The organism is Ochrobactrum sp. AN78, assembly GCF_029909885.1.
Classification (GTDB): domain Bacteria; phylum Pseudomonadota; class Alphaproteobacteria; order Rhizobiales; family Rhizobiaceae; genus Brucella; species Brucella quorumnocens.
Map to the genome: position 1 here is coordinate 111,983 of NZ_JASAMU010000011.1, position 51,639 is coordinate 163,621.

The window sequence follows — 51,639 nt, forward strand, 5'->3', positions numbered from 1 at the left end:
GCGACAGGCGCGACAGGCCAATCGGTTCAAGGCGCTTTCTGCTGATATACGCCGTGCCGAAGCATCTCTTATGCATTTGCGCTGGTCACAAGCCAAAGCGCAGGAAGGCGAAGCGCAAAGTGCGCTCGCGCAGGCAACTTCTGTGGTTGGGGACATGGCACAAGCGCAGATGAATGCTGCGCGTGAACAGGCCGTTGGCGCTCATAAATTACCCGAAATGCGTGAGGCAGAAGCAAAGGCTGCTGCTGCTCTGCAACGCCTTTCCATCGCTCGCACGCAGCTTGATGAAGAAGACGGTCGTATTCGGGCCCGCCGCGCCGAACTTATGAAGCGGCTCGAACAGCTGACGGCTGATATCGCCCGTGAAGAGCAAATGGTGCGTGAGAATGCCGATATTCTGGCGCGTCTTGATGAGGAAGAGCAAGAGTTGCTTGCTTCGAACGAAGCATCTGGTGAGCGCGATGAAGAATTGCGCGCGATCTTCGAGGAGGCGGAAATCCGCCTGCAGGATAGCGAAAACGCGCTGGCTCGCGTGACTGCGGAACGGGCGGAAGCTTCTGCAGAACGTACGCAGATTGAGCGCGCGTTGCAGGAAACGCAAAGCCGCCGTGATCGTCTGGCAAACCAGATGGAAACGATTGAGCGCGATATCGCATCAGTTGCTGAGCAGATCGGTGGTCTGTTTGATCCGTCTGAAAAGCGTCTTCTCGTTGAAGGAGCGACTGATGCGCTGGCTGCCGCCGAAGAGGCTGTGATCGCTGTCGAAGAACTCGTGAGTTCCGCTCGCGAGCAGGAAACTGCCAGTCGTCAGCCGCTGAACGAGGCTCGCACGGAACTCAATCGTATTGAGACCGAAGCACACACGCTGGCGCGCATTCTCAATGCTGGTGAGGCAGGGCAGTATCCGCCTGTTGTTGAGGAATTACGGGTCGAGAAGGGCTATGAAATAGCCCTTGGTGCGGCGCTTGGCGAAGACCTTGATGCTGCAAGCGATTCCAGCGCACCGGTCTTCTGGGCCTATAACCCCGCACCCGAAACTGATCCTGCACTGCCTGAAGGTAGCGTGCCTCTTGATCGTTTGGTGGAAGGCCCACAACAATTGCGCCGCAGGCTCGCGCAGGTGGGTGTTGTTTCGGAGAGTGATGGCCAGCGTTTGCGGGCATCCTTGCGTCCCGGCCAGCGCCTTGTAAGCAAGGCTGGCGCTCTGTGGCGCTGGGATGGATATACCGCTAGTGCTGACGCGCCAACGCCTGCTGCACAGCGACTTGCGCAGAAGAACCGGCTAGCCGAGTTAGAGCAGGAAGCAATCGCGGCCGCTCGCCGCGTGCACGACGTTGAGCAAGCCGTACAGCGTCTTGAAATCGCCGTGCGTGAAGCAGTCGAGCATGAGCGTGTGGCGCGGGATTCATGGCGCGCAAATCAGCATAAGCTGGATGAAGCGCGTGAGGCTCTGGCTGCCGTTGAACGAGCCGCCGGGCAACTGGCTACTAAGCGCGCGGGCCTCGAAGAAGCCAAATCGCGCCTTGAGGAAAATCTCGAAGAAGCGCAAATCCGTGTGGTTGAGGCCGAAGATCGGCTCAACGAAATGCCGGATATGGACGCAATCGGCGAGCGCCATTCGGCTTTGAATTCAGAAGTGCAATCGGATCGTGTAACACTTGCAGAAGCGCGCGCGGCTTATGAAGGTCAGCGACGTGAAGCGGACAACCGTGCGCGACGGTTGGCGATGATTGGCATGGAACGGCGCAACTGGGCGTCACGAGCGCAAAATGCAGAGCAACAAATTGCAGCTCTGAATGACCGCCGCGCCGAAACTGCGGATGAAGCAGAAGTTCTGGCGGAAGCCCCGGAAGAAATCGAGAGCCGCCGCCGTGCGCTTTTGAATGAACTTTCGGAAGCAGATGATCGTCGCAAACAGGCTGCCGACATTTTGGCTGAGGCCGAAGCGGTGCAGGCCGAACTCGACAAGGCTGCGACACTGGCGATACAGCAGCTTGCAACCAGTCGTGAGCAACGCGCGCGCGCGGAAGAGCGCCTGACTGCTGCCGAAGAGCGCCGCAAGGATACGGAATTACGCATTGCAGAAGCGCTTAACTGCGCGCCGCATGAGGCCATTCGTCATACGGGCCTCAAGCCCGAAGATCGTATGCCTGATCCGGATCAGCTCGAACGCCAGCTTGAGCGGTTGCGTATCGAACGCGAGCGTCTTGGTGCGGTCAACCTGCGCGCGGAAGAGGAAAGTCAGGAGCTTTCTGCTCGTCTTGAGGCGATTATCTCCGAGCGCGAAGACGTCATCGAGGCGATCAAGAAACTGCGTCAGGCCATCCAGAGCCTCAATCGCGAAGGCCGCGAACGTCTGTTGGCTGCTTTCGATGTGGTGAATGCGCAGTTCCAGCGTCTGTTCACGCATCTTTTTGGTGGAGGTACGGCAGAGCTTCAGCTGATTGAAAGCGATGACCCTCTGGATGCCGGTCTGGAAATCCTTGCTCGTCCTCCGGGCAAGAAGCCGCAGACGATGACCCTTCTATCGGGTGGCGAGCAGGCACTGACAGCAATGGCGCTGATCTTTGCAGTATTCCTCACCAACCCAGCGCCAATCTGTGTGTTGGACGAAGTGGATGCACCGCTCGATGATCATAATGTCGAGCGCTACTGCAATCTGATGGATGAAATGGCGGCTTCAACCGAAACGCGTTTCGTCGTCATCACGCATAATCCGATCACCATGGCCCGTATGAGCCGTCTGTTTGGCGTGACGATGGGCGAGCAGGGCGTGAGCCAGCTTGTCTCTGTTGATCTGCAAACTGCAGAGCGGTTGCGCGAAGCGGTCTGATTTTCATTGCTGAGTGATAGTATCACTCTTCATTTTCGCCTTCGTCTTCATCATCGGCTTCAATTACTTGCCAGATAAATGCGTGAAGACGTTCTTCAATGCTTGCTCTGGAAGCACCTGATGCTTCCATCTCACGCTTGATTTTGAAGACTTGGTCCTTGTCAGATTGCGACAGATATTTGGCGGCGGATTCAAGTGATGATAATGAACTGGACATTGCTGTTGATACTGTTTTGTTTGGTGAAATGCTATAGCGCATCCCGAAAAGTGCGAAGCGGTTTTCGGATAAGATGCGCGTTGGCTTAAGAGGCTGCATCCCGAAAAGCGCGAAGCGGTTTTCGGATAAGATGCGCGTTGGCGTAAGAGGCTGCATCCCGAAAAGTGCGAAGCGGCTTTCGGGATAAAGTTCTCGTAAACATAAATAGATAGAGCATTTCCAACGATTCAATCTGAACTGGAAATGCTCTCGTTTTGCGTCATTCTTGATCAGCGAGCCTTATAGGTCACGCTCATTTTTGCGCCTGTCAGCGCGTGTTGTGCAAGTTTGCCCGGCTCCAAGTCATTGAGGCCGATTGGCATTGGCTTGTCGAAATGCACATCCATTGTGAAGAAACCGGTCGGATGTGGCATATCCTGAACAAAACGCAGAAGTGCTTGTCGAGAGGTCGCATCAATCTGCTTGTCAGGCATCGCTTCGACAGATTTACTCACGATATCACGTAGACGAGCAATATCGATTTCCGGGTCGCTTTCACCGGTTTCAGATGGCAGTGCGGCGTAATTTGCAAGAACGGGCAGGGCAACACTCTCCCACAGCCCCTGATTATCAAGCCGTAAGCGCAGATGCGAAAGCGTTGCGGTTGGATTAACCGTAAGGCTCGCAACCGATGAATCGACGGGCAGGTTGATTTCCGCAGAAACTGAAGCCTTACCCATCTTTATGCTGCTGATTTCTGCGTTCTGAATGTGGAGATATCCGCTTTCCGGATTGAAGCGATAAGAAGCAGCGAAATCCATCGGCCATTGCTGAATTGAAGTAATGTAATCCGATACTTTGTTGCCGCTTTGCAGCGTCATGCGTACGCCATCCACCGCCAAGCGCCCCCACTGCGGTGCAGTTTTGCTCAAATCAGGGGCTTCAGAAAGATAGTCCTGCAGGCGATCAACTTCCAAAACGGCTCTTTCGACTGTCCACCCCATAATGCTCATGGCTTGATAAATGCCGTTCGAAACAACGCAGCCATCGGGAATATCTCTGACCATATAATCTTTGCCGGGCTTGAGAATACTCATGCCCTTGAGAAATTCTTCGCACCGGCTAAGCGGTGCGTTGTCAGGTGCAGGCGCGGTTGTTTGCGCTAATGCTGACGTGGCGGCGAGGGAGAGCAGGACGGTTGGAAGGATAAAGCGCATGTCACCGAATTCTATGTTGAACCAAATAAGATACGCCGCATCATTTCCATATGGTCGCTGCTGTCAACCAGTGACAATGAAAGTTGCTACTTGTCGCTCCAGACCGCAAGCTCGTTGCCTGCAGGGTCGGTGAAATGAAAGCGACGCCCACCAGGGAAGGCAAAGATAGGTTTCACAATCGTTCCACCAGCCTCGGTCACGGATGCCAGCGTTTCTTCAATTTTTGCCGAATAAAGTACGGGCAAAGGTTTGGCGGTGGCTTGGGGATCGGCATCAAAGCCACCATCAAGCCCTTCGGCAAAAGCGGAATAGGTCGGGCCGTAATCAACGAATGACCAGCCAAACGCACGCGCATAGAAACTTTTCGCGGTGTCGAGCGACCCATTGGCCGCAGGCATTTCAAGATAATCGAGCTTGCCGGTGATACGCATGTCCAACTCCAAATGTTCGATATTTGTTCTTATATTGGAGGTAGGCCCGCCAATTTGTCAAGTGATATTGGATTTCGATTAACAGGCCGTTTTGATTATTAAAAGTGAAGTCGGCCCATCAAGATGCAGTCGACAAACTGTCCGTCTCTGAAGGCATCGGATCGCAGAACGCCTTCGCGTTCGAAGCCGAAGTTTTCATATAGCTGAATGGCGTGAAGATTGTCAGCAAACACTGTCAGATCCAGTCGCTGAAGGTTGAGCCAGTTGTCTGCCACGTCAATAATTTCGCGCATAAGGCCAGTGCCGATGCCTTGGCCGTGGTAGTCATCATGCACGCCAATACCGATAGTCCCTGCGTGTATTCGCCGGCCATCTGCGCGACGAATATCGCAGCTTCCAACAATCTTTCCGTCAAGTGTGGCTACTATGACGATATGTTTATCTTTGAGGTTTGAAAGCCATTGGCGCGTGTTTGCAACGCGCGTAAACGGCAAACGGGATGTTCCCGCTCGAAACTTGGGCATGTTGGTCATTGCACATATTTCTTCCGCATCCTCTACGTTTGGAGCGCGATACGTGAGTGCATCTGGTGCTGAAATCATGGAGCCTCCGGTAAACACAGTTCCGAAGCCTAACCGCTCAACAGGCAGCCAGCCATTGCAAGAAACCAATCCCTATTTGTCTGGTTTCCTCATTAAATTTGCGTATCATGACTACCGCATCGACCCAAAATCGAGTGCGATTTTTGGAAAGCACAATGCGTAGATTCAATGAGTTAGAGCGGCCTTTGTGCTCCGAAGGGACGTACGGCGCTATAGAGCGTGTTGCGCTTAATCGCACCCACAACGCTCGCTCTAGATTCTTTTAATTGCCGCATGTTCGCGGGAACTCAAATGAATCCATTTGAGCACGACATGCTTTAGCCTTAGCGGTCTAATCGATTCTATTACGGTGCTTTGTCTTTTTTGATTGGCAGGCAACGACTTGATCGCATAAGCACGAAGATAATTTCTGCAGGCCTGTGGAAAAAGCACAGGCATTGCGGACCGTTACCTGCGCAAGGGAGGCCAGCATGGCGAAGTGGGTGTACGCATTCGGTGATGGTAAGGCAGAGGGCGCTGCGAGCGATCGCAACCTTCTCGGTGGCAAAGGAGCGAACCTGGCTGAAATGAGCAGCCTTGGTCTGCCAGTGCCGCCCGGTTTTACAATAACGACCGAAGTGTGCACCTCCTATTACGACCATGAACGCACCTATCCCGACGAACTCGATGGGCAGGTGCAAAAGGCACTGAACCATGTTGCAGATCTGACCGGCCGCGCATTTGGCGGCACGGAAAAGCCGTTGCTGGTTTCGGTGCGTTCTGGCGCGCGCGCCTCCATGCCAGGCATGATGGATACGGTTCTGAACCTTGGCCTCAATGATGAGACCGTTCAGGCTATCGCGCGAGAGGCTGGTGACGAGCGTTTTGCTTACGACAGCTATCGCCGCTTCATCCAGATGTATTCAGATGTGGTGTTGGGTGTCGACCACGGTTTCTTTGAAGAAATTCTGGAAGACAAGAAGGCCGATCTTGGTGTCGAAGTCGATACAGCGTTGAGCGCTGATGACTGGAAGGAAGTCATCGGGCTTTATAAGGCCAAGGTCGAAGAAGAACTGGGCGCGCCATTTCCGCAAGACCCGCGTGAGCAGCTTTGGGGTGCGATCAGCGCAGTCTTCTCAAGCTGGATGAATGCGCGCGCTATCACCTATCGCCGTCTGCATAATATCCCAGCGCAATGGGGAACCGCCGTCAATGTTCAGGCGATGGTTTTCGGCAATATGGGCGAAACCTCTGCAACGGGCGTTGCCTTTACCCGTAATCCTTCCACCGGCGAAAAGAAACTCTACGGCGAGTTTCTGGTCAATGCACAGGGCGAAGATGTGGTTGCAGGCATTCGCACGCCGCAGAACATTACCGAGGAAGCGCGAATTGCCGCTGGTTCCGACAAACCGTCGCTTGAAAAGGTAATGCCGGAAGCATTTGGCGAGTTTCTGAAAGTGGCTAGCCGACTTGAGCGGCATTATCGCGACATGCAGGATCTCGAATTTACCATCGAACGTGGCAAGCTCTGGATGCTGCAAACGCGCTCGGGCAAGCGCACGGCCAAAGCAGCGTTGAAAATGGCTGTCGAGATGGCCGCCGAAGGATTGATTACTGAAGAAGAAGCCGTGCTGCGTATTGATCCGGCAGCGCTTGACCAGCTTTTGCATCCGACCATCGATCCTCGTGCCGAGCGCATCGTTATCGGCCAGGGACTGCCAGCTTCGCCGGGGGCTGCGACAGGTGAGATCGTGTTTTCGTCGGAAGATGCTGAACAGGCCAAGTCTGAAGGCCGCAATGTTATCCTCGTGCGCGTTGAAACGAGCCCGGAAGATATTCACGGCATGCACGCGGCCGAAGGCATTCTGACAACACGCGGCGGCATGACCAGTCATGCCGCAGTTGTTGCACGCGGTATGGGTAAGCCTTGTGTGTCTGGCGCAGGATCGCTGCGTGTCGATTACCGCAACGGCACGATGCTGGCCGCAGGTCAGACGTTCAAAAAAGGCGATATTATCACCGTTGATGGCGGCAGCGGTCAGGTACTGAAGGGGGCGGTTGCCATGTTGCAGCCGGAGCTTTCCGGCGACTTTGGTCAGCTGATGCAATGGGCGGATAAGACACGTCGCATGAAAGTGCGGGCCAATGCGGAAACACCTGCAGATGCCCGAACAGCACGTTCATTCGGCGCGGAAGGCATTGGGCTCTGCCGTACTGAGCATATGTTTTTCGAAGGCGAACGCATTATAGCAATGCGCGAAATGATCCTTGCCGACAAAGAGGAAGGTCGTCGCACGGCTTTGGACAAGCTTCTGCCGATGCAGCGTTCGGACTTTGTCGAACTGTTCGAGATCATGAAGGGGCTGCCGGTTACAATCCGCTTGCTCGATCCGCCGCTCCACGAATTCCTGCCGCGCACGGACGAAGAAGTCGCGGAAGTTGCAAGTGCTATGGGTGTCGATGCTGATAAGCTGCGCGAACGTTCCGAGAGCTTACACGAATTCAATCCGATGTTGGGCCATCGCGGATGCCGTTTGGCCGTGTCTTATCCAGAGATTGCTGAAATGCAGGCGCGAGCGATCTTTGAGGCCGCAGTCGAAGCTGGCAAAAAGACCGGCGAACCGGTGGTGCCGGAAGTCATGGTGCCGCTGGTTGGTCTCAAGGCAGAGCTCGATTTTGTCAAAGCGCGCATTGATGCTGTGGCAAAAGAGGTTATCAGCGAAGCTGGCGTTCAGATCGATTATATGGTTGGCACTATGATCGAGCTGCCACGTGCGGCTTTGCGTGCTGCCGAGATTGCAGAGACCGCAGAGTTCTTCTCATTTGGTACGAACGATCTCACGCAGACGACATTTGGTATTTCGCGTGATGATGCTGCTCCGTTTCTTTCGACTTACCAGAGCCGTGGTTTGATCGAACAGGACCCGTTCGTCTCGCTTGATTTAGAGGGCGTGGGTGAACTGATCCAGATCGCCGCCGAACGTGGACGTAAAACGCGCGACAATCTCAAGCTTGGTATCTGTGGCGAACATGGCGGCGATCCGACGTCGATAGCTTTCTGCGAGAAGACCGGGCTTGATTACGTGTCCTGCTCGCCTTTCCGTGTGCCGATTGCACGTCTGGCGGCAGCGCAGGCCTCAGCACGAAATAGCGCGTCCCGAAAAGTGTGAAGCCGTTTTCGGACAAGATGCGCGTCAATTGAAGACTTGAGAAGGCCCATCTGATTGAATCAGATGGGCCATAAAATTATGTGCCATAATTCGGCTTTGGTTCTGGCGCTGTAAACTGTGAGTCTTAATGCCAGAACTTTGTTTATCGGGGCAGATATGTTGCGTCAGTTACTTGCGGCGGGGGTCGCGCTCATTTGTTTGAACACTGTGGCCAGCGCATATGATGCGCTTCCGCAGCCGGAAAACAACGAAAAAATCAGAATTGTTGAACCACAATTGCGTATTGCAAAGGGTGGGGCGGCTGCGCCGCAAGTGGCGCTGACGCTCGATGCCTGCATGGGGAAAACGGATCACCGTATTCTCGATGTATTGGTGCAGAAACGCATTCCGGCGACGATTTTTGTTACTGCACGCTGGCTGAAGCAGAATGCGGAAGCCTTTGCGCTGATGAAGGCGCATCCTGACCTCTTCGACATTGAGAACCACGGCAATATGCATGTGCCAGCCATAACCAATGTGCAGACCATGTATAATATCAAAACAGCGGGTTCACTGGATGCCGTTCGTTCGGAAATTGATGGTGGTGCCGATGCAATCGCCAAGTCAGGCGCTTCAAAACCGCAATGGTATCGTGATGCAACCGCCCGCTATTCGACCGATGCGGTTAAACTCGCGACGAGCATGGGCTACAAAATCGGCGGTTATTCATTGAACGGCGATCAGGGTGCATCGCTGCTTGCGCCTGTCGTTGCACGGCGCATTTCGGCTGCACGCGATGGTGATGTCATCATTTCGCATATCAATCAGCCAACGCGCTCGGCAGGTGAGGGCGTGGCCAAGGGCATTCTGGCACTTCAGGCCAAGGGCATGAAGTTTGTGAAGCTAAGAGACGTTGAGACGTCCATGACGCTCAACCCGGTGCCGGACCATAATCTGCACGCAGGCGCACCTGCGACACTTGCAAAGCCGCCCGCAAACAAGTGATGGTTTTAAGTTCTAGAGCGTGTCGCGCTTAATAGCACCTATGACGCACGCTCTAGATTCTTTTAATTGTCGCATGTTCGCGGGAGCTCAAATGAATCCATTTGAGCACGACATGCTTTAGCTACCGTTTGTCTTGTCCTTTGGGGACAGGCTTTTCATGACTGCTGCGTAATTGCGTCCAAGGCTTTCAAACAAAGCATTCTCGCCAGTCAATGGGGCAACGGAAAGCGTTGTGCCGTCATTGCCCAACGTGACAAAAACAACCTGATCTTGTGGTTGGCCTGCAATAGCAATAGCGCCAATACGTTGTGTTTCACTGGTGTCGAGCGCAGGCATGTTGAACAGAACTTCTCCGCCCACGCGTTCTGCTGCCTTGGCAAGGGCAGTGTCAAATCCTTCGATCAGAACGTCGATGGCTCCGAGCGCAAATTCAAGCTCGACTGCTTCCAGCGTCATTACATCCTGATCGGCTTCAGCAGCGCTGGATGTAGCTGGCTCATGGCCATTATGAAGGGTGCGATCCATGTCGTCCTCTCCGACGAATCCGAAAAAAGCCCCCATATACGCGATCATGCCCTTCGTTAGAAGTTGCTGCAATAGCTTTTATATTGATTTCACTCTATTTTTCCCGCTCATTCTTTGTAACTGGATGAATTGACAGTGCGTGCCCTGCCTTTTCCTTTTGCGTCCGAGCTCTCTCTGTTATGCATGGAAGCGCTCTGAAACGCGGTTGGGATCCTGCATGAGAAAACTTCGCTATCAACGCCGACAGTCTGGTTCAGCCCTTTGGGCTTTGCGTTTTGGCGTATTTGCGGCCGTGCTTTCAGCGCTGGGTCTTATCCTGCACAGGTTCGGCAAGCTGGAAACGCCGGATTTTGTTCTGGTTGCTACCCTCGGTGGTGGGCTTGCGATACTCGCGCTGTTATGTGCCGCAAAAGGACTACGTAATTTGTGGGTCAATGGCGACAAGGGTGGAGCACGCTCTTTCTGCGGCAGCTTTCTGGCTTTTGCAGTTCTGCTGCCGCTCTGTTTTGTAGGCTCTCTTTGGTATGGCTCGCCACAGCTTTATGATCTGACAACTGATTTTGAGACGCCGCCACAGTTTCCATCGACAATGCCAGCCCGCTTGCCGGGCATGAACGCGCTCTCAGTTGATGTTGCCGCAGATATGATAGGGCAAATGTCAGCCTATCCGGATGTAATGGGGCGCCGTTATCCCGCAGCTCCAGATCGGGTTGCGCAAGGGGTAGAAAATACCCTCAAGGCCTTTGGCTGGACGCAGATTAGTCGCGACATTCCTTTGCCAGAGCAGAATGCTACGCGTTTTGCTGCGACGGCCCACAGCACTTTTCTTGGCTTGAAGAGCGATGTGGTTATCCGTCTGCTTGATGAAGGCGAAACCACCTATGTCGATATGCGATCCTTGTCGCGTTACGGCAAGCGGGACATGGGGCTGAATGCCGCCTTCATAACCGAGTTTTTGTCGGCACTCGAAGGCGAGGTCAACAAGGCTCCAGCCGATGTTGAATGATCAGCGCGGCTGATAGATCCCATTCAGGGATGGATAGCCATCAGTGATGATTTCCCCGCGTCCGACGAGATCTTCGAGATGCGCCAGTACCGAGAGTGCTGCAGCACCATGCAGACGCGGGTCGGTTTCGCGATAGATCGCTTTGACCATATCCGGGATCGTGCGATCGCCTTGAACGATCCGCTCCAGTATTGCGCGTTCTCGCATTTTACGATGTGCACGCAATCCCCGCACAAACGCCGCCGGCTTTGTGACTGCACCTCCATGGCCAGGCAGATAGATATCATCATCGCGTTCAAGCAGCTTCTCAAGCGAAGCCATGTAATCGCTCATTGAACCGTCTGGTGGCGCAACGATAGACGTCGCCCATGCCATCACATGATCGGCAGAAAACAGGATGCCTGTGCCTTCTAGGCCGAAGGCCATGTGGTTGGCTGCATGGCCGGGGGTGTGTATGCCGCGCAGCGCCCAACCGTCGCCGTCGATCTTTGCACCATCGGACAGGACCAGATCGGGTGCGAAATCGGTATCGGCACTTGCCTCAAGAAAGTTCACTTCGCCGCTATAATAAGGACGGGCGGGGCGATGTGGACCCTCGGCAACAACAAGCGCACCAGTCTGTTCCTTCAGCCGCCTTGCGAGGGGGGAATGGTCGCGATGGGTATGGCTTACAAAAATATGACTCACAGGGCGCTTGGCGATTGCAGCGAGAAGAGCCTGAAAATGCGCTTCGTTCTCTGGACCTGGATCGATAACGGCGAGCGTATCTGTCCCTATGATATAGCTGTTTGTGCCATGAAATGTAAAAGCGCTCGGATTATTCGCAGTCAGGCGGAGCAGGTCTTTACGCAAGGCAACCGGCGCCCCATATTCCGGGGAGAAGCTGCCGTCGAAATCAAGCGCCATTGAATAATCCAACTCGTTTTGGTTTGTCGGTTTGTATTGTTGCAATTCTTCGAACGGCTTAGGACGAATATAGTCCGGTTTCAAATGATTATCTGGTGAAGCGATACTCACAGCGCCGATTATAGGAGTGAGACAAAGATGCGTCAGAGAAATAAATCAAAAATTGCCGTGGCGTCTCTTCCCGCTGGCTACTTGCAAACCAAGCAACTGACACGGGCTTTCCGGTTTGTTGTGCTGGCAATTCTTGGTAGCGCGGTTCTCACGCTCTCGGCAAATATCAAGGTTGATCTTCTCTACGTCAATGTGACGATGCAGACTGCAGCACTGTTTGCAATTTCTGCGCTTTATGGTTCACGTCTGGCTGTTGCCACTGTCGCGCTTTATCTGCTTGAGGGTGTGCTCGGCATGCCTGTTTTCACAGGAACACCCGAAAAGGGCGTGGGCCTTGCCTATATGATGGGGCCTACTGGTGGCTATCTGCTTTCTTATCTCGTTGCCGCATGGATGATTGGTCGAGCTGCGGATAAGGGGCTCGCACACAAGCCGCTTGCGCTTGGCGGTGTCATGCTGCTTGCAGAAGCCGTCGTGCTCGTCATGGGCGCGGGCTGGATGGCTTATTTGTATGGCATTGAAAAAGGTATCGCCTTTGGCTTTGGTGCCTTCATCATCGCCGATCTGGTCAAGCTTGCACTTGCGGCCTGTAGTGTCCCGGCAATGTTGGCACTATTCAAGCGTTGATCAGCACAATCCATTGATAAATCTCAAGGTCCGAGTTCGTTGCGCGGCCTTTTTCATGACTTTGTTGAAACTGCTTTGCGATTGACAATTAGTCGGCGGCAAAGCTTTGTTAGACTGCATAAAATCAGGTTTGTGGGGGAGAAAAGCGTGAAGTTTGAAGTGCTGGAAGTTGAGCCGCTGACAAAGGCGGCTTTTGCCCCTTTTGGGGATGTTATCGAGGTGAACGGTGCTGAGCGACGTCTCATCAACAATGGCACGACGGAACGCTTCCACGATCTTGCCCGCGTCGAGGCCGTTGGCACTGACGCACGTGTTCTGATCAATATTTTTCGCGGACAGTCTTTCTCAGCACCAATCGACATCGTGATGATGGAGCGCCATCCTTTCGGATCTCAGGCCTTCATACCCTTAAACGGCAGGCCGTTTCTGGTGGTGGTGGCAGAAGATGCTGAAGGCAAACCCGCGCGACCGAGAGCGTTTTTGGCGCGAGGTGATCAGGGCGTCAACTATTGGCGCAATGTCTGGCATCATCCGCTTGTATCCCTTGAGCAGACGTCAGATTTTCTTATTGTTGACCGCGCAGGCAACGAGGATAATCTGGAGGAGTATTTCCTTCCGGATGTCGCCTATCGCATCGAGACAATCCCGGCTTTTGAAACGCAAATCTGAGGATCAAAATGGGCAAGCTATCTACACATGTTCTCGACACTGCGCATGGTAGTCCGGCGGCAGCGATGCGGATTGAGCTTTATAGGCTTGGAGCCTTGGGAAAAACGGAGCTGATTAAGCGTACTGTCACCAATCTCGATGGTCGCACAGATGAGCCGCTGCTGAGCGGGAGTGAAATGCAGGAAGGCACTTATGAGCTGCAATTTCATGTCGCTGAATATTTTGAAGCACGCGGCGCAGACGTTGCCAATCCTCCGTTCCTTGATCTCATCCCAATCCGTTTCGCGATCGCGGATGAAGACGGCAATTACCATGTGCCACTTCTGGTCAGCCCCTGGTCTTATTCGACCTATCGCGGAAGCTGACTTATCCCCCTCTACCTGAGAGCCATTAAGCTCCCCGCATTACCAACGCGAGGAGCTTTTTATGGATCAAACACCAAATCTGAAACTACCCTATATCATGCCCAGTCAGGCGCAGAAGCATGTCACGCATAATGAGGCGCTGCGATTGCTTGATGCCGTCGTGCATCTCAGTGTGAAATCGCGCATACAAACTGGCGCGCCCATCGGACCGCTCTCAGGTGAGCGGCATATAGTTGCAAGCCCTGCAACCGGCTTGTGGGTTGGAAAAGACGGAATGATTGCCTTCTTCATCGATGACGGCTGGTCTTTTGTTACGGTCGCAAAAGGCTGGCTTGCCTATGTCGAGGATGAAGGCAGATTGCTGGTGTTCAACGGCACTGAGTGGGAGGTCGCAGGCTCGGTGCCCGATAGCCTGTCGCTCTCGATGCTTGGTGTGCAGGCCACAGCGGATGCAATCAACCGTTTTGCAATCTCGTCGGAAGCAAGCCTCTTTAACAATGCGGGTGCCGGCCATCAGATCAAAGTGAACAAACAGGCGGCAACAAATACAGCAAGCCTGTTGTTCCAATCAAACTGGACGGGCCATGCAGAGATGGGCCTGAATGGCGATAATAATTTCAGCATCAAGGTTGGCGACGATGTGGGCAATTGGCGCGAAGCTGTTAAGGTTGATCGAGCAACCGGCAATGTCGCAGTCGGCTCCATATGGCCGGAAACTCGCCTGCATGTCGACGGACCGATACGTCCTGCATCTTTTGCGATAGCAGATTTGCCATCGGCAGCAGCGCATGGGGCAGGGGCGATGGTTTTTGTCAATAATGCAAGTACCGTCCCCCAAATGGTCTATTCAAACGGTTCTGGCTGGCTCAGCATGCGAACGGGCGCAGCAATCACCTGACGCACTATCGATTAGACGCAACGGTTTAGCTGCGTCCTCTGATCGCAATCTGCCGCATTTACAGCGGTTCCAGTTAATATTGAATCGTTGGAGCCGCTTTAACTAATTGTTTTTACGCATTTCCGAACGCAAAGCCGGTTCCCACTTTTGCTGGAAATGCTTTAATTTTGGAGAATACCGGCCTTTTTGGCCTGTAAGGACAGATGCTCATGAATAGTCAGAGTTCCACCGTCTCCCTGTAGTGGTATGGGATCTTGAGCTTCGCGCGCTTCCTTCGGTGTAAGCCCGAAACGGGCTTTGAAAGCCTTCGTGAGCTGCGTTCCATCGTGAAATCCGCAACGATAAGCGACCTCCTTCAAGGAAATTGCCTTGCCCTTCTTGTCGATAACAATCCGGTACGCGAGATCCAATCTTTTATCGCGAATAACCTTTGCCACGCCTTCATCCGGCTCAAAGGCGCGATAAAGATGCGACCGTGACATGCGGAAATGCTGCTGTATCGAATGTGGTCCCAGCAGCGGATTTGTGATGTTCTTGTCGATGTAAGCAAGGATACGGTTGCGTATGGGCAGGTTGATCGGGACATTCTCAACTGAACCTTTGTCGGCACCCTTGATGCATGAAGCAAGCAGCACCAACAAAGCATCCTTGGCGGCAATAGATTCCATCGCCGAAAGCTCCTGAACAACATCATTCAAGCCACGCAGATATTCAAACAAAAGCTGTGTCGTGGGAGCCTCGGCTTTAAGAATCATCCCATGCAGATTGCGCCAGCCAACAAGCTTCTCAAGTTCTTGACGAGGCATGATCACGGTCAGACGCGCGCCTGCTTCAGCTTGACTGGATATGACTTGGGCCATGTCGAGAATGAAAATATCACCGGGCTTCGCAGAGACAGCAACACCATTGAAGTCGCCGCTCAAAGTACCAGCCAGCATGGCCTGAAGGACATAATGATCAAGACCACTCTGGGCGATGATACTCGTTGTGCGCTCATAATGTTGACTGTTGAACGTTGTAGAACCGACCAACATATTGCCGAAGGGGTAAGAACGTAATGTTCCTATAAAGCCTCTTTTATTTTCATCATCGAGCGACGACACTTCGTAAAACAGCTTTACGGCGTCACGCCAGAAATCGTCACGAATTTCGGCATCGACCATATCTGTCGATAAAAACAGCTCTTTTGTCATTCCTACCCCGTCGCGGGAAGCTATTATCATGTTTCCCGCGCAAGGGTATTCGATAAAAGCAATCAATTAGTCGTTAAAATTCAATATAATAAGAAAAATAGTGATCAATATTTCGAGAAGCCGAAGTTTATCTGCCAATATTGTGTCGTAAATATAATGTAAGATGACAGATACAAAAGCCCTGACAATATTAGTGATTGCTAATATTGTCAGGGCTTTGCAGTTTCAACTAAAATGAACTTTTAGTAAGGGCTGTCGACCTTGCCCATTTCTACATAGACGGTCTTGATCTGGCTGTAATGCGTCAGGGCTGCGATGCCGTTTTCACGCCCTATGCCGGATTGCTTGTAACCACCGAATGGCACTTCCACAGGTGTCAGATTATAGGCATTGATCCAGCAAGTCCCGGCCTTGATTTGGCTGATCACGCGATGGCCACGTGCGATGTCAGCCGTAAACACACCAGCGGCCAAACCAAATTCAGTATCGTTGGCGCGTGCAATCACCTCATCTTCGTCTGTGAACTCCAGAACGCTCATGACAGGGCCAAAGATTTCTTCACGGGCGATCATCATGTTGTCGGTTACGTCTGTGAAGATGGTCGGCTCGATGAAACAGCCCTTATCGAAACCCTGCAGCTTTGGAACACCGCCACCATAGGCGAGGGTCGCGCCTTCGGCTTTGCCTTTTTCGATATAGGAGAGAACCTTGTCGCGCTGTGCACCATTGACGAGCGGTCCCATCTGGGTCGCTTCATCAAGCGGATCGCCAATACGAATCTTGCGCGTACGTTCGACGAGACGTTCAACAAATCGTTCACGTACATTCCTATGAACGAACACGCGGGTGCCGTTTGAGCAGACCTGACCGGTTGAATAGAAGTTGCCGAGCATCGCGCCGCCAATGGCACTTTCAAGATCTGCATCGTCAAAAACGATAATTGGCGATTTGCCACCAAGTTCCATCGTGACATGCTTCAAATGCTCGCCAGCCTGCGACATGATCCGCTTGCCTGTCGGAACCGATCCGGTCAGGGAAACCTTGGCAGTCAGGCGGTGATTGACGAGTGCAGCACCCACATCACCAAAGCCCTGAACGACGTTGAACAGACCATCCGGCAGGCCCGCTTCCTTATAGGCTTCAGCCAGCGCGAGCGCGGAGAGGGGCGTGTTTTCTGATGGCTTGAAGATGAATGCATTGCCCATGGCGAGCGCCGGGGCAGATTTCCATGCGGCGATCTGAATCGGATAATTCCATGCGCCAATACCGACGCAGATGCCGAGCGCTTCACGACGCGTATAGGCAAACGATCCACCAAGCTCCACGAACTCGCCATTGAAACCGGAGATGATGCCGCCGAAGAATTCGAGAGCATCTGCGGCGGACGCTGCATCTGCAACAAGCGTTTCCTGAAGCGCCTTGCCGGTGTCGAGTGTCTCAAGCTTTGACAGTTTCTTGTTTTTCTCGCGTAAAATTTCCGCCGTGCGGCGCAGAATGCGGCCGCGCTCGACAGGCTTGAGTGCCGCCCATTCGACCTGTGCTTTGAGGGCTGCCGCATAGGCGGCCTCAATCACATCAGGCGTTGCCGAATAGAGCTTGGCGATTTCTTCACCAGTTGCCGGATAGAAAACGGGAAGCGGCTTTCCCGCTTTGTCTTCGACGAATGCGCCGCCGATGAAATGCGAGGCTTTGGGTTGTACTTTCATTTTATTCTCCTCGGGTTTCATCCTTGCATTTGAGCCAAAATTATAAGGCGGTTTTGCGTGGGATAATACGTAAAAACAAATAGTTAGAGTAGCTTCGGTAATCCGGCTTCAACAGAGTCGCTTTAACGATCGGAAACTTGCCAACGTGGGTTAATCCAGGGTTCCTGATTGGAGCGTGCTAGGGGCGTGCGGCCAAGAATGTGATCGGAAGCCTTTTCACCGGTCATAATCGACGGCCCATTGAGATTGCCGTTGGTTATACGCGGGAAAATAGACGAATCTGCAACACGCAGGCCATCAATGCCGATAACACGACATTCAGGGTCAACGACGGCCATCGGATCGTCAACTGCACCCATCTTACAGGTTCCGCAAGGATGGAATGCACTTTCCACATGTTCGCGGAGGAAGTTGTCGATCTCATCATCCGATTGCACATTTGCGCCGGGCTGAATTTCGGCGCCACTAAAGGGCGCGAAGGCATTCTGGCCGAATATTTCTCGGGTTAGCCGCACGCAATGGCGGAAGTCTGCCCAGTCATCCTCGTGCGACATATAGTTGAACTGAATCCGTGGCTTGTCTCGTGGGTTGGCCGAGCGAAGCGTCACACTGCCGCGCGATTTGGATCGCATTGGCCCGACATGTGCCTGAAATCCGTGAGACTCTGCTGCTGCCTTGCCGTCATAACGAATGGCGACTGGGAGGAAGTGATATTGAATATCGGGATATTCCACCCCTGCTTTCGAGCGCACAAAAGCGGCAGATTCAAAATGGTTGGTGGCGCCATCTCCCGATTTGAAGAACAGCCATTGCGCGCCGATCATCGCTTTCGAGAAAAGGTTGAGCTTCGAGTAGAGCGTGATGGGCTGCGTGCATTCCTGCTGGATATAGACTTCAAGATGATCTTGCAGATTTTGGCCTACACCGGGGCGGTCTGCCACTACATCAATTCCATGCTCTTTCAGCTGCACTGCAGGGCCAATGCCCGACAGCATCAGAAGCTTTGGTGAGTTGATAGACGAAGCCGCTATAATGACTTCGCGTCGTGCACGAATGGTTGAGAAGGTGCGACCTGCTTCGATTTCGACGCCCACGGCGCGTTTGCCCTCAAGCACGATCTTGCGTGCGAGGCCTTTGACGAGTTTGACATTCGGGCGCTTTAAAGCCGGTTTCAGATAGGCATTAGCCGCAGACCAGCGGCGTCCATTATGGATCGTCTGCTCCATCGGGCCGAAGCCTTCCTGCTTTTGGCCATTATAGTCTTCCGTGACTTCAAAACCCGCTTGATGTCCCGCATCCACAAAGGCCTTGAATAGCGGATTATCGCGTCTGCCACGCTGAATATGCAACGGACCATCCGTACCGCGCCATCCGTCTTGTCCGCCATGCGAATTTTCCATCCGCTTAAAATAGGGCAACACATCGGCATAGGACCAGCCCCGCGCGCCACTTTCTGACCAATGGTCGTAATCACGGGCATGACCACGCACGTAAACCATGCCGTTGATCGAAGAGGAGCCGCCAACCACTTTGCCACGCGGCGTGACCAGGCTGCGTCCACCAATATGTGGTTCAGGTTCGGTAGAAAACCCCCAGTCGTACGTTTCCATATTCATGGGGAAGGAGAGGGCGGCAGGCATCTGGATCAGCGGTCCGATGTCCGGTCCGCCAAATTCGATCACGATAACCGAATGTCTGCCATCTTCGGAGAGGCGGTAGGCCATAGCTGAACCGGCAGAGCCGGAGCCGATGATAACGAAGTCCGCTTCCATGCTCATTTCTCCACTGACAGCTGAACGGCAATGTAATCTTCCACGAGAGCGATCGCAGATGCTGCATTTGGTGCGTCGGCACCCAACGCATGCCGGATATAAAGTCCGTCAATCAGCGCACCTGCACCTTCGGCAATGCGATTTGCACGGTCGCGGCTGGTCAGTTGTTCAAGTGCAAAGACGAAATTTGAATGCAGGCGGCGCGCATAAATGCGTAAGAGCCGTTTGGTGTCTTCCGACTGCTGCGCGTGGACATAGAAGGTCAGCCAGGCGGCAATCGTTTCCTGTGCGAACTGCGAAGCGGAAAAGTTCACCGCAATAATCGCTGCAATGCGTTCTTGCGGCGTTTCAGCAAGCTTCATTGCGGCGTTCAAGTCACTTCCAAGCTCGCGAAGCAGATGACGCATGGTGGCGAGGATGAGTTTGTCTTTGCCGCCAAAATAATGATGCGCGAGCGCAGGCGATACACCTGCTTCATGAGCAATCTGCGCAACAGTTACGTCCAGTGAACCGCGCTGGCCGATTGTGCGGATGGCAGCATCGATCAGTTCGCGCCGCCGTAAAGGTTCCATCCCGATCTTGGGCATAATCGTTGTTCCGTTTTGAGGCCTTTGATCTCTATTTTATATTTGATTGACTGATCAATCAATAAAAACTCTGACAAATGAAGGTCAGAGTTTGTGGCAATGGAAACGTCCGCGAATAAGGTTGCGGGCTTGCGCGTATTGTCCGCTCTGCATACATTTGAGAGATGAGCAGAGCTTTTACCAAGGAACAGGATGACGCTCCGACTGATCTCGGTGAGCGTCCCATTAGCCCGCATCGTAATCTCGTCACGCCGGATGGCATGACGCTGATTGAGGACGAACTTGCGCGGCTGCACCGCGAATTGGCTGAGGCCAATGTCGCGGGAGAACGCTCCACAATTGCGCGTCTTTCACGCGATTTACGCTACTGGACAGCGCGGCGCGAAACGGCTGAGCTGTCCGTGCCGGAGCGCGATAGCAACGTTGTGCGTTTTGGAATGACGGTCGAACTCGAAGATCTCGACGGAACGGCCCGCACATGGACCATCGTCGGCGAGGACGAAGCTGATCCGGCCAAGGGTAAAATATCTCACATGGCCCCGGTCGCCATCATGCTTTTTGGTAAACCGGTAGGTGACGTCGTCATGATCAACGGCAAGGAGTGGGAGATCGTGGCTGTTAGTGGTTGAACTACAACCACCCCTTCCTGCGGAAATAGAAAAGCGGAAGCAGGGCAGATGCAACCATCAGGCCAAGCGCCATTGGATATCCCCACGGCGAATTCAATTCCGGCATGAAAGAGAAGTTCATGCCGTAAATGGACGCAACCAGTGTCGGCGGCATGAAGCCCACAGCCGCAACGGAGAAAATCTTGATGATGGCGTTCTGCTCGACGGAGATGAGTCCAACAATTGTATCGAGTAGGAATGTGACCTTATTGGATAAAAAGTCCACGTAAGCGACGAGTGATTGCGCGTCGCGTTCGAGCGACTTGATCCATGATCGGGTGTCTTTCTTGGTGGCGACAGGACTGTTGATTGCAGAAAGATAAACCAGCATACGGCTGACACCAGCCAGGCTTTCACGCATTCTGGACAGGAATGTTCCTTGTCCACCGATCTGTGTGAGGATGTGCCGGAAATCCTCAGTCGTCATTGGTCTCGCCTTCGGCTGGCGGCGATAGATGGAATGCGAAGCTGCATCGATCTTACCAGCCACACCTTCCAGAATATCCGCGAGCCTATTGGTGGTGGCCTCGATAATGCCTAGCATGATGGACAGGCCAGAGCACTTGGCCGGGATCAATCCGTTACCTGGCTTTATTGCGCGCGCAATGTAGATGCTGACGGATTTGGGATTCGCGTAACGCACGGTGACGAGCCGCGAGCCGTGCAGGATGAAGGTGACCGGTGCCAGTTCGCGGTGATCGAGATCAACAGCATGTAGAATCGGAACGGTCAGATATTGTGCACCGCTTTCCATGTAGAAGCGGCTCGATTCTTCAATTTCCGTCATATCTTCGCGTGTAGGAATGGAGATGCCTGTCCATGCTTCGACGATGTGATCTTCATTGACGCCCGGCGCGAGCAGGTCGATCCATATGACATTGTCGGGCAAGGGGTTCCCCGGTTCCACCTCGACGCTTTCGAGATGATCTCCGTTAAGGCAGTAAAGCGTAATCATGCGGCACCCGGTCAAACAGTCTCAATTTTAGCCTGCTACATTGCGCGATAATTGTTAACGGAATGCGGCAAGCACGGTTAAAGCAGATTGGGCGCATCGCGAAAAGTGTGAAACGGTTTTCGGGATACGCGTTATGCGCCCATGTAATCCACATTGACATGAGAGATTGTGACATATAAATGATCAAATCATCTGATGACTTTGGTGAATTATGGAAGCATTATCGAGAAAAAGCCTGGCGGAAGCAGCCGAGCAATCCATTCGGTCTGAAATTACAGCCGGCAATTGGCGCGTGGGCGAGCAATTGCCCAATGAAGCGAGCCTCTCTGCCAGACTTGGTGTCAGCCGTGGAACTGTACGTGAAGCTGTGCGAGCGCTGGTCGCTCAAGGCATGCTGGAAACACGACAGGGGTCTGGAACCTATGTGTTATCCGCATCCGACACGAGCCGCAGCTTTGATCGCATTCGCCATACCAGTCTGCGTGATCGTTTTGAAACGCGGGCTGCCCTTGAAGTTGAAGCGGCGCGTCTTGCCGCGCAACGCGCAACATCGGAAACGATCCGCCATCTTGAACTGAAGCTGGAGCAGCGCAATAAACGCGCTGACGAGAACAGAACCGATTTTGTTTTGCGGGATTTTGCCTTTCATGAAGCCATTGTTGCAGCATCGGGCAATAGCGCGCTGGTTGCGGTCTATGCGTTCTTTTCCCAGTCCATCCGGGAATCGATAGAAGCCACACTCGACGGAGAGTTGCCGGAACCAGATCATGAAGAACATCGCGCCATTATAGAAGCCATAGCAACCGGCAATCCCGATTTGGCGGGCGCTGCGGTGCGTCGATTTATGACGCCTCTGATTGAAGAACTTGAAAGGCTGTTGGCATCATGAGCCACACAAATGAAGTTCCGTCGCGTCCCGTGGCGGAGGAAGAACTGGCGCAACATGCAGAGCCATTTGTCGATGCGGAAGCCGATAGTGTGCCGCAGCCTGCCGCACAGCGCCTGCCAAGTCCTGCTTTGCGTGTGCTGCTTGGTCTGAGCCTCGTGCTGATTGCAGCTAACTTGCGCCCTGTCTTTTCAAGTGTTTCCGTCCTTCTGCCCGAAATCATAGAAGCCACCGGCATGTCGGCAACTGCTGCAGGTCTTTTGACGACCTTGCCGGTTGTCTGTCTCGGTGTATTTGCACCTTTTGCACCTCGTCTCGCACAGCGGTTCGGTGCTGAGCGTGTATTGCTTTTTGTGCTGATTGTTTTGACCATAGGCACCGCAATCCGCGGCATCGGCAATTCGGCTTCCCTCTATATTGGCGCAATATTAGCTGGCGCTGCTATTGCGACCGGCAATGTTTTGCTGCCCGGCGTGGTGAAGCGCGACTTCCCGAAAACGGCTGCGATTATGACTGGCTTTTATACGATGGCGCTGTGTGGTGGCGCTGCTGCAGCTGCGGGCTTTACCATTCCGATTGAACATATGCTCGGCGGTTCATGGAACTTGGCTCTGGCCTTCTGGGCTATTCCGGCAGCTCTCGTGCTTGCTCTGTGGTTGCCGCAGGCGCTGCGGGCAAAGCACAATGTTGCGCATTCCGGATTTAAAGTCATCGGGCTGTGGAAAGATAAGCTTGCCTGGCAGGTCACACTCTTTATGGGGTTGCAATCCTCCATGGCCTACGTGGTTTTCGGCTGGCTTGCTCCGATCTTACGCGAGCAGGGCTTGAGCGCGACCGCAGCCGGAGGCCTGGTCTCGTTCTCAATCATGGTGCAGGTCGTTACCTGTCTTGCTATCCCGTCGATTGCTGTTCGACAGAAAAGCCAAAGCCTGCTCAATGCAGTGCTTTGCATCAGCGCGGCCCTTCCGCTGATAGGCTTTCTTTATCTGCCGCAATGGAGTTTCTGGATACTTGCAGCCATTCAAGGAATTGGGCAGGGCGGTCTGATTGCCGCTGCGATGATGGTGATTGTGCTGCGTTCGCCAGATTCCCATACAGCCGCGCACCTCTCAGGCATGGCGCAATGCGTAGGTTATACGCTGGCCTCCATCGGGCCACTGGTCGTGGGAATGATCCACGGTGCTACAGGCAGTTTCGAAGCTTGTGGTATCTTCTTCGCACTGCTGGGCGTGGGCGCTGCAATCAATGGCTGGGGTGCTGGACGGGCGCAACATGTTGGCGTGAAAGTTATAAAAGAAGCATAAGAAAAGCCCCGGTTCTCCGGGGCTTTTCTTCATAATGTGAACTCAGATAAACTGTCCGAGGCCTGGGATCGAGCCGACCACTGCATCGACGGGTTCGTCGCCAGCCTTTTCCTTGGCAAAGCGGATGGTTTCTTTGGCAACGCCAGAGATTTCACCCATGCCAAGACCTGCACCCATCAACTGAGTACCAAGGCCCATCACGCCGCCCATAAGTCCGGAAAGCAGACCGCCACCCTTCACTTGTGAAATGGCTTCTTCGGCACCCGGAAATGCTGCGAGTAGCTGCTGTACTTTGTCAGCTGGCCCTTCCTTCTGCAGAAACGCCAAAATCATGCCAACAGCTTTCTGCGCTGTTGCCGCATCGATGCCGACATTCGAGGTGATGCGCGCGATCAGTTCATCCATGAGAGTCTCCCAAATTTCTTACGTTTACGTAATATGCATTCTCGTTAGCGCTTTGCAAGCTTTCCTAATTCAAAATATTGGGAAATTTCTGCATTCCTATGACGGCAAATAAAGTATCCAAGCCAGAATTCGGCTTTATCGTTGTTGCGCGACGGTGGTGCTAGTATATCGTAAAGGAAGCAAACCTTTTACGGAGCGACCTGCCTAATGACCGCCGACGATGCAATTTTCCTTGGTGCAAGCCGCAAACCAGATGATTCCTACCAGCAGCCGGAATATCTGGCACTGAAATACGGGAACAGGCACGGGCTTGTAACCGGTGCAACGGGTACCGGTAAGACGGTGACATTGCAGGTTCTGGCTGAGAGCTTTTCAGCAGTCGGCGTTCCGGTTTTTTGCGCCGACATCAAGGGTGATCTTTCGGGGATCGCGGCGAAAGGTATCGTTAATGATAACCTGACCAAGCGCGCAACAGAGATTCGCCTTGACCCTTATGAAATGCGGGCTTCTCCGGTTATTTTCTGGGATATTTTCGGTGAGCAGGGCCATCCGGTTCGCGCGACCATTTCCGAAATGGGACCACTGCTGCTTTCGCGCCTGATGAACCTCACGGATGCGCAGGAAGGCGTGCTTAATGTTGCTTTCCGTCTCGCTGACGAAGAAGGCCTGCTTCTGCTGGATTTGAAAGATCTGCAGGCAATGCTTACAGAAATGGCAGAGCGCTCCGCTGAACTCTCTGCAAAATACGGCAACGTCAACAAGGCGTCTGTCGGTGCAATCCAGCGTTCATTGCTTGTGCTTGATCAGCAGGGCGGTTCCAAGTTCTTCGGCGAACCGGCGCTGCGCATTGCTGATCTGATGCGCACCACGACCGACGGACGTGGCGTGATAAGCGTGCTTGCGGCTGATAAGCTGATGATGAGCCCACGTCTTTATTCGACATTCTTGTTGTGGCTTATGTCGGAATTGTTCGAGGAACTGCCGGAAGTCGGCGATCCGGACAAGCCGAAGCTCGTATTCTTCTTCGATGAAGCGCATTTGCTGTTTGATGAAGCGCCAAAGGCGCTGGTCGATCGTGTGGAGCAAGTGGTGCGTCTGATCCGCTCTAAGGGCGTCGGCGTTTATTTCGTGACACAGAACCCGCTTGATGTGCCGGAAACTGTTCTTGCCCAGCTTGGTAATCGTGTGCAGCACGCGCTGCGTGCCTATACGCCGCGCGAAACAAATGCAGTGAAGACGGCAGCCGATACGTTCCGTCCAAATCCTGATTTTAAGACTTTTGAGGCAATCACCAATCTTTCGACCGGTGAAGCACTGATTTCAACATTGCAGGCCAAGGGTGTACCTTCAATGGTGCAGCGCACGTTGATCCGCCCGCCATCGTCGCAGATTGGTCCATTGACGCCAGAAGAGCGTGCAAAGATTATAGCAGCGAGCCCTGTTTCTGGTCAGTACGATCAGACCGTCGATCGCGATTCAGCATTTGAAATGCTGGCCAGAAAGGCACAGGCCGCAGCTGTGGCACAGCAGAAAACCAAGGAAGAAGAATCCGGGCAAGGTGGCAGCATTCTTGGTGATCTGGTGGGAACCGCACTCGGAACTGGTCGCCGTTCAGGGCGTCAGACCGTTGCCGAAACAGCAATGAAGTCTGTGGTTCGCTCGGTCAGCAACTCACTCGGCCGTGCGCTGGTTCGCGGTATTCTGGGTAGTTTCAAGCGCTGATTTATGCTGGTTTGAAATGAAAAAAGCCCCGGACATCCGGGGCTTTTTTAATGCATTTCGCGAGTTCCAGATTACATAACCAAAATAGGCGACTTAGCTGGTACGCGATTATAAAGATCGATGATGTCCTGGTTCATCAAGCGTACGCAGCCTGACGAAACGGCCTTACCGATCGACCACCATTCTGGATTGCCGTGCAGACGATAAATCGTGTCCTTGCCATCCTTGAAGATGTAAAGAGCGCGTGCACCGAGCGGGTTTTTGAGACCTGGGGCCATGCCGCCATTGCGTGAGCTATATGGCTCGAGTTCCGGCTGACGGGCGACCATCTCATCCGGTGGTGTCCAACGTGGCCATTCGCGCTTGTACTGAATAACGGCGCGGCCCGACCATGCAAAGCCGTCGCGACCAATGCCGACGCCGTAACGCATTGCCTGGCCATTGCCCAGTACCAGATAGAGGAAGCGGTTGGTGGTATCGACAACGATCGTTCCCGGCATTTCGCCCGTCGGATCCTGAACGACCTGACGCAAATAGCGCTTATCCATTTTCTGGATCGGAATAGCAGGCAGCTGATAGCCATTGTCTTCCACTGCGGCATACATTGATGCCCAGCTGCCGTACGAGGCGTCTACATTCGCCTGCGGGGTCCTGTTAATAGGATTGCCTGAAGCATCCACATCGACAATTGGAACATTCTGCCCCAACTGAGCACAACCGGCGAGGCCGGCCGCCGCTGTTGCTGTCATGGCCGTAAGAAAAGAACGGCGGGTAAGGGTGGTGTGCATATGAAAACCAGATTAGTGACGGGAGGAGCTACAGATACAACGGTAGGGTTAATGAAGTGCGACCAACCCGTTGTTTTGATCACAAGTTGCGGTGTTATAGGGATGCCAAACGCATTTGTTCGGCGATTTGTGGGAGCAAAACGCCCCATAATTATGGCTACCAGCCGTTCGTAATAAGGCCTAAACGTGGCTAAAAGCCCGGGATAGGCCTCGTGTTGCCGTTGCGACACAATTTTGGTCACAACAGACGGTTGTTGCACAAAGTTGCCCGTTCAAGTTTTAGTGAGATTCAATCAAGGAGCTGAAGGCTCGGCAAAATCAAAGCGGGCGGATACTGCTTATATTCGTCGGGCTGGTTGGATCGATTGATCCAGACGGAGCGCATGCCGAATCGCGCGGCCCCTGCAACATCCCATCTATTGGACGATTGAAACGAAATTGCAGACGGGTAAAGCCGCCACTGCGTTGTAACCAGTTCATAGACCGCAGGTGCGGTTTTGTAGCGCTGCACAGTGTCTACAGAGATCACATCGTCGAGCAGGGCATCAAGCGCCGCTGATTTAACCGCAGCCTCCAACATGGCTGGAGAGCCATTGGAGAGAATGGCTAACCGCGCGCCGCGGCTCTTGAGGTTTTTGAGTGCTGCTGGCACTTCAGGATAGCAATCGAGTTTCCAGTAAGCATCAAGAAGATCGGTGCGAAGGGTCGGGTCTACGGAAGGATATCTTGCAAAAGCAAAATCCAGAGCGTGTTCCGTCAGTGTCCAGAAATCTTTGTAGGCTCCCATCAGGCTTAAAATCCACGAATATTCCAGTTGCTTGGCGCGCCAAAGTTCCGAGAATAAACGTCCATCAGGTCCTGCTTTATCCTCATGTTTACGCACGGCTGAGTGCACATCAAACAATGTGCCATAAGCGTCGAAAACATAGGAACTATAAGACACCGATTTTCTCCTTTCGTGCATCAATCTTAAAAAAAGTAAAGTGGACCTTATCCTTATGCAATTTCAATAAAAATTCATTGCGTTGAGCAGCAAATTTAGAATATGCGCCATTGCCGCCTGAAGCGTTGCGGCCTATGTAAGTTGCGCACGCAAGTTTTCGGGTATGTATCCGCTCTGCCCGCCGCAAGCTGAAAGACAAAGAGGAGAGTTCCAATGGCTTTTGAACTGCCCGCCCTTCCGTACGATTATGACGCACTTGCCCCGTTCATGTCGCGCGAAACGCTCGAATTCCACCACGACAAACACCATCAGGCTTACGTTACCAACGGTAATAAACTGCTTGAAGGTTCAGGTCTTGAAGGCAAGAGCCTCGAAGAAATCGTCAAGGAAAGCTTTGGCAAGAACCAGGCGCTCTTCAACAATGCTGGCCAGCACTACAACCATCTCCATTTCTGGAAGTGGCTGAAGAAGGACGGCGGCGGCAAGAAGCTGCCAGGCAAGCTGGAAAAGGCGATTGAATCTGATCTTGGCGGCTACGACAAGTTCCGCGAAGACTTCATTGCTGCCGGTGTTGGTCAGTTCGGTTCGGGCTGGGCATGGCTTTCGGTCAAGAATGGCAAGCTCGAAATCTCGAAGACTGCAAACGGTGAAAGCCCACTCGTTCACGGCGCAACACCAATTCTTGGCGTCGACGTATGGGAGCATTCCTATTACATCGACTACCGTAATGCGCGTCCGAAGTATCTTGAAGCTTTTGTCGATAGCCTCATCAACTGGGATTACGTGCTTGAGCTGTACGAAAAGGCATAATCTGCCGCGTCAGTATGAGATATGGAAAGCCCCGCGAAAGCGGGGTTTTTCTTTTTCAGAATTTATGAATAATCGAAAACATGATTATTATAATCAAGAATTATGCCTGTTTAAATTGTGGGTACGGCAGAATATCGAAGCTGTTAAACAATAGTATTTTTATCATGTTTTTCACGTTCTCGTGAATTATCTGTAATAATCGATATAAGTTCATCATGTTACTTTTGATTGTTGGAATTTATTCGGTGCCTTTGTTGCAAAGGTGACGATTGTATCGGATATTTGTACCAAGAGACGAATTTTGTTCAGTTTTTAGATGCGGAGGATCGCATGCGTTCATTTTTCCTTGTTGTCAGTTCAGTTGCGACTTTGGCCGCTGGTGTGGCTCATGCCGATGTGATTGCCGACCGCCAGGCGATCATGAAGGATATGGGGCGTTCAGTTGGACAGCTTGCACCGATGGTCAAAGGTGAGAAGCCTTTCGATGCTGCTGCGGCTTTGGCTGCACTTGAGAAACTTGATGCTGACGCAAAGAAACTAGACGTCGACACGCTGTTCCCCGCTGGTTCCGATCAAGGGGACACAGAAGCTTCACCCAAGATTTGGGAAAACAAGGAAGATTTCGTCAAGCATGTCGAAAAGTTCCGCTCAGATGCCGCTGCTGCGCTTGCCGCAAAGCCACAGGATCTTGTTGCGTTGAAACCAGCGTTCCAGCAAGTCGCTGCCAATTGCGGTTCATGCCATCAAGCTTATCGCGTAAAGAAGAATTAATTCAGAAAACCATGGTCCGTAAACTCGCATATGCCGCAGGCGCTATAGTCATCATGGGTGCTGCTACCTTCTGGGTGCTGACAACGCCTCAGACGGTGGACCAGTCGGTAATCGCATCCATGCAGCCGGGTGATGCAACAAAAGGTGAGCAGGTGTTCTGGGCAGGGGGCTGTGCTTCCTGCCATGCTGCGCCCGGCGCATCGGGTGATGACCGCAAGGTGCTTGCGGGTGGGCATGAGCTGGTTTCTGATTTTGGCACATTCATTGCGCCCAATATTTCTCCTTCAGAGCAGGGGATCGGTAACTGGACCCTGCATGACTTTGCAAATGCAATGTTGAAAGGCACAGGGCGGGCAGGGGAGCACCTCTATCCGTCTTTCCCTTATACATCTTACGCAAAGATGCAGCCGCAGGACGTTGCGGACCTCTTTGCTTACATGAAGGCCCTGCCTGTTTCTGATAATGTGGCAGCGCCGCATAAGCTCGACTTTCCCTTCACGATCCGTCGTGGATTGGGGCTTTGGAAACAGCTCTATCTTTCGGACAAACCTGTCGTCGAACTTGCAAGCGCATCCGATCAGGTGAAGCGTGGGCAATATTTGACGGAAGCTCTTGGCCATTGCGGCGAGTGCCATACGCCGCGCAATGTCATTGGCGGGCTTGATAATAAACAGTGGATGGCCGGTGCCCTGTCGGCTGAAACAGGTAGCGACGGCCGCAAGGGTATCGTTCCCAATATAACGTCTGGTGAAGGCGGCATTGGTGAATGGGGTGAGAATGATATTGCTTATGCATTGCAAAGCGGCTTCACACCGGATTTTGATTCGCTTGGTGGTTCAATGGCAGATGTAGTGGCCAACATGGCGCATTTGACGGATGCGGATCGTGCCGCAATTGCAGCATATCTCAAGGCTATTCCAGCGCATAAGAATGGCTATCCAGCACGTTAATACCAACGCGGCTCAATATGCTGACGCATCACGCCTTGAAAATGTTCAATCGCCACACAGGCTTAACCAAAGTCCGATGAGTCTTACTCAATGAACTTTGGTATAAAGCATTCGAGCCAAAAGTGAGACCACTTTCATCGGGAGATTAGGCTGTTCTGATCTCTTCGAGTTCAAGCTCCTTTATCATCACTTGCCGCATGACGAATTTCTGAATCTTGCCTGTTACAGTCATCGGAAACTCGTCTACGAAACGGATATGCGCCGGGATTTTGTAATGTGAGATGCGCTGCTTGCAGAATGCCAGCAGTTCTTCTTCACCGAGTTCATGGTCTCGATGTAGTTTGACCCAAACGCAAATTATCTCACCGAACTTATTGTCTGGAACACCGAAAACCTGGGCATCGCTGATGGCCGGATGGGTGAATAGAAACTCTTCAATCTCCCGCGGGTAGATATTTTCACCTCCGCGAATAATGAGATCCTTAATGCGCCCGACAATGTTGCAATAACCTTCCGCATCAATGGTCGCGAGATCACCTGTATGCATCCATCCCGCATCATCAATTGCCTCGGCAGACGCGGCTGCGTCGGCCCAGTAGCCGCGCATGACACTATAACCGCGGGTCAGCAATTCGCCTTTCTCGCCGCGTGGTGCGATCGTGCCATCTGCATTGATGATCTTCACTTCAAGATGCGGATGGATGCGACCCACTGTCGATACGCGCTTTTCCAGCGGGTCGGTCGTTGCACTCTGAAAACTGACCGGGCTTGTTTCGGTCATGCCATAGGCAATCGTGATTTCGCTTTGATGCATTTCGCTGACCACCCGGCGCATGATTTCAATCGGGCAGGGCGAACCAGCCATGATGCCAGTGCGCAGACTGGTGAGATCAAAACGCGCAAATTCCGGATGGTCGAGCATCGAAATGAACATGGTCGGCACCCCATGCAGGCCGGTACATTTCTCGTCTTCGACTGTTTGCAGTGTCAGCAGCGGATCGAAGCTGTCATTGGGGATCACCATACACGCGCCGTGCGTCACACAGGCCAGATTGCCCAGAACCATGCCGAAGCAGTGATAGAAAGGAACCGGAATACACAGCCGGTCCTGTTCACTGAGCCGCATCGCCTCGCCAACGAAGAAACCATTATTGAGGATGTTGTGATGAGTGAGCGTCGCACCTTTTGGGCTGCCTGTGGTGCCACTGGTGAACTGGATGTTGATGGGATCGTCAAATTGCAGCTCGTCTGCAAGCTGTAGTCGCTGTTTAATCGTGGTAGTGTTGCCGGAGATTGCGACTTTATCGAAATTAAACATACCAGACGTTCGTTCCTCGCCTAGGCGAATAACACAACGCAGAGCCGGTAGTTGTTCCGCGCTCAGATATCCTGGTCGAGCATCGTCAACCTCTGGAACGATGGAGCGCAGGATTTCAATGTAGTCGCTGGTTTTGAGCGAAGGCGCGAGGATAAGCGCTGCACATTCCACCTTTGCCAGAACATGCTTGAGTTCATGTGCGCGATAGGCCGGATTGATATTGACCAGAATGAGAGCGGCCTTCGCACTGGCAAACTGCGTGAGCAGCCATTCCACATTGTTGGGTGACCAGATACCGATGCGTTCGCCGGGTTGAAGGCCGATGGCAAGCAATCCTTCGGCCAGTGCATCGGTACGGCTCTTCAATTCGGCATAGGTCAGTCGGATATTCTGGTGACGAACCACAACTGCCGGATGATTGGGGTATTTCTCTGCTATCAGGTCGAGGTGGTTGCCGATGGTGTCGCCGATGAGAGCTGTTTCGTTAGCACCGTGGACGTAGCTTGCTTGCTGCATATATCCAATACTCCCAATCGATAAGCTATGCGCCTCTCGGGCAGCATGACATTAAGATGGAGGGCGCAAAATCACAGTTTTGTCGTTATCGTTTCGTGCAGCGCACTACGGTTGGCAGTCCGGCGTTGGTGTATTTGCTTTGCATTGTATAGAGCCAGCCTTTGCATTCCGACATGGTTTTGAAGCAGCGGAAGCGGTCAATGGGCACCAACCCGTCACCGTCACTCACAAAAGGGGAATCATCCACACCGCTGAACTGGCCGATGATAACGCCACTGCCGCGCGGCGGCGTATTGCAACGCTGACCCGCAAATTCACTAACGTTTTTGCGAACCTGAGCATTTGCGGTAGTAACGAAAGACAACGCAACAAAGGCAGAGACGATCAAACTCATTAAAGCTATTGAAATGGCGATTCCGGGACGCAACATCGGGTTCTCCCTTGATCCAAAGGTATTTAAAGCATTTCCAGCAAAAGTGGGAACCGGTTTTGCGTTCGAAAATGCGTAAAAACAAATAGTTACAGCGGTTCCGACGATTCAATATTAACTGGAACCGCTGTAACTGAAGTGATTATACGGCATCTGGGGAAGTTTTCTAAGCCCAAGTTTTCGTGCAAGTTCAGATGATTGTTCGCTGAATTAGAGCGCCGTGCGCCCATTTGGGCGCACAAAGGTCGCTCTAACACTTTCAAATGAGAGCATAATTTTACCTTAAACTGATCCAAGTTTAAGGACTTATGCTCTAGTATCTCGAACTATTCTTGATCTTTCTTTGCGTGGCATATTTGTTGACAGAAGGGGATATTTGTCACTAGACAACGGCAGGTTCCGGCACCTGCCGCCTGCAGACTGATGTCTCGGTGAAGTTCGGCGATTTGATTGTTTCACCCTCGAAGCATTTCGTTGGTGGTAATGCAGGCATCCATCGCAATTGAAATGTGATTTGAGGAGTCTGTGATGCCTTCGGGACAATCACTCGATAATCGTTTTTTGCATGCTTCTCCGGCGCGCGTATTCTTGGCCAATGTGCTGCCCATGACACTCATCATGGTTATGAACGGCTTGCTGAGCGTTGTTGATGCCGTTTTTCTAGGTCATTTTGTTGGCGCTCGTGCGATGGCTGCGGTCAGTCTGGTGTTTCCTGCCGTCATGCTGACAATCGCGATGTCCACGCTTGTGAGTGGAGGCATGTCGAGCCAAATAGCAAGACAATTGGGTGGGAGCAGGATTGCAGAGGCTTCAGCAACGTTTGCCCGCGCTCATGGTCTGGCACTTGTTATTGCTCTGGCTTTGATTGTGCTCTTTTTTCTTGTCGGACGACCGTTGATCAATGGCATGGCGGACGGAGACGTGCAGCTTGCAGAAATGGCTTATCTTTTTCTGCTGATCACCATGCTTACCTTGCCTCTGCAATTCATACTTGGGCTTCATGCCGATGCATGGCGCAATGAGGGTAGGGCCGGCCTGATCGCTGTGATGTCTGTCGGGGTGACGCTCGCAAACATTGTGCTGAACTATATCCTTATTGCGCAAATGGGACTTGGTATAGCGGGATCGGCGCTGGGTACGGCTTTTGCGCAGGCGCTCGGCTTGCTGTTACTGCTCGGTTTCAGGCAATTCAGGCGAGGTGCAATATCGCTGGATGTTTTGTGGCGTAATTCTTGGGTCGAGGGCTGGGCACGTATTGCCGGACTAGGCGCCCCATTAAGCTTGAGCTTCATCGGCATTGCATTGAGCACAGCCTTCGTGATCTGCGCGCTCCGGCTTTCTGAAGGCATGGATTACGCTTTGAACGTCGCAGCCTATGGCATTGTGATGCGGATTTTTGGCTTCACTTATCTGCCTTTGATGGCGGTGGCGCTCGCCATGCAAAGCATTGTTGGTAATAATGTTGGCGCGGGGCTTTATAAACGCTCGGATACCGTGCTGCGCATCGCGCTTACCACGGTATTCATTTATTGCCTCATCATCCAGATTGTCGTTCTGACGGTGGGCAATTCCATAGGCCTGATCTTTGTCGATGATCTTGCCGTGAGCCATGCCGTTGGAGAGATCATTCGTCCGATGACCTATGTTTATCTCTTCATTGGGCCGGTTTTGGTTTTCGCGCTCTATTTTCAGGCAATTGGTCAGCCAGCGCGGGCAGCGATTTTGACACTGAGTAAACCGTTTGTGCTGCTCCCTGCTTTTGTCACAACACTCACAGCGTTTTGGGGTGGAAAAGCGATTTGGTTCGCCTTCCCACTGGCAGATTGCATGATCGCGGTTATAGCTTTTGCGGTTATGATCAGTGCTCTTAAAAAGCGAACGCCTGCCGGCGGGCTGGGCTTATCGCCCATAGCGTAGTTGTTGGTCGAACATAAAAACTAAAACTCCCGCCGGATCTTCATCAGGCGGGAGTTTTTAGTTTCATGAAGCTTAATAATAAGAGGCTAAGCTTTTCCGACTGCCTTCAGCGCAAATGCATAGGTGTAGGCGACTTCTTCCAGTCGAGAGAAGCGGCCTGATGCACCGGCATGTCCTGCATCCATATTGATGCGGAAGAGAACCGGATGATCATCGGTTTTGAGTTCACGCAGCTTGGCAACCCATTTCGCTGGCTCCCAGTAGGTAACGCGCGGATCGGTCAGACCAGCTACTGCCAAAATGCGTGGATAGGCCTGCGCGCTGACATTATCGTAAGGCGAATAGGCTGCAATGTTACGATAATCGGCCTCAGCGGTGATCGGATTGCCCCATTCCGGCCATTCTGGCGGCGTCAGCGGCAGCGTATCATCGAGCATGGTGTTGAGCACATCCACGAATGGAACTTCCGCGATGATGCCGCCAAAGGCTTCCGGTGCCATGTTGGCGATTGCGCCCATCAGCATCCCACCCGCCGAACCGCCATGAGCAACGATGCGATCATGGCTGGTGAAGCCTTCTTTGACGAGATGCTCTGCTGCGGCGATGAAATCTGTGAACGTGTTGGTCTTCTTTTCACGCTTGCCGTTTTCGTACCACGCAAAACCTTTGTCTTTGCCGCCGCGAATATGCGCAATGGCATAAATGAAGCCACGATCAACAAGTGAAAGCCGTGATGTGCTGAAGCTCGCCGGAATGGTGATGCCGTAAGAACCGTAGCCATAGAGCAGGCATGGTGCAGAGCCGTCAAGCTGTGTGTCCTTATGATAAATCAACGAAACGGGAACCAGTTCGCCGTCAACCGCAGGCGCAAGGATACGCCGTGTTATATAGTCTTCGATATTGTGGCCGGAAGGCACTTCCTGCGTTTTGAGCAACGCGCGTTCACGCGTGTCCATATTGTAATCAAACAGCTGTTCAGGCGTTGTCATCGAAGAATAGGAGAAACGAATGACATCCGTATCGTATTCCGCGCTGCCATGCAGGCCGAGCGAATAGGCTTCTTCATCGAATGCTATGGCGTGTTGCTCGCCGGTTTCACGATCACGGATAACGATGCGTGGCAGGCCATTGTCACGCTCCATCCAGACCAGATGTCGCTTATAGGCAGAATGCGAAAGGATCAGCCGTCCCGGTACTTCGGCGACGACTTCTTCCCAGTTTTCCTGCTGTGGTGCCGATGCAGGTGCGCGCATGATTTTGAAATCTTTGGCGCCATCGATATTGGTCAGAATGAAAAACTCATCGCCACCGGGCGCGATATCGTATTCGACGCCCGTTTTGCGGGCCATGATCAGCTGCGGTTTTGCAGATGGATCGTTGGCAGGCAACGACCAGCATTCCGAAGTCTCGTGATCATGAATATCGATGAAGATGAAGTCATCGAGCGCAGAGCCTCCGACGCCAAGGAAGAAACCGGGATCCTTTTCCTCAAAGATCAGCTTGTCCTGCGTCTGTGCCGTCCCGATCTCATGGTAGAAGACCTTTGACGGTCTGTGATTTTCATCCAGCAAAGTATAGAAGAAACCTTTGCTGCCAGCATCCCAACTGCCTCCGCCATTGGTATCAGTAAGAATGTCTTCAAGATCTGACATGCTGTCGAGATCACGTACCTTGAGCTTGTAGAACTCTGACCCCTTGTCGTCATATCCCCAGATCAAACGATTGTGATCGGGAGAATGGTCCGCAGATGCGAGGCGGAAATAGGCTTTGTCTTCTGCTTCCTTGTCGCCATCAAGCAGAATGGTTTCATCGCCGCCATCGCGTGGTGTCCGAATGAAATAGGGCTGTTCGCCGCCAGTCCGATAAGAGACGCCGTAAGCGAAAGGGCCATCCTTTGACGGAATGGATGAATCGTCTTCCTTGATGCGTCCGCGCATCTCGGCGAAAAGTTCTTTCTGAAGCGCATCCGTGTCCTGCATCAAAGCAGTCTGATAGGCATTTTCTGCGTCCAGATGATCGCGAATTTCGGGCGCCAGAACAGAAGGGTCTTTGAAGACTTCCTGCCAGTTGTCAGCGCGGAGCCATGCATAGTCATCGGTGCGGGAGATGCCGTGACGGTTATCCTTCGCTGGATGCTTTGGTGCTTTGGGTGGCTGAGGAGAATTGGTGTCGTGTGGCATGTAAAATCCAGTAAGAAGCAAATGAAATCAGTCCGAACTGTGCGAAGGTTCGGACTGTAAGAGCTAAGTTATTATTCTTGATCGAAGATCAGTGCGTTTCCGTTCATGCAATAGCGAAGACCAGTTGGCGCTGGGCCGTCCGGGAAAACATGCCCCAGATGGGCGTCGCAGTCGGAGCAGCGAATTTCGGTGCGGTTCATACCATAGGAATGATCTTCAAAGGCCGCCACGGCACCTGGCTCGATTGGCTGATAGAAGCTCGGCCAGCCAGTCCCGGATTCGTATTTCGCTTCCGATTTATACAGCGGGCGATCACAGCAAACGCAGCGGTAAGTACCGTGTAGGGAACTGTCGAAGTTCGGACTGGAGAACGCACGTTCAGTGCCGTGCTGACGGGTGATCTGGTACTGGATCGGCGTAAGCTGCTCGCGCCATTCCGCATCAGTCTTTATGACCCTCAGTGTGCGGGATTGATCGGCAGAGTTAGACATTTATATCTCCTCTCTTGTGCGAAGCCGTATGGATTGGACAGACGCACAGTGCAAATTGGGCATAAACTCTTCAACACACTACTAAATTGCTTGTGCATCTGAATGCCGGCATGTGCTCTGTGGTTCGTGGCAATTATATAGTTGGTGGATAAGCCAAATGCGAGCTGATCTGAGTGAAATATATTTTAGTTATGCCTTTTTGCTGCCCGACTCCTTATTCAAGGTCGTAATCAATAAATTGTGTTTGCAGTGGCAGTGGTAAATAGACTTGGCGGAAAAAATCTATTGCTTATGTGTGAGCTACAAATTAAGGAAGCGGCGGAAAAGAGATGCTAATCCCCCCATCTTCGAGAATATACGACAGAGCTGACAACAGCGCCGAATGCGTTTGGCTAGTTTGAATAGCGCTTGACGTTTTGTGTTTAAGTACACTGTATTTACACATCCAAGAAGAATTCAATTCTGTTAATGTAATGTGGTTTGACAATTCTATTGCAAATGGCACTATTCATTGTTATTTGCATCGCGGAATGAGTTGGGCAGGGCATAAGAATTTCGTGTAGACGGCAATCGGTTCTGAGAGTCGCAGTCTGCTTGAGCCAAAGCAAAGACAAAAAAAGGAAAAATAATGGAAAACCCTGAAATCTTCGACGAAAGCGCAGAGTTGCTTCTCAGCCTTACTGCTGATGTTGTTGCTGCTTATGTCGGAAACAACTCCATTCGTGCAAGCGAACTGCCTCTCCTGATTTCGGAAGTGCATTCTGCTTTCAAGCGTCACGTTGAGCGTGAAGAAGCTCCGGTCGTTGTGGAAAAGCCGAAGCCAGCCGTTAATCCGAAGAAGTCGGTTACTGACGATTACATTATCTGCCTGGAAGACGGTAAGAAGTTCAAGTCGCTTAAGCGTCACTTGATGACCCACTATAGCATGACTCCTGAGCAATACCGCGAAAAGTGGGACCTTGATCCTAACTACCCAATGGTTGCCCCTAACTACGCAGCAGCCCGTTCGCGTCTTGCTAAGAAGATGGGCTTGGGCCGTAAGCCTAAGGACGCGTAATAAGAATCTTGCTGAAGTGTGAAGCTTCGCTTTCGATATCGCAGTGATCATATTTTAGAGCGGCTCCAATTGAGACTGAATCGTTGGAACCGCTCTATGTATTTGTTGTTACGTATTATCCTGAGCAAACCCGCATCACGCTTTGTTGGGAACGCTTTAATAGTGGCCCGGAAAGCATGGAATTTTCTACATGCGTTTCGGGCCATTATTTTAAGTTTGGTTATTTTGCCGGTATCCGCCGTATATGTCCCCCGCCAAGACGATCAAATGCCTGCTTTAAGGCGATGTGGCGGTTGAGATCATAGCTCCAGTGACTGTTGATGCCTCTTAGACGTTCACGTTCAATCAGCCGACTGAGCTTGGTTTGTGCCTGCGTCCGCTCTGCGTCCGGTGCGCCTAGCAGCTTATCCATATCAATCCCAGCAATCATTTGAAGTGCTACACGCTGCATTGCGCACATGCGTTCTTCTTTTCGAGCAGTTAGAAAATTCATGCTCGCTTCTTTCAGTGCAACTTCCATCATTTTGACCCTCATCAGTTTGTTTCTGGTTCGGGTGACAGGATCACTCATATTTGGTTCTGTTGGATAAGATTCCTATTTTATTTATTTTCAGTGGATATGCGTTCATTTGCGCGTTGTAAAAAACTTATCCACGCTTGCAATTTCCTCATTATAAGAAGATATTCCTATTACGGTGAGGAAAGATGAATGTCTTTGGAACTAACAGATATCATCCATACCCGGGCTGAGGCTCTTGAGGTTCTAAACGTGATCGCAACGCGACACGGACGAGCGCTCAAGATCGATAATTCTGGTCGTGCGTTGGGGCGGAGGCGACAGGAAAAAAGCGTGGAACTTTGTGATGCACTGATCGATCTGTTGTCCGCATATTTTTCTGTTAGCGGTGCAGAACTGCGCTCGCCCTTGCGATGCAGACGGGAAGTCGCACAAGTCAGGCAGTTGGGGATGTATCTCGCACACACGTCGTTCGGAATGGTGATGAGCGAAGTTGCGGTCGGGTTTGCACGGGATCGTACCACAGTCATGTATGCCTGCCATCTGGTCGAGGACAGGCGTGATGATGAAGGTTACAATGCTATTGTTTCCACGCTGGAAAAGGTAGTCAGTTTGGGATTCTCGGCTTGGAGAATGGCGGCATGAGTGAAGTGTTTTCAACCTCCGAAGCAAGAATCCTTCGCTTTTTGAAGCAAGGCGGATGTGATGTTCAGGACTCTGTACGTGATACGCACGTCCTGCTTGTGGGAGAACAGGGTACGATCGCTGCAACGCGTGTGGAACTTGAGGCGATGCAGAAGCGTGGCATCCTAAAGTGCGAAGGGCAACGCTTGGTGATCTCTGGGGCTACCCGTAGGACAGCGAGTAAAAGCTTAAAAACTGCGCGCAAGACAGAGACCGTCGAATTTGAACATGGGGAGAGGATTGAAATCAATCCGTCTGAATCCCCTTTGGCTAAGCTCTATCGTCTCCGCAATAGCGATGGCGAGACTTTCATTTCTGACGATGAGTTTCGGGCAGGCGAACGGTTGCGCTCCGATTTTACCCGCGGTTCCATGATGCCATCGATTTCGGCTCGATGGGATGTCGGCATTAGCAACTCAACGCGGTCGGGCTCAGGCGGAATGGCCGAACTCACCGATATTGCGCTTGCAAGTCGGATGCGGGTAGAGCGCGCATTGGAAGCAGTTGGACCTGAATTAAGCGGCGTCCTGATCGATGTGTGTTGTTTTCTCAAAGGTCTTGAGACTGTCGAGCGCGAACGTCAATGGCCGGTGAGGTCAGGAAAAATGCTGCTCAAGATGGGGCTTGCAATGCTGCATAGACATTACAATCCGCAAGGAAAAGAGCGTCAATCTCCCACGGTTCTGCATTGGGGAGCGAGTGATTATCGACCAACTGCCCATCCTGGCCAGGGTTGAATCGGAACGCATCCCGAAAAGTGTGAAACGGTTTTCGGATAAGATGCGCGGATTGACTGCATTGACCTGACCGAAAGTTTAAATAAAAAGCAGTCAAATACGGGGGTGAGAATGCAAAGCAGTCGGCAAAATCTGGAACGAGTTCTGTCAAAGCTGGAGGCGCGTGCGGGCGACGAACAGGTGTTCGGCACGGTCTATGCGAATGAAGCACGTGCTGAGGCCGATGCTTCAGACAAACGCCTGCAAGAAGGGTGCTCGCGCGGTCCACTCGATGGTCGAATTGTTTCGATCAAGGATTTGTTCGATGTGAAAGGGGAGCCGACATTAGCGGGTTCCGTCATTCGCAAATCGGCTTTGCATGCGCAGTGCGATGCAGTCGTCGTGCAGAGATTGAAAGATGCTGGCGCCGTCATTGTCGGCAAAACGCATATGACCGAATTTGCATTTACCGCGGTTGGATTAAACCCGCATTACGGCGTGCCGGGTAATGCGATTGATTCAAATAGAGTCCCCGGCGGCTCCTCCTCAGGAGCTGCGGTTTCTGGAGCTGAAGGCACCAGCGAGATTGCCATCGGTTCCGATACAGGAGGCTCCATTCGCATCCCTGCGGCTCTGAACGGCTTGGTCGGTTTTAAGCCGACCGCGCGCCGCATTCCCTTGGATGGTGCTTTTCCGCTCACGCCCGCTCTTGATTCAATCGGACCTTTGGCAAAGACTGTTGCCGACTGCATTCTTGCAGATGCTGTAATGGCTGGTGAAGCGCCCAATCTGCCAGAGGCAGCATCATTAAGCGGTCTGACTATAGGATTGCCAAAAGGGCTACTTTTGTCAGAGTTGGTGCCGGAGGTGGCGGCTGCGTTCGATTCCGCAATTTCAGTTCTGGTTGCAGCTGGTCTGCTGATCGTTGAACTGGAATTGGATGATCTCATTCTTCAACTACGCGATGCGACGCGCATCGGTTCGATCGTTGGCATCGCGGCCAGTCGTATTCATGCCGAAACATGGCTCAAAGACCCAGATGCGAATGTCGATGACAGGGTAAAGCATACGCTTTCAAAGCGGTTGAACGTCTCCGATGAGGACTTCGCGGCGTTGATGCATACGAGAACAAGGCTCGTATCTGAAGTGGATCAGCGGCTCGCTGGTATCGATTTTTTTGTGACGCCGACAACGCCGATTGTCGCGCCCACAATTGCATCGGTCAGCGAGGATGCTGCGGAATATGATCGCGTTGAGGGGCTTTTGTTGCGAAATACGCAAATTGCCAATCAGTTCGATCTTTGTAGCATAACACTACCCCTACCAATTACGGGAATGCCGGTCGGTCTGATGATGACAGCACGCAATGGAACCGACAGGCAGTTGTTGTCCGCAGCACTTTTAGTAGAGCAGTTGCTAAAGCATGTCGCAGTTAAATGAACCCATTTGAGCGCGACATGCTCTACAGCATAATTCCTTAAACTTGAATCAGTTTAAGGTAAAATTATGCTGTAAATATAAAGTGTTAGAGCGACCTTTGTGTGCCCAAGGGCGCGCACGGCGCTCTAGGCTGAAACTTTCAGCGCTTCGGCATCACGACGGATACGCGCAACCATGGAACGCAGACCATTTGAGCGCTGCGGTGTGAGGTGCTCATCAAGCCCGAGTTTTTTGAGCACTTCTTCTGGATCAGACGAAACGATTTCTGAGGCCTTACGGCCCGAATAGAAAGCCAGCACAATAGCGACCAGACCCCGCACGATATGTGCATCGGAATCACCAAGAAATTCGATAACCGGATCGTTGCCTTCATGCGGAATGGTTTTGAGCCACACCTGGCTGACGCAGCCCTGCACTTTGTGCGCTGCATCGCGGGCGTCGTCTGGATAGGCTGGTAATTCCTTACCCAGATCAATCACATAACGATAGCGGTCTTCCCAATCGTCGAGAAATTCGAAGTCGGAGATGATGCTGTCGATGGTGGTAGTCATGATACTTGCCCGAAATCCATTTGGTATATGCGGCCTATATAGTGATAAAAGCCGCAAACGTCACGGAAAACCGTTAGTCTTTGTGGGAATTGCGCCGGTTGGATAATGCGTAAGAATAGATAGTTAGAGCGGTTCCGACGATTCGATCTTAGCTGGAACCGCTTTAAGCGTGCGCAGTGCCACTGAACGCGGCGTGGGAATCGGAACAACGTGTGATGGGCTTTGTGTCGGCTCCGCTGGCAGCTCGTTCTTTGCGATAGTGGGCTCATCCGGTAGAGGCGCTTGTTGTTTCGCGCCGAAACGATCACTCAGATATTCGAGTATGCCGCCACTACGTTGGAGCATTCCGCTTGCGGCGTTCGAAAGGATTGATGTTCCGTTTTCACAGAATGATGGGTTGTTTACGCAGAGCTTGCCGATTTCCAATGCTGTTTTGCCATTGGCCAATAGCTGATCAACGGAGTCGGGCTCGCCTTTGGCCTGTACTGGAGCCTTTTGAGGTGGGGTTTTTTCGTCCGCAGGAAAGAAGTGCGGCATTACCATGAATGCCAGCGACAGCCAGATTACGGATTTGATGAGAAAACGGATCATTACGCTCGGGGGTTGTTGGCCGGGATTGGTGGGATCATTGTCCTCTCAATTTGAAAAGATTCCGTAACCAAGTCGTTAGAGCATAATTCCTTAAACTTGGATCAGTTTAAGGTAAAATTATGCTCTCATTTTAAAGTGTTATACCAATATCCGATGAGTGGGACTCATGGGATATTGGTTAAGCCCGTGTGGCGATTGAACCTTTTCAAGGCGTGATGCGTCAGCATCTTAGCGCCTTGGTGTTAGAGCGACCTTTGTGCGCCCAAATGGGCGCACGGCGCTCTAGAGCCTGTTCGAGGTGTTTTGTTGGCACCTCTCAATGTGTCGATATCCACCATCTGTTTACCATAGCGGAAAAACTCGGGCTCTGATCTGTCAGATTCTGCATAGAGACGCTCAACATGCTCTCGCTTTATCGTTTCTTTAAAGCCTCACCTGCAATTCTAGCGTCAACAGGCAGATCCCTGATGGACATGCCACGCGAGTATTGAGTGAGTAAGGCAAGTTGAACGCCATTCTTTTAAACGTAGCACAGACCGTAGGCACGCAGGTGCAGGCGCTTGCGCGTTTTCACGAACGTTTTTGCCAGCGCTGGACCGAGCAGTCAGATGCTTTGGCGATTCGTGTCGTCGGTTCGTTTATGCTCGTTCCTGTTCTCCTGTTTGCAGCAGTGCTTGCGTCGGGCGTTACGACTGATTTTGCAGCGCTTGCTGTGCTCGCCGCCAGTTTTGCCGGTGCGGCGATGATTTTCTGTGCGGTGAGCCTTATGGGCGTAAGCGCCGGTGTTCTTGGTACACTGAACTTTGCAATCTATGGAGCGGCTCTTGCCGCGATAGGTGCGTTTGCGAATACCAGCAATATTGCTCTTTGGGTGATGGCAGCAGCATTGCCTCTTGAGGTCTGGTTTGTAAGCCGCAAGCCTTTGGCAACGTCCGCAGCTGTTGCGGCTGCAGGCTTGGTTCTCAGCGTTTTAGCACTGACAAGCAGTATTGCAGTTGCGGGTGGATCATTGGCCTCGCTGATCGTCGTGATGCTTTATATGGCGAGCCTCGTTGCTCGCAGCTTCACAATCAAAAGTGCTGTTGTCTCGAAGCCGCTCAATCAGCAAAAGCCAGTGGTGTCAAAAGGCGATGTTCAGCTCTCAATGGATTTTGAGGGTGTCATTTCCGAAATTGACGCACAGTCGGCTGCACTTCTCGGCGTCGAACCTAAGATGTGCGAAGGCGTGGCATTCATCGACCGCGTTCATGTCGCTGATCGGGTAGAATATCTTTCACTTCTTGCAGACTTGCGTTCTGGGCGTTCTACGCGCCCGGCGGATATCCGCCTGCGTACGCTTGAAAATGGCAATCCGGTTTTCCTCACTTTCCGCATGGAAGGCGTAGCTAGCAATGGCGTCATTATACTCGTTGGGCGCTCGCTTGAGGGTGAACAGAAGCTCATCGACGAAATCAATACGCTGAAGGCGCAACTTGAAGCCGAACGCATCGGCAAAGGCCGTTTACTGGCAACGGTAAGTCATGAACTGCGCACGCCGCTGAACTCGATCATCGGATTCTCAGATATGTTGTCGCATGAAATGGGCTGTCAGCTGCAGAATGAAAAGCAGCGCGAATATGCAGGCCTTATTCATAAGTCGGGCCATTATCTGCTCGAACTGGTGAACTCGGTTCTTGATAACTCGCGGCTTGAAACCGGCACTTATTGCATTGAACCGCAGAGCTTCAATTTCCGCGATGCGGCTGAAATGTGTGCCGCGGTCATGCTCCCACAGGCTGAAAAGAAGGGCATCGCTCTTTGCCATCGCGTGAATGCGACTACGGGAGAAGTGGTCGCGGACCGTCGTGCAGTGCAGCAGGTTTTGCTCAATCTCACAGCCAATGCGGTAAAATTCACGGAACCAGGCGGTTGCGTCACAATCGATGCGTCCCGTGTGATGGTCGGTGGCCGGCCTCAACTCGAAATCGTCGTTTCCGATACTGGTATTGGTATCGATCCAGAAGATATGCAGCGCATTGGATCGCCATTCGTGCGGGCCGACAATAATTATACACGCGCGCAAGAGGGAACTGGTCTTGGCCTGTCAGTGGTCAAGGGCCTGGTGGAACTGCACCAGGGCACAATGCAAATTAAAAGCTGTGTCGGCGAAGGAACGGTCGTAACCGTTCACTTGCCAGTGGCCGGCCCGCAAAAACTGTACGAACAGGAATCTTTGGGAGCAGAAGATCAACAGCAACTTGGCACGGTGATTGATATGCACCGTCACCAGGGAGAACGGAATAATGAGTGGCAGAAAGACGAAGTCCGGGAACAAAGCCCAGAGCGGATCGATGCGCAAACCCGCAAAACAGCATAGGCTCGGTCGCCGCCTGCTCAAATTCTTTTTCAGCTCGGCTTCCGCGCTGGCGATTTTCGCTGGCGATTTCATTGTACGTAATCCCGTCTTAACCGGCGGCGCAACTGCGTTTGCCGTAGTATTGGGCTTTGTTTCGGCCAATGCGCTCTGGTATCAGCCCGAAGCACATAATGCCGTCTTCTTTAAAACGCGGGCGGACTTCGTCTTCAAGGCGACACCGCGTGCAGTTCTGCCCGGAACGGCTGCTGTAACTAAAACCGAAGAGACACCAACGAATACTGTAGGTGAAGACACGCCTGAGTCGACCCCGTCGCAACCACAGACCGAAGCCGCAGAACTGTCTCCGGATCGCCTGCAAGTGACTGGCTCTATCGATGAAATGCTGCCTGCACTTGCGCCTAATGCCGATATTGAGATCGCACGGCTGCAGCAAAGATTGCTGACGCTCGGTATCTACCAAGGCGCAGTTGATGGCTTCACTGGGCCGCAGACGCGTGAGGCTATCGATCGTTGGCAGGCTCTCCAGAAGAAGGTCGGTGTTCCGGCGCAAAATAGTGCAACTCAGATGGCAAATGAGGATGATGTGGCCAAGGTTATCGACCTGGCCGTACCGTCACCCCGTCCTGAGCCTGCAGTTATGAAAGTCGATGCAACCGCCAAACGCGCGCCGGATCTTGCTTCGCTGGAACGCAAGCCAGCACAAGAAAAGAAGCAGATGGCGGTCACGCCGGCTGTGCAACAGCAAGCTAAGATTTCCTCACAGGACATCGTTCGCGTGCAGGCCGGTCTGAAAGCCTTTGGTAATGAAATGGTGAGCGTTGACGGTGTGCCCGGTAAATCCACACAGGATGCTATTCGCGAATTCCAGAAGCTGTTCAACTTGCGTGTAACCGGCGAAGTTGATGCCGCGTTGATCTCTAAAATGCGTGAAATTGGTCTCATAAGTTAGGGTCTGTTGAGAATTAGGATTTGGAGCCCGGTATGAGAGAAAATCGTTCAGCTTCAACAGCAAAGCCGATGGTGGAGCATATCTCCATCAAGGCTTTGCGATGCAAAAATGGGCGATTTTCACCATATCCTTCGGACGCGGCGAATTTCACTGCAGAATGCGTCGAACAGGCCCTCATGGTGTTTACACCACTTCGGCCGTTTCGTCAGTTCTGCAACAAAATGCGTGCATGCGACGCTGGAAACCCAGAGCATTTCCTGTTTAAGATGAATCGTTAGAAATGCTTTATCTTTTTGTTTTTGCGCATGTCTTTTTCCCAAAACCGGTTCTCACTTTTGGGGGACATGCTCTAGTTTTCAACAAACCCTATGCCGGGTGACACATGCGTCTGACATCGGATTTCTGGGTCTCAGCATTGATACGCAAAGTACAGGGTGAGGGCGGTTTTGCGTATCTCGCCCGCCGAGGTTCGAAGGAAGCGGGCGCGATCTTCATCAAACTCAGTTCACGCTTCGGCACCTGCGACCTCTACTCGCCAGCTCCGCAAACGTCCTATGAAGAGAATACTGATGGAGAACGCATGTTTTTGCGCATTCTCCATGATGTTGACGACATCAGAGCAAGCGAGCGCATGGAGCGCGAAGTTCGCTTTGATCCTGATCTGTGGCTGATTGAGTTAGAAGATGTAGCCGACCCGGCGAGCCTATTTTCGATTTCACCGGATAATTTATAGGCTCGTGCGCATTGTTGCCGGGCTTTCGTCGGCAGCGGTTGCCATCTCGCGTAACTTACTGCGCAGCAGTTTCGACATATCATCGGCCTTCCAGCGACGGACAAGCATCATCGCTTTCTCGCGGTCAATGGAACGGTAGATCTGAATGAATTCGCGCAGACTATGGCGGTCCGCCGCAACTGGACCCAGGATTGCTGACATCGTCATGAAGCATTCGGCAGCTGAAAGCCCGAGTGCACGCAAAGCTATAGGCAGGTGTGATTCCGGCCACTGACCGATAATGCGATCCGCACGTTCAAACGATACGTCCAATGAATCGGCCAATGCCGTGCGGAAAATCTGATCATCAATCAGCAGCGCCGTGTCTATAAGATGTTCAGGTCCTGAAAGCGCACTCGTGCCAAAAAAGGACGGCTGTTGGGATGAACCGTCATTTGCTTTTTCATTGATGCTTAAACCGACCGAAGTGCTTGGCCTATCGGTTTCAAGGCCGGCAAGGTTTTCCTGCAACGCCAACAAGCGATCAATCGCCGGATCAGCGAAGCTTCGCAGGACACCTTTTAGAATTGGGTCATCAGATTGCCTGCGCGCGATGGCACGGGCATGGGCAAGGCCATTCTTACCGATGATCTCGACGAGATCTTCTGACCGGAGAACTAGAGAACGCAAAAGGATAGGTGCGGATATCTCAACAGGTTCGTTTGCCAGCGACAGGACAAGACGGCGCGGTGCGTCTTCGATATGCGCGAGCGCATGTGCTGCTTGCCGTTTGCCGCGCATGGTAGCGCGTTCAAGAAGCGGAAATGTCAGGTCTTCGAGCTGATGAGCTTCCTGGCGTCCGGGGCGCGTGATCGAGGCAAACGCAGCTATTGCAGCGACCAGAAGGTCGTCTACTTTGCTGCCATCAGCTCTTGATTTTGATTGGTTCCGATTACCTGAAATCTCTTCCAGGACGCGGAACTGATCGTTTGTCACGCAAGGTACTCCGGTAGGCTAAAACTATTAACGCGGCCTGCCGCATGTCGGCAGATTGGATAATAGGTACGAAGCCTTAGCAACTCATTAACCGTGAGTGAGAAAGCGTCTGTTTTGCAGGTAGTTAGAGCGGTTTCAGTCCCGCTTTTGGCTAAAATGCTTTAACCCGCTTCATATGGTAGACAACTGGCTTGGGTGAAGAAGTTCTTCACCTGTTGCTGCCAGCTTGCATCTGGAATGAAACTCCGCAGGACAACTGCTGCCTCGCTAACATCCTGTTCGATAATGATGGAGCGACCATCATTCTGCACGCCCTCGGCGCGAAGAGCCGCAATGCCGATCGGATCAGCGATGATCAGATCAAGCTCGCGGTCTGTCGATACATTGTCGTTGAGGCTGTAAAGATTATCGCCATTGGGCGCATAAACAGACAGCGACCAGAAAGGCAGATTGCCCTCCGCGGTGATATGTACCGGCCCATCCGTGAGATCGAAGCGGCATGCTGCCTGTTCCATCAGCGGATCCTGATCACTTACCAGTCCTGATTTCTCAGATAAATGATGAAAGCGATAGGCATCACCCAAAGCTTCTAAATGCGACCAGGCATTTTTGCTGGAGTATAGCGGGACGAGCAACAGAACGGCGATATGTACGATAGCGGCACCTACCAGACCAAGAAGCAACAGACGGAGGAGTTTAGCCACGGCACGCCTCCACATTTGCAACAGGCACAATACGCGGCATGACAAGATCAACCAGTCCGGAAGAGCTTGCAGCGGGTGTGTCGTAGAGCGTCATGACCAGCACAAAATTGCCGCTTCCTTCGACCGGAAGCCAGTTGTCGGGGCTGGCATTCGGCCCGATGGTGACTTTTACGCTACCGTCGTTGTCGTAAAGCACTTCGCGTGAGTGGAGTGCTGGCTGGAGGCCAGCGCGGGGTTTTATCGGTTCCAGATTGGAATTGGCCGGATAGAGGGTCCAGAAACGCGCGGACGGTGTGAAACCGCTCAGACGGTAGCTGCATCCGCTTTTAAGCTCACGTCCGTTGCTATCGCGGCGCGCATAAAAGGGAAGCCCTTCCGCAGTTCCCAGTGCGAGATAGGCTTTGCGCGCGGCACGTGCCTTGGAATAAGGGTCAGCATCGGTTGTGCCAGACGCCGGATAGGCATTCCATGCCCCAAGCTGCAATTCGCCGAAGCCGTCAAAATGGTCGAGTGTGTAATCGGTTGCCCATATGCCGCCGCCAAGCGCAATAGCTAATACCGTCAAGACTTTGAGAATTGTTTTCAGCATTCTAGAGCGTTTTTGGTTTAGTTTTGGTCATTAGAAATGCTCTATCTCTTTGTTTTTGCGCACATCTTATTCGGAAAACCGGTTCCCACTTTTCGGGATGTGCTCTATGCTCAAAGTACCGATACTTTGGTGCGTCCGGCAAGAGCCGGAACAGGCGGTGCGTTGCGGAATTTGTCGTTAAGCTCCTTGAGCGCTTTCGTGGCTACTGGGGAGAGGACACGTGGTGGCGCCACCATCATTTCGTCCGGCTTATCTGTCGAGGCAATTTTGGGTGCAGTCGTCTTTACTGGTACCGGGAAGGCGGGCGTAATACCCGGTATCGGCTTCAGATCGATATTCTGATGGGCATAGCTCATCATCCGCTGCCAGGCCATGGCAGGCAGAACGCCGCCGGTCAGATCTTTCATTGGAGTAAAGTTGTCATTGCCAAACCAGACTGCGGCAGTGAAGTTGCCCGTAAAACCTACAAACCATGCATCGCGATAATTCTGCGTCGTTCCGGTTTTGCCGCCGACGCGCGTCATCGGCAATGCCGCACGGCGAGCCGTGCCGCGTTCAGGAACCTGCACCAGCATGGAATTCATCTCGAAAGCGGCTTTCTCGGACAAAGCGCGATGAGGCTTGGGTGCATCGCGGGTGAAATCCCAGAGTACCTTGCCCTCCGACGAAACGATTTGCGTGAATGCGTGACGATTGCCAGCCATGCCGCCATTCGGGAACACGTTGAAGCCTGTTGCCTGATCCATCACGGTCATTTCGGATGTGCCTAGCACCATCGTCTTGTGCGAAGAAATCGGCGATTCCACACCCATGGCTTTAGTCAGCGCCACAATAGGAGCTGTGGTTAGATGATCGCGGGCTAGTCGCACTGGAACAGAGTTCAGTGATCGCACCAGTGCAGTTGTCAAATCAACACGACCCGCGAAACTGCGACCATAATTGCGGGGAGACCAATTGCCCCAACTAATCGGTGCGTCGGAAACAATTGTGCTAGGCGTCATGCCCTTTTCCATTGCTGCCGCATAAACGTAGGGCTTAAACGATGACCCAGCTTGGCGGAGTGCCTTTGTCGCGCGATTAAACTGGCTTTCGCCGTAATCACGTCCACCGACAAGCGCGCGCACCGACCCATCATTTGCGATAACAACGGTTGCAGCTTCGGAAACATTATATTCCTTGCCGTGCTGGCGGAGATGAAATTCGAGTGATTCTTCGGCAGCTTTTTGAAGGTTGCGGTCGAGTGTCGTGCGCACGGTCAGCGTATGTTGCGGTAGTTTCCCCGCAACCTTTTTCACTTCTTCAAAAGCCCAGTCGAGGAAATAATCTGGACTTTCATTCTTGGCGCGATCGATCACACTTGCTGGATTGCGGCGCGCAACTGCGACCTGACCATCGCTCATCAAGCCGCTTTCCACCATGTTGGAAAGAACGACGTTTGCGCGTGCACGTGCGGCCGGAAGATTGACATGCGGTGCAAATTTGGCGGGCGCTTTGAACAGACCTGCCAGCATTGCAGCTTCGGCAAGGTTCACATCCTTGATATTCTTACCGAAATAAAACTCGGATGCTGCCGCTATCCCAAAGGTGCCGCCGCCCATATAGGCACGGTCGAGGTAAAGCTGGAGGATCTCTTTCTTGGTGAGATTGCTTTCAAGCCAGAGAGCGAGAAACGCTTCTTTGATCTTTCGCTCGAGGGTGCGTTCGTTGGAAAGAAACAGGTTTTTGGCCAACTGTTGCGTGAGCGTTGAGCCCCCCTGAACAACACCATTGGCACGGAGGTTCTGGCTCAGTGCACGACTAAGGCCCCAGAAATCGATGCCGTAATGATCGAAAAAGCGTCGGTCCTCTGTGCCGAGGACGGCCTTGATGACATGATCGGGAAGTTCATCAATCGGTACAGCCTGGCGATGCAAGATACCGCGCTGGCCAAGCTCGTTGCCGTAGCGGTCGAGAAATGTAACGGCATAATCGTCCTGCGCGCGCCAGTCTTTCTTGGTTTCTTCGAATGCGGGCATGGCAAGCCCCAGCATAACGACAGAACCTATGACGCCGAGGGTGAAACTCTCATCCAGAACTTCCACGACAAGGCGCCGGAAGCCGCGCACACGAAAGCGACGAGAGAAGATGGTGATATTTTCCCACCACTCCCCGGCGTAAAAACGAAGATTGTAGAGACCAGAATCGATCCAGGCATCAAGGCCAATCAAACGCGAAACCCGGAATGGTTTGCGCTTTTGCTCTTCAGGATCTTTTTTCGCCGTTTTACGCATAAACTCTACTTCGGCACCGAGAAAATTGGGAGACGAGCAAAACCTGCCCGTCAATCATAACAGATTAATAAGCGAGAACTCACGTTAATTAGTAAACGAAATCCATAAAACTTTTGGGAAAAAAATCAGAAATAGGAAAATAGTCCTTGACGGCGTAACGGTGGTTTGCTATCAATCAGATACAGTCAAGAAAGTGTGACTGATGCTGATACAGCCTCGATACCCCCGGCTTTATCAGCACCCAAAACCCCGGAAGCAAATTGCTTTCGGGGTTTTGCGTAAAAAAGAGGTTCAAACTTACTGCAAAGCATATTGGGCAAAGCTCTTTGAAAACGCGGAAAATTGACGAGTGCCGTGAGGCTCGGGTCAGGCTGGCTTTTCGCCTGCAAATGAAACACGCCGTTGCCGTCAATGAGATCGCACAGGTGATGGGCTGTTCTGAAAGACAATATCTTTACTGGTTAAAATGTCTTGGTCTGGATGAGCAGATATTCACCAAGCCATCCGGTACGGAAAGTGCCCTGCAACGGTTGCAATCGGAACTCAACAAACTGATCGATGGCGATGAACTGCCGGATAGGTGTCAATCGGAACGGAATATTCACCCCTTTTACTTATCCAATATTGACCCCCTGATTACGGATTAGCACTTGGCCTGCCCGACGCTGGCCGGGGT

General features: G+C 52.4%; 50 protein-coding genes (1 of these 50 running past the window's edge). 25 read left to right on the forward strand and 25 right to left on the reverse strand.

Annotated features, from left to right (window positions below; all coding sequences use genetic code 11):
- A protein-coding gene (locus QBD00_RS18550; RefSeq protein WP_318580204.1) for a chromosome segregation SMC family protein crosses the window boundary here: on the forward strand, positions 1 to 2,833 show its 3' portion. Its footprint begins 626 nt before the window's first position; the window shows 2,833 of its 3,459 coding nt (coding positions 627-3,459); its start codon lies off the left edge, out of view; the stop codon is at positions 2,831 to 2,833.
- Between the two features lie 22 nt (positions 2,834 to 2,855).
- On the opposite strand, the gene QBD00_RS18555 is transcribed toward QBD00_RS18550, so the two are convergent.
- The 4 genes from QBD00_RS18555 to QBD00_RS18570 all read right to left on the reverse strand — a co-directional run bounded on the left by QBD00_RS18555 (position 2,856) and on the right by QBD00_RS18570 (position 5,279).
- The gene (locus QBD00_RS18555) at positions 2,856 to 3,206 is read right to left on the reverse strand and encodes a hypothetical protein (protein ID WP_318580205.1); all 351 of its coding nucleotides are present in this window, start codon (positions 3,204 to 3,206) and stop codon (positions 2,856 to 2,858) included.
- A gap of 113 nt (positions 3,207 to 3,319) precedes the next feature.
- On the reverse strand, positions 3,320 to 4,246 hold the full coding sequence (locus tag QBD00_RS18560; protein WP_318580206.1) for a hypothetical protein: 927 nt from the start codon (positions 4,244 to 4,246) through the stop codon (positions 3,320 to 3,322).
- An 86-nt stretch (positions 4,247 to 4,332) separates the two neighbouring features.
- Positions 4,333 to 4,677, reverse strand: a complete 345-nt coding sequence (locus QBD00_RS18565; protein ID WP_094579059.1) for a VOC family protein — start codon at positions 4,675 to 4,677, stop codon at positions 4,333 to 4,335.
- A 98-nt stretch (positions 4,678 to 4,775) separates the two neighbouring features.
- On the reverse strand, positions 4,776 to 5,279 hold the full coding sequence (locus tag QBD00_RS18570) for a GNAT family N-acetyltransferase (protein ID WP_318580207.1): 504 nt from the start codon (positions 5,277 to 5,279) through the stop codon (positions 4,776 to 4,778).
- 470 nt (positions 5,280 to 5,749) lie between these two features.
- On the opposite strand from QBD00_RS18570, the gene ppdK reads away from it, so the two are divergent.
- The gene (gene ppdK, locus QBD00_RS18575) at positions 5,750 to 8,428 is read left to right on the forward strand and encodes a pyruvate, phosphate dikinase (RefSeq protein WP_264233998.1); all 2,679 of its coding nucleotides are present in this window, start codon (positions 5,750 to 5,752) and stop codon (positions 8,426 to 8,428) included.
- A 156-nt stretch (positions 8,429 to 8,584) separates the two neighbouring features.
- Entirely contained in the window at positions 8,585 to 9,412 is an 828-nt protein-coding gene (locus tag QBD00_RS18580; RefSeq protein WP_318580208.1) for a polysaccharide deacetylase family protein, read from the forward strand.
- 117 nt (positions 9,413 to 9,529) lie between these two features.
- Here QBD00_RS18580 and QBD00_RS18585 read toward each other — a convergent pair whose 3' ends face one another.
- Positions 9,530 to 9,937 (reverse strand): hypothetical protein, encoded by a 408-nt coding sequence (locus QBD00_RS18585; protein WP_095446221.1) that lies wholly within the window; start codon positions 9,935 to 9,937, stop codon positions 9,530 to 9,532.
- A gap of 217 nt (positions 9,938 to 10,154) precedes the next feature.
- Here QBD00_RS18585 and QBD00_RS18590 point away from each other — a divergent pair, with 217 nt between their 5' ends.
- Positions 10,155 to 10,943, forward strand: a complete 789-nt coding sequence (locus QBD00_RS18590; RefSeq protein ID WP_318580209.1) for a DUF1499 domain-containing protein — start codon at positions 10,155 to 10,157, stop codon at positions 10,941 to 10,943.
- Here the strand turns inward: QBD00_RS18590 and QBD00_RS18595 are convergent, their stop codons facing one another.
- Entirely contained in the window at positions 10,944 to 11,849 is a 906-nt protein-coding gene (locus QBD00_RS18595) for an MBL fold metallo-hydrolase (protein WP_318580210.1), read from the reverse strand.
- A gap of 138 nt (positions 11,850 to 11,987) precedes the next feature.
- Between QBD00_RS18595 and QBD00_RS18600 the strand changes: the two genes are divergently transcribed.
- The 4 genes from QBD00_RS18600 (at position 11,988) to QBD00_RS18615 (ending at position 14,519) form a co-directional block, all read left to right on the forward strand.
- On the forward strand, positions 11,988 to 12,587 hold the full coding sequence (locus tag QBD00_RS18600; RefSeq protein ID WP_095446224.1) for a biotin transporter BioY: 600 nt from the start codon (positions 11,988 to 11,990) through the stop codon (positions 12,585 to 12,587).
- Positions 12,588 to 12,734: 147 nt separating this feature from the next.
- Positions 12,735 to 13,256: an ureidoglycolate lyase gene (locus QBD00_RS18605; protein ID WP_151091382.1), complete on the forward strand. Its 522-nt coding sequence runs from the start codon at positions 12,735 to 12,737 to the stop codon at positions 13,254 to 13,256.
- An 8-nt stretch (positions 13,257 to 13,264) separates the two neighbouring features.
- Positions 13,265 to 13,621 carry a hydroxyisourate hydrolase gene (gene uraH / locus QBD00_RS18610; protein WP_095446226.1) on the forward strand — a complete coding sequence of 119 codons (357 nt, stop codon included), beginning with the start codon at positions 13,265 to 13,267 and terminating at the stop codon, positions 13,619 to 13,621.
- Between the two features lie 61 nt (positions 13,622 to 13,682).
- Positions 13,683 to 14,519: a DUF2793 domain-containing protein gene (locus QBD00_RS18615; RefSeq protein ID WP_318580211.1), complete on the forward strand. Its 837-nt coding sequence runs from the start codon at positions 13,683 to 13,685 to the stop codon at positions 14,517 to 14,519.
- Positions 14,520 to 14,680: 161 nt separating this feature from the next.
- Here QBD00_RS18615 and QBD00_RS18620 read toward each other — a convergent pair whose 3' ends face one another.
- From QBD00_RS18620 to betI, 4 genes are all read right to left on the reverse strand, one after another.
- The gene (locus QBD00_RS18620; RefSeq protein WP_318580212.1) at positions 14,681 to 15,712 is read right to left on the reverse strand and encodes a helix-turn-helix domain-containing protein; all 1,032 of its coding nucleotides are present in this window, start codon (positions 15,710 to 15,712) and stop codon (positions 14,681 to 14,683) included.
- Positions 15,713 to 15,954: 242 nt separating this feature from the next.
- Positions 15,955 to 17,418: a betaine-aldehyde dehydrogenase gene (betB, locus tag QBD00_RS18625; protein WP_318580213.1), complete on the reverse strand. Its 1,464-nt coding sequence runs from the start codon at positions 17,416 to 17,418 to the stop codon at positions 15,955 to 15,957.
- Between the two features lie 122 nt (positions 17,419 to 17,540).
- Entirely contained in the window at positions 17,541 to 19,190 is a 1,650-nt protein-coding gene (gene betA, locus QBD00_RS18630; RefSeq protein WP_095446230.1) for a choline dehydrogenase, read from the reverse strand.
- A 2-nt stretch (positions 19,191 to 19,192) separates the two neighbouring features.
- Positions 19,193 to 19,777, reverse strand: a complete 585-nt coding sequence (betI, locus tag QBD00_RS18635) for a transcriptional regulator BetI (RefSeq protein ID WP_095446231.1) — start codon at positions 19,775 to 19,777, stop codon at positions 19,193 to 19,195.
- A gap of 164 nt (positions 19,778 to 19,941) precedes the next feature.
- On the opposite strand from betI, the gene QBD00_RS18640 reads away from it, so the two are divergent.
- The gene (locus QBD00_RS18640; protein WP_318580214.1) at positions 19,942 to 20,406 is read left to right on the forward strand and encodes a GreA/GreB family elongation factor; all 465 of its coding nucleotides are present in this window, start codon (positions 19,942 to 19,944) and stop codon (positions 20,404 to 20,406) included.
- A gap of 1 nt (position 20,407) precedes the next feature.
- On the opposite strand, the gene QBD00_RS18645 is transcribed toward QBD00_RS18640, so the two are convergent.
- Complete coding sequence (locus QBD00_RS18645) at positions 20,408 to 21,400, reverse strand: magnesium transporter CorA family protein (RefSeq protein WP_024897243.1); 993 nt, start codon at positions 21,398 to 21,400, stop codon at positions 20,408 to 20,410.
- Between the two features lie 211 nt (positions 21,401 to 21,611).
- Between QBD00_RS18645 and QBD00_RS18650 the strand changes: the two genes are divergently transcribed.
- Both QBD00_RS18650 and QBD00_RS18655 read left to right on the forward strand, forming a co-directional pair.
- Positions 21,612 to 22,289, forward strand: a complete 678-nt coding sequence (locus QBD00_RS18650) for a FadR/GntR family transcriptional regulator (RefSeq protein ID WP_151091386.1) — start codon at positions 21,612 to 21,614, stop codon at positions 22,287 to 22,289.
- Positions 22,286 to 23,590, forward strand: a complete 1,305-nt coding sequence (locus QBD00_RS18655) for a CynX/NimT family MFS transporter (RefSeq protein WP_318580215.1) — start codon at positions 22,286 to 22,288, stop codon at positions 23,588 to 23,590. The genes QBD00_RS18650 and QBD00_RS18655 overlap by 4 nt, the downstream gene beginning before the upstream one ends.
- A 42-nt stretch (positions 23,591 to 23,632) precedes the next feature.
- On the opposite strand, the gene QBD00_RS18660 is transcribed toward QBD00_RS18655, so the two are convergent.
- Positions 23,633 to 23,995, reverse strand: coding sequence for a DUF2267 domain-containing protein (locus QBD00_RS18660; protein WP_134153060.1), 363 nt, complete (start codon positions 23,993 to 23,995; stop codon positions 23,633 to 23,635).
- A 207-nt stretch (positions 23,996 to 24,202) separates the two neighbouring features.
- Here QBD00_RS18660 and QBD00_RS18665 point away from each other — a divergent pair, with 207 nt between their 5' ends.
- Positions 24,203 to 25,717 carry a DUF853 domain-containing protein gene (locus tag QBD00_RS18665; protein WP_318580216.1) on the forward strand — a complete coding sequence of 505 codons (1,515 nt, stop codon included), beginning with the start codon at positions 24,203 to 24,205 and terminating at the stop codon, positions 25,715 to 25,717.
- 71 nt (positions 25,718 to 25,788) lie between these two features.
- On the opposite strand, the gene QBD00_RS18670 is transcribed toward QBD00_RS18665, so the two are convergent.
- A complete protein-coding gene (locus QBD00_RS18670; protein ID WP_095446237.1) occupies positions 25,789 to 26,505 on the reverse strand; it encodes a L,D-transpeptidase in 717 nt (238 codons plus the stop codon).
- 289 nt (positions 26,506 to 26,794) lie between these two features.
- Positions 26,795 to 27,448 carry a haloacid dehalogenase type II gene (locus QBD00_RS18675; RefSeq protein WP_264233983.1) on the reverse strand — a complete coding sequence of 218 codons (654 nt, stop codon included), beginning with the start codon at positions 27,446 to 27,448 and terminating at the stop codon, positions 26,795 to 26,797.
- Positions 27,449 to 27,661: 213 nt separating this feature from the next.
- Here QBD00_RS18675 and QBD00_RS18680 point away from each other — a divergent pair, with 213 nt between their 5' ends.
- The 3 genes from QBD00_RS18680 (at position 27,662) to QBD00_RS18690 (ending at position 29,979) form a co-directional block, all read left to right on the forward strand.
- Positions 27,662 to 28,258 (forward strand): superoxide dismutase, encoded by a 597-nt coding sequence (locus QBD00_RS18680; RefSeq protein WP_095446240.1) that lies wholly within the window; start codon positions 27,662 to 27,664, stop codon positions 28,256 to 28,258.
- A gap of 330 nt (positions 28,259 to 28,588) precedes the next feature.
- A complete protein-coding gene (locus QBD00_RS18685) occupies positions 28,589 to 29,029 on the forward strand; it encodes a c-type cytochrome (RefSeq protein WP_318580217.1) in 441 nt (146 codons plus the stop codon).
- 11 nt (positions 29,030 to 29,040) lie between these two features.
- Positions 29,041 to 29,979 (forward strand): cytochrome c, encoded by a 939-nt coding sequence (locus tag QBD00_RS18690; protein ID WP_151091391.1) that lies wholly within the window; start codon positions 29,041 to 29,043, stop codon positions 29,977 to 29,979.
- Positions 29,980 to 30,124: 145 nt separating this feature from the next.
- On the opposite strand, the gene QBD00_RS18695 is transcribed toward QBD00_RS18690, so the two are convergent.
- Both QBD00_RS18695 and QBD00_RS18700 read right to left on the reverse strand, forming a co-directional pair.
- Positions 30,125 to 31,813, reverse strand: a complete 1,689-nt coding sequence (locus QBD00_RS18695) for an AMP-binding protein (protein ID WP_318580218.1) — start codon at positions 31,811 to 31,813, stop codon at positions 30,125 to 30,127.
- An 85-nt stretch (positions 31,814 to 31,898) separates the two neighbouring features.
- A complete protein-coding gene (locus QBD00_RS18700; RefSeq protein WP_235901713.1) occupies positions 31,899 to 32,207 on the reverse strand; it encodes a hypothetical protein in 309 nt (102 codons plus the stop codon).
- 564 nt (positions 32,208 to 32,771) lie between these two features.
- Here QBD00_RS18700 and QBD00_RS18705 point away from each other — a divergent pair.
- Positions 32,772 to 34,160, forward strand: coding sequence for an MATE family efflux transporter (locus QBD00_RS18705; protein WP_318580219.1), 1,389 nt, complete (start codon positions 32,772 to 32,774; stop codon positions 34,158 to 34,160).
- A gap of 86 nt (positions 34,161 to 34,246) precedes the next feature.
- Here QBD00_RS18705 and QBD00_RS18710 read toward each other — a convergent pair whose 3' ends face one another.
- Both QBD00_RS18710 and msrB read right to left on the reverse strand, forming a co-directional pair.
- Entirely contained in the window at positions 34,247 to 36,340 is a 2,094-nt protein-coding gene (locus QBD00_RS18710; RefSeq protein ID WP_318580220.1) for a S9 family peptidase, read from the reverse strand.
- Between the two features lie 71 nt (positions 36,341 to 36,411).
- A complete protein-coding gene (gene msrB, locus QBD00_RS18715; protein WP_095446247.1) occupies positions 36,412 to 36,831 on the reverse strand; it encodes a peptide-methionine (R)-S-oxide reductase MsrB in 420 nt (139 codons plus the stop codon).
- Positions 36,832 to 37,459: 628 nt separating this feature from the next.
- On the opposite strand from msrB, the gene QBD00_RS18720 reads away from it, so the two are divergent.
- Entirely contained in the window at positions 37,460 to 37,888 is a 429-nt protein-coding gene (locus QBD00_RS18720; RefSeq protein WP_024897256.1) for a MucR family transcriptional regulator, read from the forward strand.
- A 220-nt stretch (positions 37,889 to 38,108) separates the two neighbouring features.
- On the opposite strand, the gene QBD00_RS18725 is transcribed toward QBD00_RS18720, so the two are convergent.
- Positions 38,109 to 38,411, reverse strand: coding sequence for a cytoplasmic protein (locus tag QBD00_RS18725; RefSeq protein WP_318580221.1), 303 nt, complete (start codon positions 38,409 to 38,411; stop codon positions 38,109 to 38,111).
- A gap of 192 nt (positions 38,412 to 38,603) precedes the next feature.
- Here QBD00_RS18725 and QBD00_RS18730 point away from each other — a divergent pair, with 192 nt between their 5' ends.
- The 3 genes from QBD00_RS18730 (at position 38,604) to QBD00_RS18740 (ending at position 41,245) form a co-directional block, all read left to right on the forward strand.
- The gene (locus tag QBD00_RS18730) at positions 38,604 to 39,050 is read left to right on the forward strand and encodes a helix-turn-helix domain-containing protein (RefSeq protein ID WP_095447856.1); all 447 of its coding nucleotides are present in this window, start codon (positions 38,604 to 38,606) and stop codon (positions 39,048 to 39,050) included.
- On the forward strand, positions 39,047 to 39,826 hold the full coding sequence (locus tag QBD00_RS18735) for a DUF6456 domain-containing protein (RefSeq protein ID WP_151091397.1): 780 nt from the start codon (positions 39,047 to 39,049) through the stop codon (positions 39,824 to 39,826). The genes QBD00_RS18730 and QBD00_RS18735 overlap by 4 nt, the downstream gene beginning before the upstream one ends.
- A gap of 111 nt (positions 39,827 to 39,937) precedes the next feature.
- Positions 39,938 to 41,245 carry an amidase gene (locus tag QBD00_RS18740; protein ID WP_318580222.1) on the forward strand — a complete coding sequence of 436 codons (1,308 nt, stop codon included), beginning with the start codon at positions 39,938 to 39,940 and terminating at the stop codon, positions 41,243 to 41,245.
- A 125-nt stretch (positions 41,246 to 41,370) separates the two neighbouring features.
- Here the strand turns inward: QBD00_RS18740 and QBD00_RS18745 are convergent, their stop codons facing one another.
- Together QBD00_RS18745 and QBD00_RS18750 are read right to left on the reverse strand one after the other, a co-directional pair.
- Positions 41,371 to 41,796, reverse strand: coding sequence for a SufE family protein (locus QBD00_RS18745; RefSeq protein ID WP_151091398.1), 426 nt, complete (start codon positions 41,794 to 41,796; stop codon positions 41,371 to 41,373).
- 123 nt (positions 41,797 to 41,919) lie between these two features.
- Positions 41,920 to 42,387, reverse strand: a complete 468-nt coding sequence (locus QBD00_RS18750; RefSeq protein ID WP_318580223.1) for a hypothetical protein — start codon at positions 42,385 to 42,387, stop codon at positions 41,920 to 41,922.
- Between the two features lie 505 nt (positions 42,388 to 42,892).
- Between QBD00_RS18750 and QBD00_RS18755 the strand changes: the two genes are divergently transcribed.
- The 4 genes from QBD00_RS18755 (at position 42,893) to QBD00_RS18770 (ending at position 46,425) form a co-directional block, all read left to right on the forward strand.
- Entirely contained in the window at positions 42,893 to 44,743 is a 1,851-nt protein-coding gene (locus QBD00_RS18755) for a HAMP domain-containing sensor histidine kinase (protein WP_318580224.1), read from the forward strand.
- Positions 44,718 to 45,692: a peptidoglycan-binding domain-containing protein gene (locus tag QBD00_RS18760; protein WP_318580225.1), complete on the forward strand. Its 975-nt coding sequence runs from the start codon at positions 44,718 to 44,720 to the stop codon at positions 45,690 to 45,692. Before QBD00_RS18755 ends, QBD00_RS18760 begins: the two co-directional genes overlap by 26 nt.
- A gap of 32 nt (positions 45,693 to 45,724) precedes the next feature.
- Positions 45,725 to 45,970, forward strand: a complete 246-nt coding sequence (locus QBD00_RS18765; RefSeq protein WP_095446255.1) for a hypothetical protein — start codon at positions 45,725 to 45,727, stop codon at positions 45,968 to 45,970.
- 104 nt (positions 45,971 to 46,074) lie between these two features.
- Complete coding sequence (locus tag QBD00_RS18770) at positions 46,075 to 46,425, forward strand: DUF1491 family protein (protein ID WP_095446256.1); 351 nt, start codon at positions 46,075 to 46,077, stop codon at positions 46,423 to 46,425.
- Here the strand turns inward: QBD00_RS18770 and QBD00_RS18775 are convergent.
- The 4 genes from QBD00_RS18775 to QBD00_RS18790 form a co-directional block, all read right to left on the reverse strand.
- The gene (locus QBD00_RS18775; protein ID WP_318580226.1) at positions 46,420 to 47,400 is read right to left on the reverse strand and encodes a DUF2336 domain-containing protein; all 981 of its coding nucleotides are present in this window, start codon (positions 47,398 to 47,400) and stop codon (positions 46,420 to 46,422) included. The two genes, QBD00_RS18770 and QBD00_RS18775, sit on opposite strands and share 6 nt — an antisense overlap.
- Positions 47,401 to 47,561: 161 nt before the next feature.
- On the reverse strand, positions 47,562 to 48,104 hold the full coding sequence (locus tag QBD00_RS18780; RefSeq protein WP_095446258.1) for a hypothetical protein: 543 nt from the start codon (positions 48,102 to 48,104) through the stop codon (positions 47,562 to 47,564).
- Positions 48,097 to 48,693: a DUF1214 domain-containing protein gene (locus QBD00_RS18785; RefSeq protein ID WP_095446259.1), complete on the reverse strand. Its 597-nt coding sequence runs from the start codon at positions 48,691 to 48,693 to the stop codon at positions 48,097 to 48,099. The genes QBD00_RS18780 and QBD00_RS18785 overlap by 8 nt, the downstream gene beginning before the upstream one ends.
- Positions 48,694 to 48,803: 110 nt before the next feature.
- Entirely contained in the window at positions 48,804 to 50,963 is a 2,160-nt protein-coding gene (locus QBD00_RS18790) for a penicillin-binding protein 1A (RefSeq protein ID WP_318580227.1), read from the reverse strand.
- Positions 50,964 to 51,223: 260 nt separating this feature from the next.
- On the opposite strand from QBD00_RS18790, the gene QBD00_RS18795 reads away from it, so the two are divergent.
- Positions 51,224 to 51,610 (forward strand): hypothetical protein, encoded by a 387-nt coding sequence (locus QBD00_RS18795; protein ID WP_318580228.1) that lies wholly within the window; start codon positions 51,224 to 51,226, stop codon positions 51,608 to 51,610.
- Positions 51,611 to 51,639 lie beyond the last annotated feature (29 nt).

Coding starts and splice junctions, on each gene's coding strand:
- QBD00_RS18615 (WP_318580211.1), top strand. CDS start 13,683: ATGGATCAAACACCAAATCTGAAACTACCCTATATCATGCCCAGTCAG.
- msrB (WP_095446247.1), bottom strand. CDS start 36,831: ATGTCTAACTCTGCCGATCAATCCCGCACACTGAGGGTCATAAAGACT.
- QBD00_RS18560 (WP_318580206.1), bottom strand. CDS start 4,246: ATGCGCTTTATCCTTCCAACCGTCCTGCTCTCCCTCGCCGCCACGTCA.
- betB (WP_318580213.1), bottom strand. CDS start 17,418: ATGAAAGTACAACCCAAAGCCTCGCATTTCATCGGCGGCGCATTCGTC.
- QBD00_RS18585 (WP_095446221.1), bottom strand. CDS start 9,937: ATGGATCGCACCCTTCATAATGGCCATGAGCCAGCTACATCCAGCGCT.
- QBD00_RS18600 (WP_095446224.1), top strand. CDS start 11,988: ATGCGTCAGAGAAATAAATCAAAAATTGCCGTGGCGTCTCTTCCCGCT.
- QBD00_RS18720 (WP_024897256.1), top strand. CDS start 37,460: ATGGAAAACCCTGAAATCTTCGACGAAAGCGCAGAGTTGCTTCTCAGC.
- QBD00_RS18700 (WP_235901713.1), bottom strand. CDS start 32,207: ATGAGTTTGATCGTCTCTGCCTTTGTTGCGTTGTCTTTCGTTACTACC.
- QBD00_RS18740 (WP_318580222.1), top strand. CDS start 39,938: ATGCAAAGCAGTCGGCAAAATCTGGAACGAGTTCTGTCAAAGCTGGAG.
- QBD00_RS18760 (WP_318580225.1), top strand. CDS start 44,718: ATGCGCAAACCCGCAAAACAGCATAGGCTCGGTCGCCGCCTGCTCAAA.
- QBD00_RS18695 (WP_318580218.1), bottom strand. CDS start 31,813: ATGCAGCAAGCAAGCTACGTCCACGGTGCTAACGAAACAGCTCTCATC.
- QBD00_RS18750 (WP_318580223.1), bottom strand. CDS start 42,387: ATGATCCGTTTTCTCATCAAATCCGTAATCTGGCTGTCGCTGGCATTC.
- ppdK (WP_264233998.1), top strand. CDS start 5,750: ATGGCGAAGTGGGTGTACGCATTCGGTGATGGTAAGGCAGAGGGCGCT.
- betI (WP_095446231.1), bottom strand. CDS start 19,777: ATGCCCAAGATCGGGATGGAACCTTTACGGCGGCGCGAACTGATCGAT.
- QBD00_RS18790 (WP_318580227.1), bottom strand. CDS start 50,963: ATGCGTAAAACGGCGAAAAAAGATCCTGAAGAGCAAAAGCGCAAACCA.
- QBD00_RS18650 (WP_151091386.1), top strand. CDS start 21,612: ATGGAAGCATTATCGAGAAAAAGCCTGGCGGAAGCAGCCGAGCAATCC.
- QBD00_RS18565 (WP_094579059.1), bottom strand. CDS start 4,677: ATGCGTATCACCGGCAAGCTCGATTATCTTGAAATGCCTGCGGCCAAT.
- betA (WP_095446230.1), bottom strand. CDS start 19,190: ATGGAAGCGGACTTCGTTATCATCGGCTCCGGCTCTGCCGGTTCAGCT.
- QBD00_RS18660 (WP_134153060.1), bottom strand. CDS start 23,995: ATGGATGAACTGATCGCGCGCATCACCTCGAATGTCGGCATCGATGCG.
- QBD00_RS18620 (WP_318580212.1), bottom strand. CDS start 15,712: ATGACAAAAGAGCTGTTTTTATCGACAGATATGGTCGATGCCGAAATT.
- QBD00_RS18745 (WP_151091398.1), bottom strand. CDS start 41,796: ATGACTACCACCATCGACAGCATCATCTCCGACTTCGAATTTCTCGAC.
- QBD00_RS18555 (WP_318580205.1), bottom strand. CDS start 3,206: ATGCAGCCTCTTACGCCAACGCGCATCTTATCCGAAAACCGCTTCGCG.
- QBD00_RS18785 (WP_095446259.1), bottom strand. CDS start 48,693: ATGCTGAAAACAATTCTCAAAGTCTTGACGGTATTAGCTATTGCGCTT.
- QBD00_RS18580 (WP_318580208.1), top strand. CDS start 8,585: ATGTTGCGTCAGTTACTTGCGGCGGGGGTCGCGCTCATTTGTTTGAAC.
- QBD00_RS18595 (WP_318580210.1), bottom strand. CDS start 11,849: ATGGCGCTTGATTTCGACGGCAGCTTCTCCCCGGAATATGGGGCGCCG.
- uraH (WP_095446226.1), top strand. CDS start 13,265: ATGGGCAAGCTATCTACACATGTTCTCGACACTGCGCATGGTAGTCCG.
- QBD00_RS18690 (WP_151091391.1), top strand. CDS start 29,041: ATGGTCCGTAAACTCGCATATGCCGCAGGCGCTATAGTCATCATGGGT.
- QBD00_RS18685 (WP_318580217.1), top strand. CDS start 28,589: ATGCGTTCATTTTTCCTTGTTGTCAGTTCAGTTGCGACTTTGGCCGCT.
- QBD00_RS18705 (WP_318580219.1), top strand. CDS start 32,772: ATGCCTTCGGGACAATCACTCGATAATCGTTTTTTGCATGCTTCTCCG.
- QBD00_RS18645 (WP_024897243.1), bottom strand. CDS start 21,400: ATGATTACGCTTTACTGCCTTAACGGAGATCATCTCGAAAGCGTCGAG.
- QBD00_RS18665 (WP_318580216.1), top strand. CDS start 24,203: ATGACCGCCGACGATGCAATTTTCCTTGGTGCAAGCCGCAAACCAGAT.
- QBD00_RS18590 (WP_318580209.1), top strand. CDS start 10,155: ATGAGAAAACTTCGCTATCAACGCCGACAGTCTGGTTCAGCCCTTTGG.
- QBD00_RS18765 (WP_095446255.1), top strand. CDS start 45,725: ATGAGAGAAAATCGTTCAGCTTCAACAGCAAAGCCGATGGTGGAGCAT.
- QBD00_RS18570 (WP_318580207.1), bottom strand. CDS start 5,279: ATGATTTCAGCACCAGATGCACTCACGTATCGCGCTCCAAACGTAGAG.
- QBD00_RS18710 (WP_318580220.1), bottom strand. CDS start 36,340: ATGCCACACGACACCAATTCTCCTCAGCCACCCAAAGCACCAAAGCAT.
- QBD00_RS18680 (WP_095446240.1), top strand. CDS start 27,662: ATGGCTTTTGAACTGCCCGCCCTTCCGTACGATTATGACGCACTTGCC.
- QBD00_RS18735 (WP_151091397.1), top strand. CDS start 39,047: ATGAGTGAAGTGTTTTCAACCTCCGAAGCAAGAATCCTTCGCTTTTTG.
- QBD00_RS18655 (WP_318580215.1), top strand. CDS start 22,286: ATGAGCCACACAAATGAAGTTCCGTCGCGTCCCGTGGCGGAGGAAGAA.
- QBD00_RS18640 (WP_318580214.1), top strand. CDS start 19,942: ATGAGCAGAGCTTTTACCAAGGAACAGGATGACGCTCCGACTGATCTC.
- QBD00_RS18770 (WP_095446256.1), top strand. CDS start 46,075: ATGCGTCTGACATCGGATTTCTGGGTCTCAGCATTGATACGCAAAGTA.
- QBD00_RS18725 (WP_318580221.1), bottom strand. CDS start 38,411: ATGATGGAAGTTGCACTGAAAGAAGCGAGCATGAATTTTCTAACTGCT.
- QBD00_RS18670 (WP_095446237.1), bottom strand. CDS start 26,505: ATGCACACCACCCTTACCCGCCGTTCTTTTCTTACGGCCATGACAGCA.